44 protein-coding genes and 6 pseudogenes (1 of these 50 running past the window's edge) are annotated in these 57,671 nt (G+C 65.0%); 7 read left to right on the top strand and 43 right to left on the bottom strand.

What is annotated here, in order from left to right; translation table 11 throughout:
- The 4 genes in view from XpopCFBP1817_RS01725 to XpopCFBP1817_RS01710 are tightly spaced (at most 7 nt apart) and all read right to left on the bottom strand, a layout consistent with a single transcriptional unit that may run on beyond the window.
- A protein-coding gene (locus XpopCFBP1817_RS01725; RefSeq protein WP_128415717.1) for a chemotaxis protein CheW crosses the window boundary here: on the bottom strand, positions 1-508 show its beginning. Its footprint begins 656 nt before the window's first position; only the first 508 of its 1,164 coding nucleotides appear in the window; it begins with the start codon at positions 506-508; its stop codon lies off the left edge, out of view.
- On the bottom strand, positions 505-1,287 hold the full coding sequence (locus XpopCFBP1817_RS01720; protein ID WP_128415716.1) for a ParA family protein: 783 nt from the start codon (positions 1,285-1,287) through the stop codon (positions 505-507). Before XpopCFBP1817_RS01720 ends, XpopCFBP1817_RS01725 begins: the two co-directional genes overlap by 4 nt.
- Position 1,288: 1 nt before the next feature.
- Positions 1,289-2,278, bottom strand: a complete 990-nt coding sequence (motD, locus tag XpopCFBP1817_RS01715) for a flagellar motor protein MotD (RefSeq protein WP_128415715.1) — start codon at positions 2,276-2,278, stop codon at positions 1,289-1,291.
- A 7-nt stretch (positions 2,279-2,285) separates the two neighbouring features.
- On the bottom strand, positions 2,286-3,026 hold the full coding sequence (locus XpopCFBP1817_RS01710) for a flagellar motor protein (RefSeq protein WP_128415714.1): 741 nt from the start codon (positions 3,024-3,026) through the stop codon (positions 2,286-2,288).
- A gap of 535 nt (positions 3,027-3,561) precedes the next feature.
- Between XpopCFBP1817_RS01710 and XpopCFBP1817_RS01700 the strand changes: the two genes are divergently transcribed.
- Both XpopCFBP1817_RS01700 and XpopCFBP1817_RS01695 read left to right on the top strand, forming a co-directional pair.
- The gene (locus XpopCFBP1817_RS01700) at positions 3,562-3,840 is read left to right on the top strand and encodes a type II toxin-antitoxin system RelE/ParE family toxin (RefSeq protein ID WP_128415712.1); all 279 of its coding nucleotides are present in this window, start codon (positions 3,562-3,564) and stop codon (positions 3,838-3,840) included.
- A 9-nt stretch (positions 3,841-3,849) separates the two neighbouring features.
- On the top strand, positions 3,850-4,149 hold the full coding sequence (locus XpopCFBP1817_RS01695; RefSeq protein ID WP_023903908.1) for a HigA family addiction module antitoxin: 300 nt from the start codon (positions 3,850-3,852) through the stop codon (positions 4,147-4,149).
- A gap of 148 nt (positions 4,150-4,297) precedes the next feature.
- Here XpopCFBP1817_RS01695 and XpopCFBP1817_RS01690 read toward each other — a convergent pair whose 3' ends face one another.
- The 25 genes and pseudogenes from XpopCFBP1817_RS01690 to fliE form a co-directional block, all read right to left on the bottom strand.
- Positions 4,298-5,965: a chemotaxis protein CheA gene (locus tag XpopCFBP1817_RS01690; protein WP_128415711.1), complete on the bottom strand. Its 1,668-nt coding sequence runs from the start codon at positions 5,963-5,965 to the stop codon at positions 4,298-4,300.
- Positions 5,966-5,967: 2 nt separating this feature from the next.
- On the bottom strand, positions 5,968-6,594 hold the full coding sequence (locus tag XpopCFBP1817_RS01685; RefSeq protein WP_128415710.1) for a protein phosphatase CheZ: 627 nt from the start codon (positions 6,592-6,594) through the stop codon (positions 5,968-5,970).
- Positions 6,594-6,986: a chemotaxis response regulator CheY gene (gene cheY / locus XpopCFBP1817_RS01680; protein ID WP_167393784.1), complete on the bottom strand. Its 393-nt coding sequence runs from the start codon at positions 6,984-6,986 to the stop codon at positions 6,594-6,596. The genes XpopCFBP1817_RS01685 and cheY overlap by 1 nt, the downstream gene beginning before the upstream one ends.
- 23 nt (positions 6,987-7,009) lie before the next feature.
- Entirely contained in the window at positions 7,010-7,783 is a 774-nt protein-coding gene (locus tag XpopCFBP1817_RS01675; protein ID WP_128415709.1) for an RNA polymerase sigma factor FliA, read from the bottom strand.
- Entirely contained in the window at positions 7,780-8,664 is an 885-nt protein-coding gene (locus XpopCFBP1817_RS01670; protein WP_128415708.1) for a MinD/ParA family protein, read from the bottom strand. Before XpopCFBP1817_RS01670 ends, XpopCFBP1817_RS01675 begins: the two co-directional genes overlap by 4 nt.
- Positions 8,651-10,330 carry a flagellar biosynthesis GTPase FlhF gene (gene flhF / locus XpopCFBP1817_RS01665; RefSeq protein ID WP_128415707.1) on the bottom strand — a complete coding sequence of 560 codons (1,680 nt, stop codon included), beginning with the start codon at positions 10,328-10,330 and terminating at the stop codon, positions 8,651-8,653. Before flhF ends, XpopCFBP1817_RS01670 begins: the two co-directional genes overlap by 14 nt.
- Before the next feature lie 720 nt (positions 10,331-11,050).
- Positions 11,051-13,123, bottom strand: a complete 2,073-nt coding sequence (flhA, locus tag XpopCFBP1817_RS01660) for a flagellar biosynthesis protein FlhA (protein WP_128415706.1) — start codon at positions 13,121-13,123, stop codon at positions 11,051-11,053.
- Positions 13,120-14,244 carry a flagellar biosynthesis protein FlhB gene (flhB, locus tag XpopCFBP1817_RS01655; RefSeq protein ID WP_128415705.1) on the bottom strand — a complete coding sequence of 375 codons (1,125 nt, stop codon included), beginning with the start codon at positions 14,242-14,244 and terminating at the stop codon, positions 13,120-13,122. Before flhB ends, flhA begins: the two co-directional genes overlap by 4 nt.
- Before the next feature lie 125 nt (positions 14,245-14,369).
- Positions 14,370-16,454 (bottom strand): putative bifunctional diguanylate cyclase/phosphodiesterase, encoded by a 2,085-nt coding sequence (locus XpopCFBP1817_RS01650; protein ID WP_128415704.1) that lies wholly within the window; start codon positions 16,452-16,454, stop codon positions 14,370-14,372.
- 250 nt (positions 16,455-16,704) lie between these two features.
- Positions 16,705-19,566: a ligand-binding sensor domain-containing diguanylate cyclase gene (locus tag XpopCFBP1817_RS01645; RefSeq protein WP_128415703.1), complete on the bottom strand. Its 2,862-nt coding sequence runs from the start codon at positions 19,564-19,566 to the stop codon at positions 16,705-16,707.
- Between the two features lie 495 nt (positions 19,567-20,061).
- Entirely contained in the window at positions 20,062-23,016 is a 2,955-nt protein-coding gene (locus XpopCFBP1817_RS01635; RefSeq protein ID WP_128415701.1) for a ligand-binding sensor domain-containing diguanylate cyclase, read from the bottom strand.
- 106 nt (positions 23,017-23,122) lie between these two features.
- Positions 23,123-23,914 carry a flagellar biosynthetic protein FliR gene (gene fliR / locus XpopCFBP1817_RS01630; RefSeq protein ID WP_128415700.1) on the bottom strand — a complete coding sequence of 264 codons (792 nt, stop codon included), beginning with the start codon at positions 23,912-23,914 and terminating at the stop codon, positions 23,123-23,125.
- A 13-nt stretch (positions 23,915-23,927) separates the two neighbouring features.
- Entirely contained in the window at positions 23,928-24,197 is a 270-nt protein-coding gene (locus tag XpopCFBP1817_RS01625) for a flagellar biosynthetic protein FliQ (protein ID WP_128415699.1), read from the bottom strand.
- Positions 24,198-24,398: 201 nt separating this feature from the next.
- Positions 24,399-25,244 (bottom strand): flagellar type III secretion system pore protein FliP, encoded by an 846-nt coding sequence (gene fliP, locus XpopCFBP1817_RS01620; protein WP_128415698.1) that lies wholly within the window; start codon positions 25,242-25,244, stop codon positions 24,399-24,401.
- Between the two features lies 1 nt (position 25,245).
- Positions 25,246-25,654: pseudogene (fliO, locus tag XpopCFBP1817_RS01615) on the bottom strand (flagellar biosynthetic protein FliO).
- Positions 25,651-25,989 carry a flagellar motor switch protein FliN gene (fliN, locus tag XpopCFBP1817_RS01610; RefSeq protein WP_128415697.1) on the bottom strand — a complete coding sequence of 113 codons (339 nt, stop codon included), beginning with the start codon at positions 25,987-25,989 and terminating at the stop codon, positions 25,651-25,653. Before fliN ends, fliO begins: the two are co-directional and overlap by 4 nt.
- Positions 25,986-26,999 (bottom strand): flagellar motor switch protein FliM, encoded by a 1,014-nt coding sequence (gene fliM / locus XpopCFBP1817_RS01605; RefSeq protein WP_128415696.1) that lies wholly within the window; start codon positions 26,997-26,999, stop codon positions 25,986-25,988. Before fliM ends, fliN begins: the two co-directional genes overlap by 4 nt.
- Before the next feature lie 10 nt (positions 27,000-27,009).
- Positions 27,010-27,537 carry a flagellar basal body-associated FliL family protein gene (locus XpopCFBP1817_RS01600; RefSeq protein WP_128415695.1) on the bottom strand — a complete coding sequence of 176 codons (528 nt, stop codon included), beginning with the start codon at positions 27,535-27,537 and terminating at the stop codon, positions 27,010-27,012.
- Positions 27,538-27,727: 190 nt separating this feature from the next.
- Complete coding sequence (locus XpopCFBP1817_RS01595; RefSeq protein ID WP_128415694.1) at positions 27,728-29,029, bottom strand: flagellar hook-length control protein FliK; 1,302 nt, start codon at positions 29,027-29,029, stop codon at positions 27,728-27,730.
- Positions 29,026-29,481, bottom strand: a complete 456-nt coding sequence (gene fliJ, locus XpopCFBP1817_RS01590) for a flagellar export protein FliJ (RefSeq protein WP_128415693.1) — start codon at positions 29,479-29,481, stop codon at positions 29,026-29,028. The genes XpopCFBP1817_RS01595 and fliJ overlap by 4 nt, the downstream gene beginning before the upstream one ends.
- A 3-nt stretch (positions 29,482-29,484) precedes the next feature.
- A complete protein-coding gene (locus XpopCFBP1817_RS01585; protein WP_128415692.1) occupies positions 29,485-30,867 on the bottom strand; it encodes a FliI/YscN family ATPase in 1,383 nt (460 codons plus the stop codon).
- Complete coding sequence (locus tag XpopCFBP1817_RS01580) at positions 30,864-31,484, bottom strand: FliH/SctL family protein (protein ID WP_128415691.1); 621 nt, start codon at positions 31,482-31,484, stop codon at positions 30,864-30,866. Before XpopCFBP1817_RS01580 ends, XpopCFBP1817_RS01585 begins: the two co-directional genes overlap by 4 nt.
- Complete coding sequence (gene fliG / locus XpopCFBP1817_RS01575) at positions 31,481-32,470, bottom strand: flagellar motor switch protein FliG (RefSeq protein WP_128415690.1); 990 nt, start codon at positions 32,468-32,470, stop codon at positions 31,481-31,483. Before fliG ends, XpopCFBP1817_RS01580 begins: the two co-directional genes overlap by 4 nt.
- Before the next feature lie 10 nt (positions 32,471-32,480).
- Positions 32,481-34,205 (bottom strand): flagellar basal-body MS-ring/collar protein FliF, encoded by a 1,725-nt coding sequence (gene fliF / locus XpopCFBP1817_RS01570; RefSeq protein WP_128415689.1) that lies wholly within the window; start codon positions 34,203-34,205, stop codon positions 32,481-32,483.
- A 13-nt stretch (positions 34,206-34,218) separates the two neighbouring features.
- Positions 34,219-34,593, bottom strand: a complete 375-nt coding sequence (gene fliE, locus XpopCFBP1817_RS01565; protein ID WP_167393783.1) for a flagellar hook-basal body complex protein FliE — start codon at positions 34,591-34,593, stop codon at positions 34,219-34,221.
- Between the two features lie 351 nt (positions 34,594-34,944).
- On the opposite strand from fliE, the pseudogene XpopCFBP1817_RS22500 reads away from it, so the two are divergent.
- Positions 34,945-35,168: pseudogene (locus XpopCFBP1817_RS22500) on the top strand (hypothetical protein); the annotation flags it as partial.
- Between the two features lie 67 nt (positions 35,169-35,235).
- On the opposite strand, the gene XpopCFBP1817_RS01560 reads toward XpopCFBP1817_RS22500, so the two are convergent.
- The gene (locus XpopCFBP1817_RS01560; protein ID WP_128415723.1) at positions 35,236-38,733 is read right to left on the bottom strand and encodes a glycosyltransferase family 2 protein; all 3,498 of its coding nucleotides are present in this window, start codon (positions 38,731-38,733) and stop codon (positions 35,236-35,238) included.
- A 346-nt stretch (positions 38,734-39,079) separates the two neighbouring features.
- On the opposite strand from XpopCFBP1817_RS01560, the gene XpopCFBP1817_RS01555 reads away from it, so the two are divergent.
- On the top strand, positions 39,080-39,463 hold the full coding sequence (locus tag XpopCFBP1817_RS01555; protein WP_128415688.1) for a helix-turn-helix domain-containing protein: 384 nt from the start codon (positions 39,080-39,082) through the stop codon (positions 39,461-39,463).
- A gap of 783 nt (positions 39,464-40,246) precedes the next feature.
- Here the strand turns inward: XpopCFBP1817_RS01555 and avrBs3 are convergent.
- Complete coding sequence (gene avrBs3 / locus XpopCFBP1817_RS01545) at positions 40,247-44,152, bottom strand: type III secretion system effector avirulence protein AvrBs3 (RefSeq protein ID WP_128415686.1); 3,906 nt, start codon at positions 44,150-44,152, stop codon at positions 40,247-40,249.
- Between the two features lie 283 nt (positions 44,153-44,435).
- Here avrBs3 and XpopCFBP1817_RS01540 point away from each other — a divergent pair.
- Positions 44,436-44,920 (top strand): annotated as a pseudogene (locus XpopCFBP1817_RS01540) (site-specific integrase); the annotation flags it as partial.
- 55 nt (positions 44,921-44,975) lie between these two features.
- Positions 44,976-45,376 (top strand): annotated as a pseudogene (locus tag XpopCFBP1817_RS01535) (hypothetical protein); the annotation flags it as partial.
- Here the strand turns inward: XpopCFBP1817_RS01535 and XpopCFBP1817_RS01530 are convergent.
- From XpopCFBP1817_RS01530 to XpopCFBP1817_RS01510, 5 genes and pseudogenes are all read right to left on the bottom strand, one after another.
- Positions 45,319-45,963 (bottom strand): annotated as a pseudogene (locus tag XpopCFBP1817_RS01530) (DegT/DnrJ/EryC1/StrS family aminotransferase); the annotation flags it as partial. The pseudogenes XpopCFBP1817_RS01535 and XpopCFBP1817_RS01530 overlap by 58 nt on opposite strands.
- A gap of 114 nt (positions 45,964-46,077) precedes the next feature.
- A complete protein-coding gene (locus XpopCFBP1817_RS01525) occupies positions 46,078-47,562 on the bottom strand; it encodes a sigma-54 dependent transcriptional regulator (protein WP_128415685.1) in 1,485 nt (494 codons plus the stop codon).
- Positions 47,555-47,938, bottom strand: a complete 384-nt coding sequence (locus XpopCFBP1817_RS01520) for a response regulator (protein WP_128415684.1) — start codon at positions 47,936-47,938, stop codon at positions 47,555-47,557. The genes XpopCFBP1817_RS01525 and XpopCFBP1817_RS01520 overlap by 8 nt, the downstream gene beginning before the upstream one ends.
- A gap of 8 nt (positions 47,939-47,946) precedes the next feature.
- Complete coding sequence (gene rpoN, locus XpopCFBP1817_RS01515; protein WP_128415683.1) at positions 47,947-49,350, bottom strand: RNA polymerase factor sigma-54; 1,404 nt, start codon at positions 49,348-49,350, stop codon at positions 47,947-47,949.
- Between the two features lie 225 nt (positions 49,351-49,575).
- Positions 49,576-50,163 (bottom strand): response regulator, encoded by a 588-nt coding sequence (locus XpopCFBP1817_RS01510; protein WP_244171038.1) that lies wholly within the window; start codon positions 50,161-50,163, stop codon positions 49,576-49,578.
- Here XpopCFBP1817_RS01510 and XpopCFBP1817_RS23500 point away from each other — a divergent pair.
- On the top strand, positions 50,101-50,232 hold the full coding sequence (locus XpopCFBP1817_RS23500; RefSeq protein WP_279627090.1) for a hypothetical protein: 132 nt from the start codon (positions 50,101-50,103) through the stop codon (positions 50,230-50,232). The genes XpopCFBP1817_RS01510 and XpopCFBP1817_RS23500 overlap by 63 nt on opposite strands.
- A gap of 46 nt (positions 50,233-50,278) precedes the next feature.
- On the opposite strand, the gene XpopCFBP1817_RS01505 is transcribed toward XpopCFBP1817_RS23500, so the two are convergent.
- The 7 genes and pseudogenes from XpopCFBP1817_RS01505 to XpopCFBP1817_RS01475 all read right to left on the bottom strand — a co-directional run.
- Complete coding sequence (locus tag XpopCFBP1817_RS01505) at positions 50,279-50,845, bottom strand: PilZ domain-containing protein (protein ID WP_128415681.1); 567 nt, start codon at positions 50,843-50,845, stop codon at positions 50,279-50,281.
- On the bottom strand, positions 50,845-51,138 hold the full coding sequence (locus XpopCFBP1817_RS01500; protein ID WP_128415722.1) for a hypothetical protein: 294 nt from the start codon (positions 51,136-51,138) through the stop codon (positions 50,845-50,847). The genes XpopCFBP1817_RS01505 and XpopCFBP1817_RS01500 overlap by 1 nt, the downstream gene beginning before the upstream one ends.
- An 8-nt stretch (positions 51,139-51,146) precedes the next feature.
- A complete protein-coding gene (gene fliS / locus XpopCFBP1817_RS01495) occupies positions 51,147-51,560 on the bottom strand; it encodes a flagellar export chaperone FliS (protein ID WP_128415680.1) in 414 nt (137 codons plus the stop codon).
- Positions 51,561-51,711: 151 nt separating this feature from the next.
- Positions 51,712-53,037 carry a flagellar filament capping protein FliD gene (gene fliD, locus XpopCFBP1817_RS01490; RefSeq protein ID WP_128415679.1) on the bottom strand — a complete coding sequence of 442 codons (1,326 nt, stop codon included), beginning with the start codon at positions 53,035-53,037 and terminating at the stop codon, positions 51,712-51,714.
- Between the two features lie 249 nt (positions 53,038-53,286).
- Positions 53,287-54,486, bottom strand: coding sequence for a flagellin (locus XpopCFBP1817_RS01485; RefSeq protein ID WP_128415678.1), 1,200 nt, complete (start codon positions 54,484-54,486; stop codon positions 53,287-53,289).
- Between the two features lie 318 nt (positions 54,487-54,804).
- On the bottom strand, positions 54,805-56,010 hold the full coding sequence (gene flgL / locus XpopCFBP1817_RS01480) for a flagellar hook-associated protein FlgL (protein WP_128415677.1): 1,206 nt from the start codon (positions 56,008-56,010) through the stop codon (positions 54,805-54,807).
- Positions 56,010-57,593, bottom strand: a pseudogene (locus XpopCFBP1817_RS01475) (FlgK family flagellar hook-associated protein); the annotation flags it as partial. The gene flgL and the pseudogene XpopCFBP1817_RS01475, both read right to left, overlap by 1 nt.
- Between the last annotated feature and the right edge of the window lie 78 nt (positions 57,594-57,671).

Here is a 57,671-nt window from a genome sequence, read left to right as displayed (position 1 = left end):
CGAAGGCCGGGTCTGCGTCCATTTCGGCCATCAGATCGGCCGTGCTCATGAACGGGCTGGGCGCGGCCGTGGCGAATGCCGGGTCGGCGTCCATCTCTGCGAGAAAATCGGCGGCGATGTCTACAGCGCTTGGCGCGGCAACCACGGGCGGACCGAAGGCCGGGTCGGCGTCCATTTCGGCGAGGAAATCGGCGGCGATGTCTGCAGCGCTCGGTGCGGCCGGTGCGGCAACGACTGGCGGACCGAAGGCCGGGTCGGAATCCATTTCAGCCAGAAAATCGGCGGCAATCGCTTCGGCACTGAACACGGCGGTCATGACTTGCGGCGCAGCGGCGAGCTGCACAGGCGGCTCTGCCAGCGCGACATCCGCGTCGGCAAGCGCCGTTGCAGCGGCGATGTTGGCCGTGGCGACGTCGGCAGTGACGGCAGCGGGGATCTCTACGCCGGCATCGTGCAGCAGGCCTTCCAGATAATCGTCGAGCTCACCGTTGGCGGTGTGGTTGCTCATGCGGCTTGCTCCATGGGCAGCGCGTCATCGGCCAGCACCCATTCCAGCGCGCGGCGATAGGCAGACAGGCCGCGGCCCTGATAGTCGCTGCCGGTGGCGGGAACGGTCAGCGCAGCGGCGTTACAGATACGGGTATCCACCGGCACCGCGTCTTCCCAGACGACTGCGCCGTAGGTGGCCTGCATTTCCTTGAGCGTGTCGGTGCCGGCGCGGGTGCGGCGGTCGAACAGGGTCGGCAGGATCGACACCGGCAACGGGCGGCGACGCGAGCGCTGCACCATATCGGCGGTGCGCACCATGCTGGCCAGGCCATGCAGGGCCAGCGGCTCGGCCTGGGTTGGCACCACCACGCGGTCGCAGGCAGCCAGGGCATTGATCATCAGCAGGCCGAGCGTGGGCGGGCAGTCCAACAGAATGTAGTCGTGCTGGCCGGCATGGCGGCTCATCGCGTTCTGCAATGCCAGGCCCAGGCCGGGCTGGTTGGCGCTGCGGCGTTCCAGCGTGGCCAGTGCGGCTTGCGCGCACACATAGGACAAGCCGGGGATGGCGCTTTCGTGCAATAGGCTGGCCAGGTCGCTCGGCGGGGTGCCGAACAGCTCCAGTACCCCGCGCGGCGGCGGGTCCACCGCCACGCCGAACGCGCGGGTGAGCGATGAGTGCGGATCGAGGTCGACCAACAGCACCCGGTGCCCGAGCGCGGCCAGACCACGACCCAGTGCCAGCGTCGTGGTGGTCTTGCCCACGCCGCCCTTTTGGTTGGCGATTGCCCAGATACGCATCTCACTGCACTCCTTGATTTACGGCGGGGACGGAATTTGTGCCGCTTTCGGTGGTGACGGCCGTTTGTCCGCCGTCAGACTTGGGAAGCTTGGGCGCCCCGGCGGCGGTCGCATGCATCTGCGATGGCGGATCGGGTGCGAGTGAGCCAGCCGAATCAGCGAGGATGATCAGCACCACGCGCCGGTTCGCATTCCGTCCCGCCTCAGTGCTGTTATCGGCACGTGCGCGGAATTCTCCATAGCCCACCATCGCCAATCGCTGCGGGGCGACGCCGTCGTCGGCAAACAAGTGCACCACGCTGGCGGCGCGCGCGGCCGACAGTTCCCAGTTGGAGGGAAACTGTGCGGTTGCGATCGGCTGGTTATCGGTATAGCCCTCCACACGCACGCCGTTGGGCGCATCGCGCAAGACGGAGGCGAGGGTAGACAGCGTGTCGCGGGCAGTGCTGGCCAATGCGGCCGAGCCGGTGCCGAACAGGATGTCGCTGTTGATCTCCACTTCGATCCACAGATCGTTGCGGCGGATGGTGATGAGTCTCTTGTCGATCAGCGGCGACAGCGTCTTGCTCAGCTGCTGGGCGACCGCATCCATCTGCCGCTGCGCGCGCGCCAGTTCGCTCTGGTTGCGCAACGACACCGGCATGCGCATCTGCGCGGCCATGGACGGCAGCAGGGTGGGGTCGGTGGGGCCGTTGGAGGCTGCCATCGGCGTGCCGGCCTTGGTCACCCCAGCGTTGATCACAGATGGGCGGTTGTAGTCCGCGCCCAGGGTCTGGGTCTTGCCGATCTGCACCGGGCTTGCGGCGTTGGACGAGCCACCGAACGCGCTGGTCAACGCCTGTGCCACGACCTTGTACTTGCTCTGGTTGAGTGAGGAAATGGCGTACATCACCACGAAGAACGCCAGCAGTAGCGTCATCAGATCGGCATACGGAATCGCCCACGCTTCGTGGTTGCCATGGTCTTCGTGATGTTTGCGACGGCGTGCCATGACGAGTTTAATGCAAGTATCCGGCCAATTTCGACTCGATGTTGCGCGGGTTCTCGCCCTGGGCGATCGCGATCAAGCCTTCGATCACCATTTCGCGCTCGGTCGTGCTGCAATGGATGACGCTCTTGAGCTTGACGGCGACCGGGAGAAACAACAGATTGGCCGAGGCGATGCCGTAGATGGTGGCGGTGAATGCCGCCGCGATGCCGTGGCCGAGCATGGCCGGGTCGGCCAGATTCTTCATCACCGCCATCAGCCCCAGCACCGCGCCGATGATGCCCAGCGTGGGCGCGTAGATGCCCATGCCTTCGAACACCTTGGCGGCGGCAAGATCCTGACGCTCCTGGTTGTCCACTTCGATTTCAAGCATATGCCGCATGGATTCGGGTTCCACGCCATCGACCAGCATCTGCAGGCCCTTGCGCAAAAATGCGTCGTCCTGTCGCGGGAGCTGATCTTCCAGGCCCAGCAGGCCCTGGCGACGCGCGATGTTGCTCCATTCGACGATGCGCGAGAGCAACTGCGGGCGGTCGCTGGCCGGCGGCTGGATCACCCAGCGCAGGATCTTGAAGGCGCGCCGGAAAACTGCCGGCGAGGTATGCAGCAGGATTGCCGCCACGGTGCCGACGATCACGATCAGGAAGGCAGCCGGCGACCACAGCGACGAAATACCGGCGCCTTTCAATACGCTACCGCCCACGATCGCCACGATCGCGAGCAGCAGTCCGATAATGCTGAGTCTGTCCATGCAAGCGGTATCGGCCCAAGCGCGGCGGACTTGATAGGCGCGCTTGGTTGAAGCGCCAGAAAGTTGTCGTTTGGGGCTGAAGGCCCATTTCCTGCTGGCTTAAAGCCCCTCTCCCGCCGGGAGAGGGGTTGGGGTGAGGGTACGGTTTTTCAGGGTACGACCAGGCCCTCGCCTGCGAGTCCCCGGCTTCGGTAAGCGGCGGCAGCCCGGCCGGGGATCGGCTCCTCGGCTCGGTCAGACATCCTGTCTGACTCGCCGCGCGGCACATCCGTGTGCCGCTCTCTGCCAATCCCCGGCCACGCTACCGCATCGGTACGTTGTTGCTGTGACTTCGAAAAGGCATGAACGCGGTAATGAAGAAGTTGCCTGAAGCTCCTCTTCCCCCGGGCGAGGAGGCACAGCTTGCGCGGCATGGGCGCGCGTGCCTTGGAGCGCCCGGGGCGCGGAGCGGAGCGGGGGGGGGGGAGGGTACGGATCCCTTGCGGCATTATGCTCCGCGTAATATATTCCGTTTGACGTAATGAGGGTGATCAGGATGATCCAGTCGTTTCGATGCAAGCACACACGCGCCTTGTTCGAAGGCGCTAGCCTGCGGCAATTTCGGTCCATGCAGGCAGCGGCCGAACGGAAGCTGCAATTGCTGGATTCGGCGCAGACGCTGGAGTTCTTGCGCAGCCCGCCGGGCAATCGGCTTGAGCTGTTGGCGGGTACGCGTGCAGGTCAGCACAGCATCCGCATCAATGACCAATGGCGTGTGTGCTTTGTCTGGACTGACGCCGGCCCCGAGCACGTTGAGATTGTCGATTACCACTGAGGTGTTGCCATGCGACTCACCAACAAACTGCGCGCCATCCATCCTGGCGAAATCCTGCGGGAAGATTTCATGCTGCCGCTGGGGCTGACCATCAACGGCCTGGCGCGGGCGCTGGATGTACCGGCAACGCGCATCCACAGCATCGTGCATGGCGAGCGTGCCATCAGCGCCGATACCGCAGCGCGGCTTGCACGCCACTTCGGTGGCGATGCGGCGTCCTGGCTCGCGCTGCAGGCCACGTATGAACTCAAGACCTTGCCCAACCGCAGCGAGATCGAGCGCAACGTGCAGCCGCGTGTGGCGGCCTAGGTTCTCGGCGAGGCGACGCGTGGAAACGACAAAGGCCGCAATACGCAGCCGTTGTCATCAACTCATGCGACCAAGATCGTAATGACGATTCCCGATTCCCGATTCCCGATTCCCGATTTTCCCAATCCCGAATCCCGAATCCCAAACCTCAATGATCGCTGGAGCGCAATCCATCCACATCCAGGATCAGTGCCATGCGCCCATCCCCGATCAGGGTGGCGCCGGCGTAGCCGGGCAGGCCGCGCAGGGCGCGCGGTAGCGGTTTGATCACCACTTCCTCGCGGCCGCGGACCTGGTCCACCACCAGGCCGAAGCGGGTTTCGCCGGCCTGCAGCAGTACCACGGTCAGCAGCGGCGGTTGCTCGGCGGGCACGCCCAGCCAGCGGCGCAGGTCGATCAGCGGCAGGGTGTGCGAGCGACGGTCCAGCACGGCGCGGCCGTCGAACCAGCCCAGCGAGGTCTGTGGTGCATGCAGCACTTCGACCACGCGGGCCAGCGGCAAGGCATAGACCGCTTCGCCGGCCTGCACCAGCAGGGTCGGCAGGATCGCCAGGGTCAGCGGCACGCGGATCATGAAGCGGCTGCCGCGGCCCAGTTCCGACTGGATCTGGATCTGCCCGCTCAGTTCGCGGATGCGCGATTGCACCACGTCCATGCCCACGCCACGGCCGGAGATGTCGGTGACTTCGGCCTTGGTTGAAAAGCCCGGCATGAAGATCAGATGCAGGCACTCGTCGGTGCTCAGACGGGCAGCGGCTTCGGCGTCGATCAGGCCCTTGTTGCGAGCGATTTCGCGCAGGCGCTCGGGGTCGATGCCGGCGCCGTCGTCCTGAATTTCGATGCTGACGTAGTCGCCTTCCTGCTGTGCGGACAGGCGCACATGACCACTGCGCGGTTTTCCGGTGGCTTCGCGCAGGGCAGGGGACTCGATGCCGTGGTCGATCGCGTTGCGCACCAGATGCACCAGCGGATCGGCCAGGGCTTCGACCAGGTTACGGTCCAGTTCTGTCTCGGCGCCGATCAGCTCCAGCTCCACTTCCTTGGACAAGGTGCGCGCGACATCGCGGGCCACCTTGGGGAAGCGCGAGAACACCTTGCTGACCGGCTGCATGCGGGTGCGCATGACCGCGGTCTGCAATCGGGCGGTGGCGATATCGAGCACGCTGACCGCGCGGTCGAGTTCTTCATCGCGCAGACGGGTGCGCAGGGTCTTCAAGCGATTGCGCGAGAGCACCAGTTCGCCGATCAGGTTGACGATGGCGTCCAGCCGCTTGGTGTCCACACGCACGGTCTGTTCGGCTTCGGCACCTTTTGCAGCGGCCTTGGGCGCGGCCTTGGCGCCGGGCGCCGGTGCGTGTCCGCCGGCGTGGGCAACTGCGGCCACGGCGGCCACGGCGGCCAAAGCGGCTTTTGGTGCGGCCTTGACGGCCGGCGGGCCGCTTTTGGCATCGAACTGCGCAATCAGCGAGGCCGGTGCATGCGGTACGGTTTCGCCCGAGCCCATCGCATCGAGCATGGCCTGCAGATAATCCAGCGACTGCTGCGCAGCATCGAAGTGATGCGCCTGCAGCACCGCCTGGCCGGAGCGTGCCATGCCGAGCGTTTCTTCAGCGGCGTGGCACAGCTCAACCATGGGCTTGATCGCCAGAAAGCCGGCGCCGCCCTTGAGCGTGTGGAAACCGCGGAACACCGCGTTGAGCTGGTCGGCTTCGTCCGGTGCCTGTTCCAGCGCGACCAGCTGTTCGCCGAGGCGATCCAGAATTTCCTGGGCCTCGACGATGAAATCGGCAGCAATATCGTCTGGAACAGCGCTCATGGTTACAACCCCAATCCGGACAGCAGGTCATCGGCGTCGTCTTGCGACACCGCGTGACGGTCCAGGCCCTTGACTGCAGGACCGGCAAGACCGCCGTCGTCTTTCTTCGGCTCGGTGCTTTTCGGCGGTAGGCCGAGCGCACCGAAGCCTTCATGCACGCGCCGCACGATGCCGGCAACGCGACGGATGATCTGCCCGCTAAGGTCCTGGTAGCTCTGCGCCAGCGACAGTTCGGTCAGGTTGCGGCGCATCTTGTCCATCAGCGCGCCCTGGTCCTGATTGAGGCCGCCGTCGCGCAGCTGGTTGGCCAGCTCACGGCATTCTTCGACCAGATCCAGCGTGCGATGGCTGGCCTTTTCGGTCATTTCCACCACGTGGTCCAGGCGCGAACAGGCATCGTCCAGTTCGCCGGCTTCTTCGGGCACGGTGGGCAGTTCGCCCAGCGCCTGGCCGAGTTCGCGCGCGAGCCGGCTCAGGCCCTGCATCATCGGGCGGGTCCGCAAGGCGGCAAGGTGATCGACCTCGCGCTTCCATGCGGCTTCGTCACCGCTTTCCAGTGCATCGAGCGCGCCTTGCAGGCGTTCGATCAATGCGGCGCGTTCGGCGTTGGTCTCCATGGTGGCGTTCATCAGGCGTTCGCCGCCAGACGTTCGAACACCTTGCCCAGCTTTTCTTCCAGCGTCTGCGCGGTGAACGGCTTGATGATGTAGCCGTTCACGCCGCACTGGGCGGCTTCGATGATCTGCTCGCGCTTGGCTTCGGCGGTTACCATCATGACCGGCAGGTGCTTGAGCTTGGCGTCGGCGCGGATGTTGCGCAGCAGGTCGATACCGGTCATGCCGGGCATGTTCCAGTCGGTCACCACGAAATCGAACGGGCCGGCCCGCAAGGCAGCCAGTGCGCTGTTGCCGTCTTCGGCCTCCGCAGTATTGGTGAAGCCGAGATCCGCCAACAGATTCTTGACGATACGTCGCATCGTCGAAAAGTCGTCCACGATCAGAATCCGCATGTTCTTGTTCACATCAAGCTCCTAACACGAAAAAATTATTCGTCAATTTCGACACCGGCATCGGCCAGTTCGAAGACCTTGAGGCGGCCGCGCAGACGCACCACCGCCTGGCCATGGATCTGGCACACACGCGACTCGCTGACACCGAGCACGGCGCCGATTTCCTTCAGGTTCAATTCCTGTTCGTAATACAGCGACAGCACCAGCTGCTCGCGCTCGGGCAATTGACCGATGGCCTTGCCTAGCTCGCGGCCGAATTCGCCACGCTCCATCATTTGCTGCGGGTTGGGGCCACCTTTGGCGGTGGTGTCCAACTCGCCGTGATCTTCGATCCGCGACTCCAGGCTCAGCACCTGGCCGCGGGCGGCATCTTCCATCAGACGCAGGTAATCGGGCAGCGGCATTTCCATCGCAGCGGCCACTTCGGTGGCGGCGGCGGCGCGGCCGGTGTGCTGCTCGATCTTGCGTACTGCAGCGGCAGCGTCGCGGGCACGGCGGTGCACCGAGCGCGGCACCCAGTCGCCACGACGAATCTCGTCGATCATCGAGCCGCGGATACGGATCGAGGCGTAGGTCTCGAACGACGCGCCCTGCTCGGCGTCGTAACTGCGCGAGGCTTCGATCAGGCCCATCATGCCGGCCTGGATCAAATCGTCCACTTCCACGCTCGCCGGCAGGCGCGCGGCCAGATGGTGCGCGATGCGGCGAACAAGATCGGCGTGCTGGGTGACGATGTCGTTGGCGTTGTTGCGTTGCACTGCACGGTACTGCGCGGTGGCCGTGTTTGCGGTAGCGGTAGCGGTACTCATGCTGCAACCCCCCGTTGGATGATGCGTTCGACAAAGAATTCGACGTTGCCGCGGGGCACGCTCGGTGCCTGCCAGCGCGAGGTGCGGCGTGCGATTTCTGCAATGGCCTGCGCCGACGGACTGCTGGGGTAGGCCTTGATGACCGGTTGCTGACGCTGTACCGACAGACGCAGCCAGTCGTCCTGCGGCACGTGGCCGAGGTAGTTCAGCGACACGTCGCCGAGGAATTTTTCGCAGACCCGCGACAGCTTGTCGTACAGCAGGCGGCCTTCGTTGGGGTCGCGCACCATGTTGGCGATGATCTGCAGGCGGTCTACGCCACGTTCGCGCGAGAGCACCTTGATCAGCGCGTAGGCGTCGGTGATCGAAGCCGGTTCGTCGCAGACCACCACCACGGTGTCCTGGGCGGCCTGGCAGAAGGTCAGCACGCTGTCGGTGATGCCGGCGGCGGTGTCGATGACCATGATGTCCAGGTCGCGTTCCAGTTCGGAGAACACGTTGACCAGGCCGATGTGGTGCGCCGGGGCCAGTTCGGCCATGTGGCGGCGACCGGAGGCGGCCGGAACCACCAACACGCCGCCGGGGCCTTCGATGATGACTTCGTCCAGCGTGCAGCGGCCGGCGATCAGGTCGGCCAGGGTGAACTTGGGCGACAGGCCCAAGACCACGTCCAGGTTGGCCAGGCCAAGGTCGGCGTCGAGCAGCAGGGTGCGCTTGCCCATCTCGGCAAGGGCTACCGCCAGGTTGGCGGAGATATTGGTTTTACCCACGCCGCCCTTGCCACCGGTCACGGCAATGGTGCGTACCGGGCCCAAGGGCTCGGGACGGGTCGCCGTCAGGGGGAAGGCGTTGGTCAGCTTGGCGTATTCACGCGACTGCATGGTTGTACTCCGGAGTACAGGGCTTATCGGCAGCGCGCCGTAAATCTTCAAGACGAAGAACGAGACTGGCGGCATTGGCGCGGTGCAGGTCCTCGGGGACCCGCTGTCCGTCAGTCACCCAGGTGATGGGCAGTTGGTGGTCGACCACCACCGACAAGGCGCTGCCGAAGCGGCCGGTCTCGTCGAGTTTGGTCAGCACCACGCCTTGGGGTTTGGCGTGGGCGAAGCGGCGTACGACCTCGTCGAGGTCGGAAAAATGGGCGTTGGCGGGCAGCACCAGCAGCGAGGTGACCTGGTGTGCGGCGCGCAGCCAATTCAGCTCTGCGGCCAGGGCGCGGTCGCGCTGGCCCATGCCGGCGGTGTCGATCAGCACCAGCTTGTAGTCGCGCAGGCGCTCGAGCAGTTCCAGCAGGCTCTCGGCGCTGTCGGCCTCGTGCACCGCGATGCCGAGCTGCCGGCCGTAGCTGTGCAGCTGCTCGCGGCCGCCGACGCGCTGGGTGTCGGTGGTGACCAGCGCCACGTCGCGCGGGGCGTGCTGGGCGGCGAAGCGCTGGGCGAGCTTGGCGATGGTGGTGGTCTTGCCGGCGCCGGTCGGGCCGACCAGGGCGATCACCCCGCCACGTTCCAGCGGGTCGACCGGGGCCACTTGCAGACGCTTTGACAACAAGCCCAGCATCAGCCCGCGGCCGCGGTGCAATTCGGTATCGGCGGGGATCTGCAGGGCCACATCGCGGATCAGACCGGCGTCGAAGCCATAGTCGTCCATCAGCTCCAGGGCCTGCGCACGCACCGGGGAGCCACGCAGGCGCTCGTCGGTGAGGCGGTTCATTTCGCGCTCGATCATCTGACGCATCAGCGCCAGCTCACCGCGCAGCTGCTTGAGTTCTTCGTCGTTCTGCGGCAACGGTGCGGCGGCGACCGGCACGGCGGCCAGGGCGACCGGGGCGACCACCAGCGGCGGCAACGCGGCCGGCGGCAGGATCTGCGGCAGGGCGTCGTCCATGTCGAAGCTGGCGTCGTCCTGCTCGTCGTCGTCCTGCCCATAAGAGGCGTGAGTGACCAGAGCGGCGGCCATGATCGGCGTGCGTGCCTGCACCGGGGCAGCGTGCACCGGTGCCTGTACCGGCGCAGTGGTCAGGAAGTCGGCGAATAGTTGTTCCGGCACTGCCGACAGCGCGTGTTCCTGGCGCGGTGCGGCGGCAACCGCAAAGGCGTGGGCCAGCCCCTGGGCGGCAGCCGATGGGGCGCTGGCAGTCCGCACCGGTGCGGCGACTGCCGCCGGGCGTCGCACGTTGACCGGCTGGCGCAGCGCCATCGCGGCAATCATGTCGTCGGCAGCGCTGGCAACGCGCTGACGCTGGCTGCTGTCGGCGTCGCTGGCCGGCTTCAGCGGGGCGTGGACCGGCGCGGCCGGCCTGGCCGGGGTGTGCTGGACCGGCGCATGCTGGGCAGGCGCCTGTTCGATCTGTGCCGCAGCCGAGGTCTCGGAGCGCGCGGTTTCCAGAGCGCGCTGCACGAGTTCTTCGTCGTAGTTGCTGGCAGCGACGATCTCGATGCCTTCGGCGGTACGGCGGTTGGACAGGATCACGGCATCCGGACCGTGCTCTTCACGCACCATGCGGAATGCGGTGCGCATGTCCGGGGCAACGAAGCGTTTGATTTTCATGCGAAGTGCCTCCAAGAACGGGACCCGCAGGACGCCGGACGGGTGCGCGATGAATGTGGGTGTGTTGCCAGCGTCATGAGTTGCCTGTCCCGTTCGGTTGTTCCAAGTCCTGCTACGCCCCGCAGCGATCAAGCTGTCTGCGGTCTCGCCAGAGCTAATGCACGCGGCGTGCCAAAACGCGGTGCTGGGTTTCCGGCGCGCAGATCCGCAGGTTCGGAACGGAGCGCAGGGCGTGCTCTGGACGCGGCCGCCTGGCTGCAAGTCAATGGATTGATTGACTTTTCCGTGGGCTTGTTAGGCGTTGGCGCTGTGATGTGGCGGGGTGGGTGGTCTGGCCAGACCCCACGCTTTGGAACGTGCTGAAAGCCGCGAAACCGCCCGTGGCATGCAATCGGTTGGATCTGTGGACGAGTGGCGGCTTTCTGGCGCTGGGGTTCTGCGGTCGGTCGCTGTCCTAGGCGCGCTCGCTGGCGGGCTGGTCGGACGCCTGAACGCGATTCCGGGTGCTCATGTTTTTGCGTGAGTGCCGCGTCGCGACCGGGGTCGCTCCTACGGAGCCAGGGCACTTGGTCGCGCTCGACACTGCGTTGCCGTCGGCAGGATCTGGCGACGACAAAAAGCCAGTTCCAACGAGTGATCAGAGATGACAAAAAGCGAGTTCCAGCGAGTGATCAGAAAGGACGCACCGGCGTTTGCGCACGCGCCGGTCTGTCGGCTGGCTCAGCTGATCGTACCCACCAGCTTCAGGCGCTTGTCTTCGGGCACTTCGCTGTACGCCAGTACCGATAGGGTCGGCACGCTGTGGCGGACCAGGCGCGCCAGCGCGGCGCGGACCGGGCCGGGCACCAGCACCACCGCCGGTTCGTTGCGGGCTTCCTGCTTGCCGACGCAATCTGCCAGGCTTTGATGCAGGCGCTCGGCCAGGCCGGGTTCCAGCGCCACGCCGTTGCCATGGGTGGATTCCTGCAGCACACGCTCCAGCTGCGGGGCCAACGTGTAGACAGGCAGCTCGGCCGACATGCCGGCGATTTCCTGCACGATGAAGCGGCCCAGCGAGGTGCGCACCGCGGCGGTGAGGGTGGTCGGGTCCTGGCTGTGCGGGGCGTGTTCGACCAGCGCTTCGACGATCTTGCGCAGCTGGCGCACCGGGATGCGCTCGATCAGCAGGTTCTGCAATACGCGCACCACCACCGACAACGGCAGCGCCTTGGGGGTGAGATCTTCGACCATCTTCGGCGCGGTCTTGGCCAGGGTCGCCAGCAGCTGCTGTACTTCCTCGTGACCGAGCAGTTCCGGTGCGTGTTCGCGGATCAGGTGCGACAGGTGGGTGGCGATGACGGTGGCCGGGTCGACCACGGTGTAGCCCATCGATTCGGCATAGGCGCGCTGATGCGGCTGGATCCAGGTGGCATCCAGGCCGAAGGCGGGGTCCTTGCCGGGAATGCCGTCGAGCTGGCCGAGCGCGCCGCCCGGGTCCAGCGCCAGTTCGCGATCGGGATAGATTTCGGCGGTGGACACCGGCACACCGTGTACCAGCAGCCGATAGGCGTTGGCCGACAGCTCCAGGTTGTCGCGGATATGCACCGGGGGGACCAGAAAGCCGATGTCCTGTGTGAGCTTGCGGCGCACGCCCTTGATGCGCGCCATCAGTTCGCCGCCCTGATTCTTGTCCACCAGCGGGATCAGCCGATAGCCCACTTCCAGGCCCAGCGGGTCGATCGGGCGCAGCTCGTCCCAGCTCAGTTCCGAACTGGCCTGTGCGGCAGTGGCGGCCGCGGCGGCCTTGGGGTCGGTGGCGGGGTCGCCGGTGGGCGGGATGACCAGGCTGCGCTTGTACATTTTCCAGGCGATCACACCCAGGATCAGGCCGAGCGTCAAAAACGCGACGTTCGGCATGCCCGGTACCAGACCGACCAGGCCCAGGATGGCCGCAGCCACCGCCGACGCGCGGTGCTGGCCGAACACCTGGCTGATCATGGCGCCGCGCATGTCCTGCGCCCGCGAGGCGCGGGTCACTAGCAAGGCGACCGAGGAGGACACCAGCAAGGCCGGCAGCTGCGCCACCAAACCGTCACCGATCGACAGCAGGGTGTAGGTGGAGGCGGCATCCACAAAGCTCATGCCGTGCTGGAACATGCCCACCGCCATGCCGCCGATGAGATTGATGAACAAAATCATGATGGCGGCGATGGCGTCGCCGCGGATGAACTTGTTGGCGCCGTCCATCGCGCCGTAGAAGTCGGCTTCTTCGCGGACTTCTTCGCGACGGGCCTTGGCTTCCTCACGCGTCAGCAAACCGGCGTTGAGGTCTGCATCGATCGCCATCTGCTTGCCGGGCATGGCGTCCAGGATGAAGCGCGCGGTCACTTCCGACACGCGCCCGGCACCCTTGGTGATGACCACGAAGTTGATGATGGTCAGGATCGCGAACACCACGATGCCGACTGCGTAATTGCCGCCGATGACGAACTGGCCGAATGCTTCAATGACCTTGCCGGCGGCGGCGTGGCCGTCCTGGCCGTTGATCAGGATCACGCGGCTGGAGGCGACGTTCAGGGCCAGGCGCAGCATCGTGGTCATCAACAGCACGATCGGGAAAATGGTGAATTCCAGCGGGCGCTGCACGTAGATCACCGCCAGCAGCACCATCAGCGAGATGGCGATGTTGAAGGTGAACAAGGCATCCAGCACCGGTGCGGCCAGCATGGCCATCAGCGCCAGCGGGGCGCCCAGGCCGTTGCGCAGCAACTCCATGATGCGACGAGCATTCAACGGGGCGGGTTGGGCGCTCATGCGCTGGCTCCCTTGCCGAACTCATCCACTTCAAGAGACGGCAATTCCGGCATCGGGCCGCCGTCCCAGCCGCGCAACTGGTAGACGTAGGAAAGTACCTGGGCCACGACCGAATAGAGTCTCACGGGAATTTCCTTGCCAATGTGAGCTTCCCTATACAAGGCGCGTGCCAAAGGAGGCGCGGTGACGATCGACACCCGGTGTTGTTCGCAGACTTCGCGGATGCGGAAGGCCATTTCGTCCACGCCCTTGGCCACCACGATCGGGGCGCGCATCTTGCCGCCTTCGTACTTGAGCGCCACCGCGTAGTGGGTTGGATTCATCAGCACCACGTCGGCCTTGGGCACCGCTTCCATCATCTGGCGCTGCGACATCTGCATCTGGCGGATGCGGCCCTTCACCTCCGGATTGCCCTCGCTTTCCTTCATCTCGCGCTTGATCTCTTCGCGAGTCATCTTGAGCTTGCGCATCCAGTTCCACTTCTGGTAGGGCGCGTCGATGGCGGCCAGCAGCACCAAGGCGCCGGCGGTGTAGAACAGCAGGCTCTTGGTGAAGTCCAGGCCGTTGCCGACGGCTTGTTCCAGCGGCTGGTTCACCAGCGAACGCAGGCCGTGCAGGCCTTTGGAGATGCACAGGCTGGCGGCCAGGCCGACGAACAGCAGCCGCAGCACCGACTTGACCAGCTCGGCCAGGGCGTGACTGCCCCACATGCGCTTGATCCCGCTCATGGGGCTGAGCTTGGTGAGGTCGGGCATGATCGCCTTGCTGGAAAAATGCAGCCCGCTCATCAGCAGTGGGCCCGCCAGGCCGGCGGCCAGGCAGATGCCGATGAGCGGCACCATCACCCACAACAGTTGCAGCAGCAGGTCGCCGAAATGGCCGAACAGCGCCATCGGGTTTTCGCGCATTTTCGGGTCCGGACTGAGTGCGTTCTTCATCCAGACACTCGCGCCGTCGCCGATGCCGCTGGCCAATGCCATCAGTGCGAACACGCCGGCGCCGAACACCGCAGCGGTGGACAACTCGCGCGACTGCGGGATGTTGCCCTGTTCGCGGGCTTCGCGCAGGCGTTTTTCGGTGGGAAGTTCTGTACGTTCGCCGCCGTCTTCGGACTCGGACATGGAGGTGCCGGTGACTTGTCAGCCCTGTCTCATGCAAGCGGCGTTCCAGTTGCGCTGCGGTAACGCGGCGCAGCCCTCTCCAGACCCCCGCGGCTTCGGTCGGCTTGCGCAGTCTGCCGGCGAGCTCAGCTGGCCAGACGACGCGGGCCGTCGCGTTGGGCCACCACCGTTGCGATGAAGCGCTCGGCGTCCATCGGCCGGCCCAGCAGATAGCCTTGCAGCTGGTCGCAGCCCAGGCGTTCGAGCATGTTGCGCTGGGCGGCGGTTTCAACGCCTTCGGCCACCACCTGCAGCCGCATGGTGTGCGCCAGTGCGACAACCGCGGCGACGATGGCGATGTCTTCGGCGCAGGTGTCCATCGCCTGCACGAAGCTGCGGTCGATCTTGAGTTCGTGCGCGTGCAGCTTGCGCAGGTAGAGCAGGTTGGAATAGCCGGTGCCGAAGTCGTCGATGGCGATGCGCACGCCCAGCGCGTTCAGCTGGCCGAGCGTGCGCAGGCAGGCATCGGCGTCGCGCATGGCCATGCTCTCGGTGATTTCCAGGGTGAGCTGGCCGGGGGCGATGGCGTACTCGCTCAGCGTGGTGGCCACTTCGTCCAGCAGGCTGGGCGAGGCCAGCTGAGTGGCCGACAGATTCACCGCCACCCGCCAATCGCCATGCCCGGCTTCGCGCCAGGCGCGCATCTGCCGGCAGGCTTGCTCCAGCACCCAGCTGCCGAGCGGGCCGATCATGCCGCTGCGTTCGGCCAATGGGATGAAGCTGTCCGGTGGCACCAGTCCGCGTTCGGGATGCTGCCAGCGGATCAGCGCCTCGGCGCCGATCGGGCGGCCGTCGTCGGCGCAGTATTTGGGTTGGTAGTGCAGCACGAACTGGCCCAGCTCCAGCGCCCGCGGCAGATCCTGCAGCAGTTGCAGGCGCTCGCGGGTGGTGCCGGTCATCGAACGCTCGAAGAAGCTGTAGCGGTTGCGGCCGGCCTGCTTGGCGTGGCGCATGGCGGCATCGGCATGCGTCATCAGCTGATGCTCGCTGCCGGCGTCTTCCGGATACAGCGCAATGCCGACGCTGCTGCTCAGGCGCAGCTCCTGGTCGCCGACCAGAAACGGCACCGCCAACGCCTGCAGCAGATGCGCGGCGATGGCGGCGGCATCCTCGGGGTCGGCGATATCGGCCACCAGCACGAATTCGTCCGCACCCAGCCGCGCCAGGCTGCCCTGCGCGCGACGGTGCGCGCTCAGACGCTCGGCCACCACCACCAACAACTGATCGCCGAACTGATGGCCGTAGCCGTCGTTGAACGCTTTGAAACCGGCCAGATTGATCAGCATCACCGCAAAGTGCTGGCCGTCGCGCTGCGCACGCTCGATGTTCTGCAGCACGTGCTCATGCAGCAGCAAGCGGTTGGGCAGGCGGGTGAGCGGGTCGTGCAGGGCGGCCAGCGCCAGGTCGGCGTTGGCCTGCGCCAGCGATTGCGCCAGTACGTCGGTGCGCTCCTGGAAGCGGCGCGATAGCACCGAGATCACCAGCGCCAGCACCAGCAGGGCCGGCGTGAGCAGCACCACCGCGGTCAGCCACGAAAACGGCAGATGCGCCCCTGTTGCCGCCCTGCAGATGCTGCCCGGCGCGAACTGCGCGGCGGCCATGCCGGTGTAATGCATGCCGACGATCGCCATGCCCATGATCGAGGCGGCGATCAGGCGCAGGCTGTAGCGGCGGCCACCGTGGCGCAGCCGGAACGCGATCCACAACGCAGCCGCGGAGGCCGCGATGGCGATCGCGATGGACAGGCCGAACAGCAACGGGTCGTAAGTGATCGCCGGGGACATGCGCAGCGCGCCCATGCCGATGTAATGCATCGAGGCGATGCCCAGTCCCATCAGCGCCGCGCCCATGCCCAGCCGTGGCCAGGGCAGCTCGGCGCGCGAAGCCAGCCACAGCGCCAATGCCGACGCCGCAATCGCGGCGAGCATCGAACAGAACGTCAGCACCAGGTCGTAACCCAGCGGAATCGGCAGGCGAAACGCCAGCATGCCGACGAAGTGAATCGACCAGATGCCGCCGCCCATGGCGATCGCGCCGCCCACCAGCCACGCGATAGCGCCGCCGCCACGGCTGTCGATGGTGCGTGCGGCCAGATGCAGCGCGGTGTAGGAGGCCAACACGGCCACCACTAGCGACAACATCACCATGCCAAGGTTGTAGGTTCCGACCATCCATCCACTTCCTGCGTCGAAAGACGCGCCTGCCCAACGATTTAGCGACCCCAGCAGCGACTTCTTGAGCCTGTGGAAGCACTGCGGTTATCAAATCGGTGACGTGCCGTCAGCCAGCTGCGCGCGTTGCGCGGTAAAGAAGGTGGCGCTGGAAGACGGCGGCAGATGGCTACGTGCGCTGCTGCGTCGGTGCCGCCGACATCCCGTTGCGACTGCAACACGAGCGCGCTTGCCCGCTATCGCGCGCGCCTCACGCCACCGACGACTCGGGTTCTTCCGGTTCGATGCGATTGCGTCCGTGCCGCTTGGCCCGGTACAGCGCCTCGTCGGCACGCGCCAGCAGCGTGGCCGCCGTGTCGCCGATCCGGAACCAGGCCACACCGACCGAGCAGGTCACCGGCAACGGGCGTGCGGCGCCCACGTCATAAGGCGCCACGCTGAGCTTTGCGTGGATGGCGCGCAGCCGGTGCTGGCTGTGTTGCGACATGCCCGGCAGCAACAGCAGCAATTCTTCGCCGCCGTAACGGCCCACGCGGTCCGAATCGCGCAGGCAGGCGGTCAGGCGCGCGCCGACCTTGGCCAGCACCGCATCGCCGGCCAGATGCCCGTGCTCGTCGTTGACCAGCTTGAAGTGATCCAGATCGATCAGCACTACCGCCAACGGATGCGCACCGTGGGCGCAGGCCTGCAGTTCTTCGGCCATCGCGTCGAGCACGCCGGAGCGATTGAGCAGGCCGGTCAGTGCGTCGTGGCTGGCCTTCAATGCCAGGGCCGCGCGGGCGCTCTCTAGCTCGCGTTTTTCGCGCTCCAGCTGATAGGTGCGTTCGGCGACCAGCTCGGCGAGCATGCGTTCGCGCGCCACCAAAAGACGGTGCCTCCAACGCCACAAAACCGCCAGCAGGGCGCTGCCGATCAGCAGATACAGCGCGATCGCCGGCGGGCTGCGCCACCACAACGGCGCCACTGCGAACGGGAGATCGGCAATCGGCGAGGCGGTGCGTCGGTAACGGTCCAGCAGCTGCACCTGCAGCCGGAAATGCCCGGACGGCAGCGGTGGTTGGTCGATCGACAGCGTGTCGCTCTGAATCCATTCGGTGTGCAGACCGAGCAGGCGGTAGCGCACCGTCAGCCGGCTGGGGTCGTCGTAGACCTCCATGCTGGACAACTCGATATGCAGCGGCTTGTCGCTCCAGCCGAGCAACTGGCCGCGCTGCACCGGCACGCCACTGCGGCTGAGGCTATCGATGCGCACGCTGGGCTGGCGTTGATCGAACAGGCGCGCCGGATCGCGCAGATGACTCACCCCGCGCGCGGTGCCGATCCAGACCGAGCCATCGGGATCTTCGGCAAACGCCGCTTCGGACACGTCGTCCCACATCAACCCCTGCGATTGCGAAAGATGCGCCCAGTGCTCGCCGTCATAGACCTCCACGCCGCGCGCATGGCCAACCCAGACCCGGCCGACGCTGTCGCCGCGTAATTGGTACACGCTGACGTCGGCAAGCGCTTCATCGCTGACCGCCTGCAGATGCACTTCTTCGTCCAGCAACATGCCGTGCCATAGCCCGGCGCGATAGAACGCCAGCCACACGTCGCCGCTGTCGCTGATATGGAATTTGTTGATCCACTGGTCGGAGCTGCCGCCATTGACCTTCACCTTCACCTTCGACCAGCGCGCGCCCTGCAGCCGAAACAGGCCGTTGGCGCTGGACACCCACAGCGTGCCGTCGGCGGTCTGCTGGATATCGGTGTAGGCGATGGCCGGCATCTGGCTCACCGCGTGCAACGTGCCGCCTTCCAGCGGCCGTTCGAGTATCAACAGGCCGCCGGCAGTGAGCACCCACAGCCGGCCCTGGCGGTCGATGGTCAGGCGCTGCCCGGTGCGCGGAAGTTTGGCGATCTCCGCGCTGCGGCCATCGGGCCAATGACGCCGCACGAAGCCGGCCGAATTCAGTGTCCACAGGCTGCCGTCGGCACTGCGCGCCATGCCGACGATCTGGATCCCGGCATTGGGTAAGGCGGCAACAAAGCGCCCCTTGGGGTCGGCCTGGCGACCCACGCCGTGTTCGTTGCCGACCAGCAGGGCGCCCTGCGCATCGCGGGCGATCGACCAGGTCGGCGCAGCCGGCATGCCTTGCGAGGCGTCCCAGTTCTCGATCCATTCGTAGCCGGCCCAACGCACCAGGCCTTCGCCGTCCACGGTCATCCAGATATCACCCTCGCGGTCTACCACGATGGCATCGCTGCTGCCCGGCGGTAGCCCGTTGTCGGTGCCGAAACTACGCCACTGGCCGTTTTCCCAGCGCACCAGTCCGTCGTTGCAGCGCACCAGGACACGTCCTTCGCGATCGAGCACCAGCGGCGCTTGCTGCCCGATGGTGCTGCCATCCAGCAACGGCAGCGGCCGCACACTGAAGGTGGTTGCGCCTGGCGCACGGTAGAGCAGGGTGCCGGTTCCACGGACCCACAAGGCACCGTCGTGATCGCGCAGCACGCTGTACCAGCGATCTTCCGGCACGCCTTGCGCTGGCCCGTACACCTGCACCTTGCGCGTTGCATCGATGGCGCACAGCCGCTTGGCGCAGCCGGCCCACAAGCTGTCGCCATCCACCGACAGGCTCAGCACCTTGGACACCTCGGGCACGCGCATGCGGGTGGCGGTATCCAGCAGTGGTTCGCTATGCCAGCGGCCATTGCCGCGTGCGCTCAGCCGCTCCAGCGTGCCGCCATTGACCAGTACCGTGCCCCACGGCGGGCTGGCCAGCAGCAGATCTTCCTGCAGATGCTCGGCCTCATCAGGCGCCAGTTTGCGAAAGCCGTGTTCGTCACCGACAAACAGCGCCTGAAAACCGGCCACCCACAGCGTGCCGTCGGCGGTTTCGGTCATCGAGGTGATTCGTTCGTTGCGCAGGCCGCCCAGCATCACCTGCTGAAAACTGCGCCCGTTGAAGCGATACAGCCCGCTTTCGGTGCAGACCCATAACAGCGTGGCGCGGGTCTGCAGCAGGCAGGTGCCGGCCAGCCCGAGCAAGCCCTGGTCGTGGGCGTAGCGGCGAATGCTCGCGCTCTGCGCGCTGGCCAGATCGGCCAACGACAGCAACGCCAACAGCAACGCTGCGGCAAACGGCGCGCGCCGGCTCGACGACCTCCACTGGCAGTACTCAAACCCAACGGGCGTTGCACTCTCCCAGGCATCGGCAGGTGTGGTCCGCGCCCTTGAGCGGGTGTCTCACGCTTGCCATGGGCGGCCCTATCGTAGGCCGCAGTAAATCGACTAACGGCTGTTCACGCGTATTTCTTTAATGCGTGCAGCAACACGATGGCGCGATTGCCGAGCGGGCGCGGCCATTGCCATTGCCATTGCCATTGCCGATACCGACACCGACACCGACACCGACACCGATGTTGCGCGACACCGTGATCTCACCGCCGCTGTGTTGGTCGCGCGCAGTGTTTGAAGCGCGTTTCAAAACAGCTGCCCGATTAGGCGATTGCATGCGGTCTCGACAGGTCGTGGTATCTATTGCCGACGCTGCGATTGGAGTGCGTTGTCCGTTCACCAGGACGGCCGCTTTCAGCTACTTTTAAAGCACTTCGACGCTAACGCTCAACCGTTAGCAGCGTCATCAGAGGCGATGTGCTCGTCGTCGTAGTCGATGCGATTGCGTCCACTGCGCTTGGCGCGATACAGCGCGGCGTCGGCGCGCGCCAGCAACTGTTGCAGGGTTTCGCCCGGCTGATACCAGGCCACGCCGACCGAGCAGGTCACCGGCAGCACGCCGCCGTCAATCGGGTAATCGCCGCAGATGCTGCGATGCAATGCCTGCAAGCGATGCGTGGAATCGGCACTTAGACCGGGCAGCAGCGCGAGTAATTCTTCGCCACCGTAGCGGCCGATACGATCGTCGCCGCGCACCAACAGATTCAGGCGCCGGCCGACTTCGGCCAGCACTGCGTCTCCAGCCAGATGGCCGTGTTGGTCGTTGACCAGTTTGAAGTGATCCAGATCGATCAACACCACCGCCAGCGGCCGCGCCTGTATCGCGGCACGCGCCAGCATGCCGCGCAGCGCATGCAGAATGCCTGCGCGATTGAGCAGGCCGGTCAGTTCGTCGTGGGTGGCCTTGAGCGCCAGTTCGGCGCGCGCGGCCTCCAGCTCGCGCTTGTCCTGTTCCAGCTCGGCGGTGCGCTCGGCGACCAATTGCTCCAGCTCGCGTTTGCGCCAAAGCAGTTTGCGCGTGCGCCAGCGCAGCAGCACGATCACCGCTGCAATACCCAGCAGCACGTAGCCGATCAACGCGGGAATGCCGCGCCACCAGGGTGGATGCAGCACGAAACCAAAGCGCGTGATCGGGCTGCTGCTGCGTTGGTAGGCGTCCAGCAGCTGCACTTCCAGCGTGTAGGTGCCGGGCGGCAGCAGCGGATAGGTCAGGTGGCTGAGCGAGGTGGTGGTCCAGCGCGCCTGATGACCTTCCACCCGGTAGCGGAAGCTGATGCGGTCGGCGCCGCCTTCCACGCCGGGCGTGGCCAGCTCGATATCCAGCGGAATGTCGGACCACTCCAGCGTCGCCCCGGCGCGCACGATCTCGGTGCCGCGCCGCACGTGCACGATGTTCACCTGCAGCGGCTGGGCGGCGAACAACCGCTGCGGGTTGAGCAAGTGGCTCAGCCCGCGGCTGCTGCCGATCCACAGGCTGCCGTCGTCGTCGTCCAGAAACGCGTTGGACGACAGGTCGTCCCACAGCAGACCCTCGCTGCGAGTGATGCGCGACCAACGGCCGTGCTGATACAGATCCAGCCCCTGGCTGCTGCCAACCCACAGCCGGCCCTTGTGGTCGTGGCGCAGGATGAAGGGCATCACCTTGGAGATCAGTGGGTCATCGACCGCCTGCACCGACAAAGCGCCGTCGGCCTGCAAGCGGCCGTGCCACAGCCCGGCGTCGCGCAGCGACAGCCAGATTTCGCCATCGGCTGCGAAGTCGATCTGAAACATGTCCTGGCTGGGCAGCGAGCCGCGCACCGGCACCTGCACCCACCGTGTGCCCTCGCGGCGATACAGCCCGTCGCCGGTCGCGGCCCACAGCCGGCCCTGGCGATCGACATCGATGTCGCCGACGAACTTGCCCTGCAGTGCCGGCTCGAAGGTCAGCGCATACGGGGGCGGGGCCTGCCCATGAGCCAGACCGAGTGGGGTCGCTATCCAGACTGAACCGGCGTTATCGAACAGCAGCTTGTAGCCGGGCCTGGGCAGATCCATCACCACGCGGGTCAGCCCGGTGTGCGGATCGCGCCGGGCAATGGCGCCCGAAAAGTACGACACCCAGGCCGCGCCATCGGGCGCTACCGCAACGCTGAGCGTTTGCGGCAGCGGCTTGCCGTTTTCCAGCACCCAGGGCTGGGCGCGCTCGGCATGCCGGGGCAGCAGGCTGGCGCCGCCATCGGCGCCGACTGCCAGCATGCCGTTGGGCAGGCGCTGCATCGTCCAGGTGGGTGCCGACGGCATGCCTTGCGGCTCGGTCAGATGCTCGATGCTGCCGTAGCCGAGCAGGCGCTGTAGGCCAAGCCCCCGCGTGCCGATCCACAGAGTGCCGTTGCTCTGCCACAGGAGTGGGCCGACCATGGCATCCAGATGCAGGCCCTGGTCGGGGCCGATGTCATGCCACTGGGTGCCGTCCCAGCGCACCAGACCATGATCGGAGCGGGTCAGCATGCGTCCGCGCGCATCTTCCACCATGGTGGTGGCACCGGACAGGGTACTGAAGCTATTTTGCGCGCTGGCCGGATGTTCCTCGAAGCGCCGCGCGCCCGGCTCGCGCGACACGATGATGCCGCCACCACGCAGCCACAACCGACCGCCACGTTCGCGAAAGATCACCCGCCAGCGCCGCGCCGGCACGCCATCGGCTTCGGACAGGGATTCGACCACCTTGCCGGCTGCATCCAGACGGCAGACGCCAGCGCCACACGGCACCCATAGAAACTGCCCATCGGCCAGCAAGGTGCGGCCCGCTGGCTGCAAGGTTCCATCGGGCCTTGGCAACGCGAGCGGTTGTATCTGCCATCGGTTGCCGCCGGCCGGCGTCAGCGCCAACAACGCACCTTCGCTGACCACTGCAACCCCATCGCGGTAGGCGGCGATCACATTGCCGGCATCGGCACGAATGCGCTTGCCGTCGCGCAACACCTGGACGAACTGCTCGCCGTTGCGCACGAACACGCCATTGGCGGTGGCTACCCATAACCGTCCCGCGTTATCCAGCGCCAGTCCGCGCGTAAAGCGTGCATCCAGCCCGTGATCCTGGCCGATGGCGATAAACCGATCGCGTTCGAAGCGATGCAGCGCCGATTCGGTGGCCACCCACACCACGCCACTGCGATCCTCGATCAACCCGTTGATCATCATACCCTGCAGGCCATCGGCCTGGGCGTAGTCGCGGAAGCTGTAACTCTGTGCCCGCACGCTTGCCACGCTCGCCAGGCCGGCCACGAGCAGCCAGAGCCATGCCCATGGCGCAATGCGGCGCACGGCAAAACCAGCGAACAGCGCAGACACGTTGGGCATCGGTTCCCGCAGGCGTGACAGTGGGGGTGTGGCGACTGGCGATTCGCCTCGTCAATCGTCCCGTGGCGATGACGGCTCGACGACCAACAACTTGAGGCAGCTCACCTTATCCGGTTAATGCTCTGGCGGCATCGAACGCAGTGTCGAACATGCGCTGCACGGGCGGTGCGAATTCGCTGGCGAAACTGGACAGCAGAAACAGGCCCAGCAACACCGTCAGCGGCAAGCCCAACTGCACTGGATTCAACGCCGGCGCCGCTTTGGCCAATGCGCCCAAGGCCAGGTTGACCGCCAGCATCGCTACCATCATCGGCAGCGCCAACGTCAGCCCGCCGCGCAGAATCTGCAGGAACAGCGTGGGGGCCACTTCGGCGAAGGCCGCCGCATCCGGCACTGCCGTGCCGATCGGCAAGGCCTTATAGCTGTCCACCAACAGCGAGATCACCGCCAGGTGCCAATTGGCCGCGAAGAACAGCAGCCCGAATCCGATATAGAACCACTGCGCGATCACGCCGGAGGTCACCCCGCGCAGCGGATCGGACATCTGCGCAAACGACAGGCCGGTGGACTGCGACACCAGCTCGCCCGCCAACGCGCCGGCCTCAAAAATCAGCTTCAGCATGAAGCCCATGCTGGCGCCCACCGCCAGCTCACGCGCCACGCTGAGCAATGCCTGCGCGGTAAACCCGTCCCACTCCGGCACTGGCGGCAGCAGCGGCGCCAGCACCATCGACAAGGTGCCGGCCAACATCACCCGGACCCGTCCAGGCACCGCGCGCGTGCCGATCAACGGCATCGCGGTCAGCAGCGCGCCGGTGCGCAGCATCGTCCACATGATCGCCCCGACCATCGCAAACGCGCGCTGGCCATCGATCACCATCTGGGTAGCGGCATCCATCCGAGCTATCCCGCTAACCGATCAGATGCGGAATGCGCTGAAACAGCGCAATGGTGAACTCCACTAGATGCCCCAGCAGCATGCTGCCGGTGGCAAACAGGGTGGCCGTCAGCGCGACGGCTTTGGCGACGAAGGCGATGGTCGGTTCGTTCAACTTGGTGGCGGCTTGCACGACGCCGATCACCACGCCAACCACCAGCACCGCCAGCAACATCGGCCCGGCAATCCACAAGACGGTGACCAGGCCACCACGCAATTCAGTCAGGGCGATTTCAGGGCTCATGGAGAGGTGTGATGCAAGTGGAGTGCCAAAAAGGACGGGATTGGGAATTGGGATTCGTCGGTCGGTTGGCATCTGGAGTGCCGCAGCGACCAGACGCAGACCTGTCCGCATCCAGGCCACTACCTGACTGCGTCAGTGCAGTCGCAACCGTTGCCGGTAAAACGCATGTCACGCTTCGAAAGCGGGAACCAGGTTTTGCAGCTACGACGCGTTGAAACTCGCCGCCAACGTGCCCACCACCAACACCCACCCATCCACCAGGATGAACAGCAGAATCTTGAACGGCGCGGAGATCAACATCGGCGACAGCATCATCATGCCCATCGACATCAGCACGCTGGCCACCACCAGATCGATGATCACGAACGGAATGAAGATCAAAAAGCCGATCTCGAACGCGGTCTTCAACTCGCTGGTCACAAACGACGCGACCAGCACCGGAAACGGCACCGCGTCCGGGCCGGCGTACTTGCCGTCGCCGGCCATGCCGGCGAAGGTCATCAGATCGGTTTCGCGGATCTGCGCCAGCATGAAGGCGCGCAGCGGCTGGGTGGTCAGCGTCCAGGCGGTCTGGAAGTCGATCTGGTTGTTGAGGTACGGCGACAGGCCGGCGCCCCACATCTTTTGCCACACCGGCATCATCACCAGCGCGGTCAGGAACATCGACAGCCCCAGCAGCACCTGATTGGAGGGGGTCTGGCCGGTGCCCAGCGCCTGGCGCAGCAGGCCCAGCACGATGGTGATGCGGGTGAAGGCGGTCAGCACCAGCAGCATCGACGGCAGCAGCGTAATCGCCGTCATCAGCAGCAAGGTCTGCAACGGCAGGCTCACCGGTTGGTCGCCGATGCGGCCGACACTCACATTCGGCAACGCCGGCAACTGGTTGGCGCCGGCCGGGGCGGGGGCCGGTGTTGCGGCGGGCGCAGCTGCCTGGGCTATGGCCGGCAAGGCGGCAGGTGCGGCGGTGGCCAGTAACGGGCAGCTCATCACCAGCAGAATCAACACCAGGCGCAGGCTGCGCCCCCAGCGATTCCGACGACTGAACATGTCACGGGTCCTTGCGCAGCTTCTGTGCGAGCAGCTGGGCGAAATTGGGGAGTTGCTTGAAGTTGGGCAGGGTGGGGGCGGGCGCGGACGGCAGCGGTTCGGACAAGGTGTGCAAGGTGCTGATGCCGCCGGCGGTGACGCCGAGCAACAACTGCTGGCCGTTCACCTCCACCACCACCACGCGTTCCTTGGCACCCACTGCCAGGCTGGTCACCACACGGCAGGCCCTCGGTCGTGCGGAAACCGCTGCCGGGCAGGCGCTTGAGCAACCAGCCCAGGCCAACGATCAGCGCGAGCACCAACAGCAATGCAAAGACTGCGCCAAACAGGCTGGGCGAGGACGGTGCCTGCGCGCCGACCTGGCTGGCCTGGGCCGCCACCGGCGCGGCAGTGGCCAACACGCCGATCACCGCAGCCTCCGGATCCGTTCGCTGGGGCTGACCACATCGGTCAGGCGGATGCCGAAGCGGTCGTTGATCACCACCACTTCGCCATGCGCGATCAAGGTGCCGTTGACGTACACGTCCAGCGGCTCGCCGGCACCGCGCTCCAGTTCCACCACCGAGCCCTGGTTGAGCTGCAGCAGGTTGCGGATCGGGATGCGCGCGCGGCCCACTTCCAGCGACAGGGTCACCGGCACGTCCAGGATGACGTCCAGGTTGAGGTCGGTGGCAGTGAGGTCGCGCTCGGCATGCAGGCTTTCGAAGGTGGCGCGCGCGGCGTCGAGGATGTCGGAGTTGATCATTTGCTGGGGTCCTGGGATGGAACGGCACGCGGGGCTTGCACGCCGGGCGGGCGTACGGCGGTGATCTTGACGGCGTTGTTGCCATTGGAAACGCCGAATTCGCCGGTGAACAACGGGATTTCCTCCACGCACAGCGGCACCTGTGCGGGCAGATCGATCGGCAGGATGTCGCCAACCTTCAAACCGGTGAGCTGACGCAGGCTCATGCGCTTGCTGGCCAGTACGCTGGACAGGGTCACCTCGGCGGTGTTCAGTTGCTCGCGCAGCATCACGTTCCAGGAATCGTCGCGGTCGTTGCGGTCGCTCTGGATGCCGGCATCGAGCAATTCGCGGATCGGCTCCAGCATCGAATACGGCAGGGTGATGTGGATCTCGCCGCCGCCGCCTTCCAGCTCCACGTGGAAGCGGCACACCACCACGTACTCGCGCGGGGTGACGATATTGGCGAAGTGCGGGTTGATCTCCGAGTTGATGTACTCCAAGTCCACTTCCATCACCGGCGCCCAGGCTTCCTTCAGATCGGCGAAGGTCTGCTTGAGCATCAGATGCACCACGCGCATCTCGGTGGCGGTAAATTCGCGACCTTCGATGCGGGTGTGGTAACGGCCGTCGCCACCGAAGAAGTTGTCCACCACGGCGAACACCAGCGTGGGTTCGAACACGATCAGGCCGGTGCCGCGCAGCGGCTTGAAGCGGATCAGGTTGAGGTTGGTCGGCACATACAGCGAGTGCATGTATTCGTTGAACTTGACCAGGTCGATGCCGCGCACCGACAGGTCGGCCGAGCGCCGGATCAGGTTGAACAAGCCGATACGCCAGAGCCGCGCGAAGCGCTCGTTGACCATTTCCAGGGTTGGCATGCGCCCGCGGATGATGCGGTCCTGGCTGGACAGATCGTATTGGCGTGCCTCGCCGGGCAGTGCCGCCGGCTCTGTGTTGACCACGCCCGAATCGACGCCGTGCAGCAGGGCATCGATTTCGTCCTGGGAAAGCAGATCGCTGACGCTCATGGGCGGTGCCTTACTGGGTAACGAAACTGGTGAACAGCAGTTCTTCGACGCACTTCTTGCCGGTCTCGCTGGTCATGACTTTCTGTGCTTCAACCAGCGCGGCTTTCTGCAGCTTCTGCTTGCCGACCAGGTCGGACACGTCGGTGGCCTTGGTCTGCGACAGCAGCATCAGCAGATGCGCACGGATGGCCGGGGCGTTCTCGGTGATGAGCTTGAGTTCTTCCGGGTCGCGGGTGACCAGCTGCACTTCGACCTGCAGATATTGCGGGCCATCGCCAGGGTCGGCCAGATTGACCACGATTGCCGGGTCCATCGGGAAGTATTGCGCCGGCTTGGGTACTTCGGCGACCTTGGCCTCGGCGTGCTTGCCGCCTTTCTCATCGCCCTTGTGGCCGAAGAAGAACCAGGCACCGCCGCCAGCGGCCGCAAGCACCACCACACCGATGGCGATCAGCAGGATGGACTTCTTGCCACCCTTCTTCTTTTCGCCCTTCTCGTCTTTTTCTTCGGTCTTCTTGGGTTTTTCGGCGGCTGCCACAGCCTGCTCCAGGGGGAATGCTCACCCTGTGGATGCAATTGGCATGCCAAAACCGCGACGGTTTTCTGGCGCCATGTGTGCGTCAACGCGAAACCCCTCGCAGGCCTTGCGCTGCGAGGGGGGCGGGGCGTGTCGGCAGAACCTCGACACGCGGTTGTCAGTTGCGCGGGGGCCAGCCCGGCGCACACTCTCAGGCGTAAGCGTCCAGCAATCCACGCTGGCGCAACACCACTGACGGAATTCCGACGGGCGGGCTGTCGTCCAGGGTCAGGCCATTGCCGTCGTTGCTGCCGCCGTTGCGATTGCCGGACTGGCTCTGCGGTTGCTGGCCCACATCTGCCTGGCCCAGCTGGAAACCGTGCTGGCCGAGCATGTCGCGCAGGCGCGGCAAGCTTTGTTCCAGCGCCTGGCGGACCTCGGCATTGGCGGAGGTGAAGCTGGCATTGACCTTGTCGCCGTCCAGATGCAGACGCACCTCGACCGGACCCATCTCGTTCGGGGTCACCTTGATGTGCGCATGGCCGATCTTCTGGTCGGCCAGCCAGCTCATACGCGCGCCGATGGCGTCGTCGAAATTGTCGCTGCCCATCTCCGGGGTCGGGGTGGGCGAGGCGCTTAACACCGGCGCCGGGTCTTGCAGGCGACCGAGTGAGGCGGCCGTGGTGGTCGGCAGCACGAAGGCAGGGGCGTCCGGGGCTGCCGGGGCGGCGGCGTCATCGAGGGCCGGTTCCAGTGCCCTGGTGGCCATGCTCATCAGCGCGGCGGTCTGGGCATCGCCGCTCAACCCGGTGGCGGAGGTCGGCTTGGCGCCCGTGGCGGTTGCCGGTGCCAGAGCGCCCAGCGAGGGCAGGGCGGTGCCAGTGGTGGTCGTTGCGGTAGCTGCAGCGGCATCGGTGGGCAGGGCGGTTGCAGTCGTCGTGGCGCCTGCTGCGCCGGCCAGGCTGGCGGTCAGGGCCGCTGCTGCGGCAGCCAGCACCTCGCCACCGGGCAGGGCTTGCGCCAGCAGGCCCATGCCGAAGCCGCCCAGGCCCGGCGGCGGCCAGGTGGAATCGGTGGCCGTGGCCGCTTCGGCAGCTGCGTCTTCGCTGGCGGTTGCGGTCTTGGCGTTCTTGTCGGTTTTGGCGGTGCCGGCGGCAGTGCTGCTGTCGACTGCTGCCGGTTCCTTGGCGGAGCCGGACTTGGCAGGCTTTGCGGATGTGCTGTCGCCGTCCTGCGAGCGCGCACGTGCGGTGGTATCGCCCGGTGCATCGTCGCCGTTGTCGTTATCGTCGCGGTGCTTGTCGGACGGGTTGGGTTTGGGCGCAGCCTGCTTGGCCGGCACGCGCTCGGGCGCCTGCGGCGGGGCCTGATTCGGCGTGTTGGCCGGATTGAGCATGCGCGCGAACTGGTCCTGGCCGGCGTCCGGCTCGGACGAGGGGTCGCTATAGCTGGATTTCTTGCCGGTGTTGGCAAGCGCGCCAAGGCCGGCGGCGAAAGCGGAAAGGGGGTTCATGCGGATTCTCCGTGGGTGTCTTCGCTGCGTGCCAGGCGCGAACGGCGTGCGCCCAGGTCGTCCATCTCACGCTGGTCGCGGCGTTCGATCACCTTGTTCTCCTGCGCGCGGTAGCTGGCAGCCAGTTGCTCCAGCACCTGTTTTTCGCGGCTGGCCAGCAGCAGCCGGGTGCGCTCGGCTTCCACCTTGGTGCGGTTGCTTTCCACCGTCTGCGCCTGTTGCAGAACGGCGCTGTCCAGCCGGTCCAGGAAGGCGCGGCGATTGGTCAGCGCAGCGGCGCTGGTGCCGGCCATGTGGCTGTTGGCGTATTCCTCGGCATAGCGGCGCAGTTCTTCCAGACGCGACTGATGGGTGTCCAGAGCGCGCTGACGCTCGGACAGATCGCGCGCCACCTTGTCTTCCTGTTCCTGGGCGCGGCGCAGCAGGGGGTCGATCCGTTTGGACTGCATCATGGATTAGTTCTCGGGTTCGACCAGCCGCTGCAGCGCGGACAGGCTGTCGGGCAGGTGGGCGGCCTTGTGGACGTCCTGTCCCAGGAATTCGACGATGTCCGGCCAACGGGCCAACGCTTCGTCGGTGGCCGGATCGCTGCCGCGCTGATAGGCGCCGATTGCGATCAGGTCGCGATTGGACGAGTACGCCGAGAGCAGCCGCTTGAGCTTGCGGATGCGCAGGCGCCAGGTGTCGTCGGCGATGTCCTGCACCACGCGGCTGACCGAGGATTCCACGTCGATGGCCGGATACAGGCCGCTGTCGGCAACCCGACGCGAGAGCAGGATGTGGCCGTCCAGGATAGCGCGCGCCGCGTCGGCGATCGGGTCCTGCGGGTCGTCGCCTTCGGTCAGCACGGTGTAGAAAGCGGTGATCGAACCGCGGCCCTTGGCACCGTTGCCGGCGCGTTCCACCAGCGCCGGCAATTTGGCGAACACCGACGGCGGGTAGCCGCGGGTGGTCGGTGGCTCGCCCACCGACAGGCCGATCTCACGCTGCGCCTGGGCGAAACGGGTCAGCGAATCCATCAGCAGCAGCACGTTCAAGCCCTGGTCGCGGAACCATTCGGCAATGGCGGTGGCGCGGTAGGCGCCGTGCAGACGCGCCAGCGGCGGGCGGTCGGCCGGGGCGGCCACAACCACGGCGCGGCGCAGGCCTTCTTCGCCCAGCGTGGTTTCGACGAAGTCGCGCACTTCGCGACCACGTTCGCCGATCAGCCCCACCACGATCACGTCGGCCGAGGTGAAGCGGGTCATCATGCCGAGCAGTGTCGATTTACCGACGCCGGAGCCGGCGAACAGGCCCACACGCTGGCCGCGCCCGATCGGCAGCAGCGCGTTGATCGCGCGCACGCCGACATCCAACGAGGTGGTGATGGGTTCGCGCGACAGTGGGTTGATCGACACGCCGGCCATGCTGACGCTGCCTTCGCCGCGGATCGGGCCCTTGCCGTCCAGCGGGGTGCCGTCGCTGTCGATGACACGGCCGAACAGACCTTCGCCCACTTCTACGCCGCCGCGGCGCCGCGAGGGCACCACGCGGGCATTGGGCAGCAGACCATGCAATTCGGCGCTGGGCATCAGATAGGTGCGTTCGCCGGCAAAGCCGACCACTTCGGCATCGACCCAGCCGCCGTCCACCTCGACCTTGCAGGTGGCGCCCATCGGCGCCGCGCAGCCGGTGGCTTCCAGGGTCAGGCCGACCGCGCGGCGCAGAATGCCTTCGCGGATCAAGGTGCGGCCGGCCGTTGGCTCCAGCCCCAGCCCGCTCAGGCGGGTGGCCAGGCGCAGGTTGCGCGCGTCCAGCCAATCGGCCGGGGCTGGGGTGGCGCCCAACAGGTCGCTCACAGGCCCGCTCCGGAGTTGCGCATGACGGTTTCCAACGCGGCCCGCAGGCGCGCCTCCAGGGTTCCGTCCACGCGCACGCTTTCGGCGTGCACGCGCAGGTCGCCGCGGCTCAGACTCAGGTCCGGGGCCACGCGGGTGGTGCTGCTGGGCGCCAGATGGGGCAGCAGCGCGGTGATGTCGTCCGGGTGCAGGCGCACTTCCACTTCGCGACCGGCACTGCCGACCGCATCGATGGCTTCGTGCACCAGATCGGCCAGCAGCTGCGGTTCGACCTGGTAGGCACGCCCCACCAGCGAACCGGCAATGCGCACGGCCAGCTCGCCGAGCGCGCCCACCACTTCGTTCTCCAGCCGCGCCAGCGGGCGGGTGAAGTTGTCCAGAATGCCGTCGATCTGTGCGGTCAACCGGCGCACCTCGGATTGGCCCTGGGCGAAGCCTTCGGCATGCCCGCGCTCCAGACCTTCCTGATGGGCGGCGTCTTCGATGGCCTGGATCTCTTCCAGGGTCGGCGGGCGCAGCACCGGCTCATACACCGCCGGTTCGTCGAAGTCGGTTTCCGGCAGCGCCGGGGCCATGTGCAGGTCGGGGGCTAACCAACGGGTGACGATGTCGTTCATACCATCGCCTCCGCACCGGCGCCGCCCAGGCTGATGGCGCCTTCGTCAGCCAGGCGGCGGACGATGGTGAGGATTTCCTTCTGCGCCGCTTCCACGTCGGCCAGGCGCACCGGGCCGCGTGCTTCCATGTCTTCGAGCAGGATTTCTGCGGCGCGCTGGGACATGTTGCGGGTGATCTTTTCGCGCACCTTGGTGTCGGCGCCGCGCAGGGCCAGGCCCAGGCGCTCGCCGGACACTTCGCGCAGCAGCGTCTGCAGGCCGCGGTCGTCCAGGTCCACCAGGTTGTCGAACACGAACATCAGATCCTGGATCTTGCTGGCCAGGTCGGCGTCGATCTTGCCGATCTCGCCCAGCACACCCTGCTCGGGGCCGGTGTCGAGGAAGTTGAGGATATTGGCAGCCACCTTGATGCCGCCCACGTTCGACGACTTGAGGTTCTGGTTGCCGGAAAACTGGCGCTCCATGATGTCGTTGAGCTCGCTCAGGGCGTTCGGCGGGATGCCGTCCAGGGTGGCGATGCGCAGCAGCACGTCGGCGCGGGTGCGCTCGGGCAGCAGCTTCAGCGCTTCAGCGGCCTGGTCGCTGTCCAGATGCGCCATGACGATGGCGATGATCTGCGGGTGCTCGTTGCGCACCAGATCGGCCACCGCGCGCGGGTCCATCCACTTCAAGGTGTCCAGACCGGTGGTGTTGCGGCCGAGCAGGATGCGGTCGATCAGGCCACCGGCCTTGTCGGCCCCCAGCGCCTGAATCAGCACGTTGCGGATGTAGTCGTCGGCGCCCACGCCCAGCGAGGTCTTGCCGGCCAGTTCGCCGTTGAAGTCGTCCATCACCTTCTCGACCTGATCGCGCGAGATCCCGGTCATGGTGGCCATGGCGATGCCGATCTTCTGCACCTCCTTGGGGTCCATGTGCTTGAGCACTTCGGCGGCGTCGCTTTCCCCAAGCGACAGTAACAGCACCGCGGCGCGCTGTACTCCGGTCATCGGTGGTGTATCAGGCTTCACTGGCGACCCATCCCTTTACGACTTGTGCGACACGTTTTGAATCGGCTTTGACGGCTTCGCGTGCGACCCGCATGCGCTCTTCGTAGGCATCCGGCAGGGCGATCGGGGCTTTCTTGTCCTGACCGAGCTGGGCGGTGTCTTCTTCCAGGCGCGGCATCAGGTCGTCATCGTCGACCATCCGCACGTCGGCGCTTTGCGGAGTGCCATCGTTGCCACCCTTGCGTTGCTTGTCCTTGACCACAGTCACGCCGGTGAGTTGACGCAGGGTGGGGCGCACCACGCCGAACAGCAGCGCCAGCACCACCACCGCACCGACCAGCAGGCGAAGACCGTTCTGCACGCGCGGGTCTTCCCACCACTTCGGGCCTTCTTCGCCGGCCACCGCTTCACGCACGAACGGGGCATTCATCACCGACACCGTGTCGCCACGTGCCGCATCGAAACCCACTGCCTGCTTGACCAGGCCTTCGATGCGGGTGAGCTCGGCGGCGGTCAGCGGCTGCTCGACGATCTTGCCCTTGGCACCGGGGCGCGGCACGTTGTCCAGCAGCACTGCCACCGAGACCCGCTTGATGCGGCCGGCCGGCTGACGGGTGTGTTGCAAGGTCCGGTCCAATTCGTAATTGCGGGTAGCGCTCTTGGAACTTTCGGTCGGTGCGGCGGGGGCGGCGGCCTGGCCGTTGGCAGCGGCCGGGGTGCCCGGTGCGCCGGCAGTGGCGTTGGCGGCCGGCGCCGGCGGCTGACCGGGGCTGTTGCTGGTGGCGCCCGGGGGGCCTTGCGGGCCGGTGGCGCTGGTGCTGCTGCTGCTGTCGTTGACCTGCTCGCTGCGCAGCTTGGCCGGCTCGCCGTTATAGAGCTCGCGGGCTTCTTCGACCACAGAGAAATCCATGTCCACGCTGACTTCCGGGTTGACCCTGCCGGCGCCGGTCATCGGCTCGAGCAATTCGCGAATGCGCTGGTTGTAGGAGCTTTCCTGGCGGCGCACCTGTTCGAACTGAGCGGCGTCACTGTTGGGATCGGCAATGGAGAGCATGCGGCCGCTCTGGTCGACCACGGTCACGCGTTCGGGGGTCATGTCCGGAATGCTGGAGGCGACCAGGTTGACGATAGCATCCACTTGATTGCGCTCCAGGCCCTGGCCGCCACGCAGCTCCAGCACCACCGAGGCGCTGGCCACGTCGCGCTGGCGGGTGAAGGCGCTGGGCTTGGGAATGGCCAGATGCACACGGGCCTCGCGCACCGGGCGCAGGGTGCCGATGGTGCGCGACAATTCGGTTTCCAGGGCGTGCTGGTAGCGGGCGTTTTCCACGAACTGGCTGACGCCGAAGCCCGGGTCTTTTTCCATCAACTCGAAGCCGCCGCCGGTTTCCTTGCCGGTCAGGCCGGAGCCGGCCAGCTTCAGGCGGGCGTCGTACAGACGGTCTCGCGGCACCGAGATGGCGCCGGTGTTCTGGTCGATCTTGAACGGGATCTGCGCGGTGCGCAGCAGGTCGGCCGCCTCGGCATTGCCCTTGTCGTCCAGGCCGGTGTACAGCGACTGGTAGCCGGGTTTCTGCGACCAGTAGAACACCGCCAGACCGGCCCCCACCGCCAGGGCGATCATCGCCATCATGGTCAGCTTGCGGGTGATCTGCAGGCTGCGGACACGGTCGAACCACTGCCCGGCCTTTTCGGCGTTCTGGTTGATATTTTCTTTGGAAATCGCGAGTGCCATGTGTCGTTAACCCTTACAGCGGCATATTCATGACGTCCTGCTGATAAGCCTGGACGAGACGGTTGCGGACTTCCACGGTGGCGCGGAAGGCCACTTGGGACTGTTGGGAGGCGACCATGACCCGTGCCAGATCGGCACTGGGGTCGCCCATTTCAAATGCTTTGGCCAGCGCGCCGGACTTCTGCTGGGCCTCGTTGACGCCGCCGATGGCGCCGCGCAAGGTCTCGCTGAAGCTCGGTGCCTGCGTAGCCGGCGTGCCTTGCGTACCGGCCAGCCCCTGTATCTGATTGCCGCGCGCTGCATCGCCCACCGCGCCCATCGGGCCTTGGCCCATCTGCGTCTGGTAGCTGCGGATCTGCGAGAGGATGGAGGTAACGGAATCGCTCATGGGTGCGGTCAGCCAGGGAAGCATCCACACCGATGCAAGCGGCGTGCCGAAACGGCGCCGGGATTCCGGCGCGGGGGCGGGACGCGCTGCAAGTACGGTAGTGCGGATAGATCAGGTGTAGAGCGGCTGATCTGCTGCTTGGCTGCAGGGCCCTTGCCCGCCCACCCTCGCGGGACACGCTGCAAGTACGTCCCTGTAAGCTCTTACGCGGCATCCATACCGCGTAAGGTCCCGCGACGGTGGGTGGGCAAGGACCAGTCAGGATGGTCGGTGTGCATGATGCAAGCACTACATGACGTGCGTTGTTTAAATAAATTCAGCTCCCCAACGCAATCCAAGCAGCAGGCAGGCTTCCACCCCACTACCAACCAACTCCCTGGTGCGGTGTCCTCGCCGATTGCGGGACCGTGTGGCGGCATGGATGCCGCCACCGGGCCCCCAGGGACGGGTTCACGGCGTGTCCCGCGAGCGGCGAGGGCACCGCGCGCTCGACCCACCAGGCGTTTGATCTATTCGTTTGGACTTTAGCTAAACAACGCTACGATTCGATATCTCTGCGGCGATGGGCTGATTGAATCGGCCGGCTAGGCTTTGATGACAACGTGTCCTAACAGTAGTCCATACACCTGCCCCCGTGATCCACTAATCCGGCAACCACGCCTCACGCCAGCGATCGAGATTGCTGCCGGTCAACATCCAGTCGCGTCGCACCACTTCACGCAATGCCGCGCCCTTTGCCGCCGCAGCGGCCGGGTCGGCCAGATGCTCGCGAATCGCGCCGATCCAGTCGCGGTAGCGGTTCTTCACCAGCGTCACCGGCAGGTTGCACTGGTAGCAGCGCACGTCGCTGGCGATCACCGGATAGCCGCAGGCGCCGTATTCGAGCAGGCGCAGATTGCTCTTGCACGCGTTGAACAGATTCTGCTCCACCGGTGCCAGCGCCAGATCCAGATCCAGTGCCGCCAACGCGGCCGGGTAGTGATCGATCGGCACGCCACGCTGGAAGTGATGGATGTGCTGGCGCAGCGCGAACGGATACATCCCCATGAACACCCATTCGACTTCGTCGGCCAGTTCGCGCACCACATCGGCGATCAGTTCCAGGTCGCCGTTATGGCTGGCGCCGCCGGCCCAGCCGATGCGCGGGCGGCGGCCGCGTTCGAGCGAACGCGCCGGCAACGCCTCCCACCAATGCGCCGGCAGGCGGTTTTCGGCCACGCGGATGTCGCTGTTCAGCCCGGCAAACGCCTCGGCCAACGCAGGTGTGGACACCACGAAGCGGTCCACCATGCCCAGCCCACGCCGCAGCGTCTTGAGAATGTCCTTGGGCATGTGCTCGCGATGAGCATTCTTCAACGGCAGGTTGGGCAGGTAGTCGTCCAGCTCGTAGATCTTGAACGCGCGCGATAGCGCCTTCATCCGTCGCATCGCTTCCAGCCGCGGCTCGCCGACCTGGCGTTGCAGGATCACCACGTCCGGATCCTGACGCGCCAGTTCGCTGATTTCCAGGTATCCGTTGAACAGCACGCCCTCGACCATGCCGGCTTCGCGCAAGGCCCGCAGCGGCTGAATCACCCGATAGTGGCCGCAGCCTTCGATATCGGCCGGCAGTGCGATCACAGTCGGCAGCGGCCGCCACGATTGCAGCGGCCGCCAGCTGGCGCGCGGGTCGGCCAGCTTGAAGCCCGCACCGGGATCCAGCGAAAAGCCCGGGTTGTAGGCCGGGTCGTTGGCCATCATCGGTAGCCAACGCGCGTACATCGCTTCTTCGTCGAGGGCGCTGGCCGGCGCTGCCTCGGGCGGGTCGATCAACAACTGTGCGCGCGCGGCATAGACAGTGAGATAGCCGGCCTGTTGCAGGCGCAGGCACAGATCGACATCGCTCCACTGCGCCAACGCCGGCTCCTGCGCAAAGCCGCCGGCGTCCAGAAACAGCTGGCGTGGCAGCATCAGGCATTCGCCACTGAGTGCGCTGTAGTTCTGATCCAGTTGCAGCCGCTGCAGATAGCCCGATTCGTCGAACGCGGCGCCTTCGAACGCACGCGCTGCCGGTGCTCCCAGGCCCAGCAGCAGGCCGGCGTGGTGCACGGTGCCGTCGCCCCGCAGCAGCTTGCCGGCCACAGCACCCACTTCCGGCCGCAGCGCGTGGTTGAGCAACTGCGCCAGCCAATCGGCCTTGATCGCCGCTGCGCCGTCCGCCAACCACAGCAGCACGTCCCCACGTGCCTGCTCGGCTGCGGCATTACAGACCGCTTCGCGCGAAGGTTCACCCTCAAAGCGCAGCACGCGGATCTGCTGCAAGCCGAGGTTCTCGATGCCCGCCAGCCAGTCGTGCAGCTCCGGCTGGGTGCTGTCGCCGCGCTCCAGCAGCAGCAATTCGTAATGCGGGTAGGCGGTATTGGCGAGAACGCTTTCCAGGCAGCGCTGAAGTTGCGCGAGGCGGCCATCCACCAACACCAACATGCTGACCAAGGGCTGCTGCGCGTGGTGGTAGTCCACCGTATGCCGGCCGGGTCCGTTGCGGCTCACCACCGCGTTCACGTAGCCGCGTGCGGCGAGATGGCGGGTGATGGCGCATTGTTCGTCGTCGTCGCGATGGCGCGCGGCGGCCGATGCCACCAGCAAGGGTTCGGCAATGTGCTGGATGCAGGCCAGGCCGTGGCGTTGGACCAAACCGAGCTGGTAGTCCAGTTCGAAGGCGTCGCCTGATCCACGTGGAAAGCCGCCATCGGCCAGCAGCGTGCGGTGCCGGAACAGCCAATGCCGCGACATTGTGGACGGCGCACTCAGCAACATGTCCAGATAGAGCGCCGGTCGCATCGCCAGCCCCAGCTGACCGTCGTCCAGCGCGACCACTTCATCGGCGTAGATGGCCTGACACTCATCCGGTAGCGCAAGCATCTCCAGCGCCAGCATCAACAGGCCGCTGGCGGTGAACAGGCTGCCGGCTTCGACCAGCAGCACCCAGTTGATGCAGGCCTGTGTGGCGATGGTTTGGTTGAGTGTCGCTGCCAAGCCTTGCTGGCCGATCAATACGCCGCGCTCGCCGCTATCGGCGACTTGTTGGGGCGAGCTGCTGATCACCCAGATCTGCTGATTCCGATAACACGCCGCCGCCAGACTGGCTTGTGTCGCGGCCACCGCTGCCGCATCGCCGTTGCCGTCGATCAGCATCACTGCGATGCGCGGGCCACCCGCATGCGCCTGCAAACGCGCCTCGATCAGTACGCGCTGGATGTTGCTGGGATGGCGCACACCCAACCAGATGGAGGGCGACACACGCTCGGCCATACCGGCGCTTTGCATCAGCGCATTGACCAGATCCACCGATTTGAACACCCGCGCCTTATGTGGGCTGAGCGGGGCCACGCGCACCTGACGGTTGTCGCTGCGTTCGCGTCGCCAGCCGAGTTGGCGGATGCCTTGGCGCAAATCTTCATGGCCCTGATCGCCAATACCGGGCTGATCGCGACCGGCTTGACTGAACTGCACGCGGGACACGCGAAAGTGCGTGAGCGGGCTGGACAGCAAGGCCAAGTTGCCATGACGCAGTAGCTTGACGTAAATCGCCAGCTCGCCAATCCATTGGATCGGCTTGCCGTTCAACGACATCAGCTCGGTGCCTAGCGCCACCAAGTCAGCGCGCCGACACAGCACGCAACTCGGCTCGCCGATGACATTGATGGCATGGTCGGCTAAAAACAACACCAGTTCCGGACCGTCGATCAGCACGTCTTCGCCGAACGGGAAGCTGGTGGCCAGGATGTCCGGCAACGGCGCACCGTCGTCGTCGATGCGCAACCGCCGCGAGGACGCCAGCGCGGTGCCGGGGTTACGCTCGATCGCCTCCACCAGCTGCGCAATGCAATCAGGCTGCAGCACATCGTCGTCATGCAGGAACTTGACGTACTCGCCCTGCGCCAACCCGATGCCTTTGAGGGTGCTACCGAGTTCGCCTAGCCGGCACGCATTGCGGTGGTAGCGGATCAAAAACGGTGCATCCGCCAACCTGGGCGCCAACAAGGCCTCGATGGCGCCATCGGCGTTGTCGTCGCAGATCACCAGTTCCAATGCCGTGTAGGTCTGTGCCAGCACGCTGTCCAATGCCTGCGCGAAATAGCGTGGCGTGTAGGTCGGCATGACGATGCTGACCAAGGCGTTGGAAATCAGCGGTGATCGATCGTCTTGAACAGTCAAAGGTGCATCCACGGTGTGATATCGGGGGCGGCGGCGCAGCCCAGCGTGCACCGATGGACGGTGTACATAATGGACGGTGTACATACTCGGCGCTCAGCCTTGCACAGGATGCAACAAGCGTACCGTTACGGTGGCCGGCGGGGAAATGCAGGGCCAGGGCAGGTCCATCGACGGCACCCCTCCGCGATCAAGGGTGCGATGGGGGCTGGCTGCTGCACATCATCCTTTAGACCTATTGATACGGTTTAAATATATTTAAACTTTCTCACCCTGATACTGTCAGACAGCAATGGACAAAGAAGGCGCAAGGCATCACACGCTGGATCGGCTGCACGAGCGGCGCACACAAGGGGTTCGACTGCATCGCCTTGGCCATGGTGTGATGCAGATCGTCAAGCTGACCGGGCTGTCGTCTCCGACAGTGCGCCGCGCGATCGATGATGATGCGTCAGGCGGGTTGGCGGGGATCAAGCCGAGCCGACCCGGCAGGGCTGCTGGCCAGGGTCGCGCGTTGAGTCCAGCCCAGGAGGCGAGCATCCAGCAGATCATCTGCAAAACGTCTCTTGGCCGGATCAATTGCCTACCTCCACAGCGGCGCCCAATGGCGCCTGTGGGTTCTTGTTGGACGGCGCATATCCCTCCCGACAACTGCAACGATGTCGGCACAGTGTGACTTTGTGTGCGTTTTCGCATCGATCCTTGGCAGTACGCATAAGACGGTGCACCTGCGGCGCAGGATGAGGCTGCTTGAGGCTTGGCGGGCAATCGTGCTCAACAAGGCCACCGATATGGCTCCGACTCTGTCGGTAACGCGGTACGGAATCGGCGTCCGGCGTCCGGCACCGAGCTGGCCAGGTCGACCAGCTGTGCGAACGCACGGCGCTGACCAGCGACGTGATCGAGGAGCTGCGTGACGTACCACCTAATTACGTAATGGCATCGACGGAGTCGGAGCCAACCGCCAGCCGTCTTCTAGGGAACCTTTGAACAACGTGCGGCGTTGCGCGCGCACCTGGAATTTCGCTTGATCACGGCGGTCGCCCTTGCTCAAAATCAAACACTTGCGCGTGATGGATATTGCCTCGGATGTCGATCGGAAGCTTATGAAAGAGTTGTTCAGAGCTTCCCTAAGGAAGGCCCGATTAACCCATGCATCGCCGCCATGCGGCTCAGTCAAATCAATAAGTTAAGCTTCGCGCAAGTGGGTTAATCAGAGAATCCCTGAGGCGGGATATTTCTGAGTTATCCCGCCTGATCCTGCTCAAGCCCCGTCTTGCGGGGCTCAGTGCGCATCGCGCCATAAGGACCGCAGACATGCCAAGGCGGCGCAGACAGCGAGTGATAAACCCCAAATTTTTCAGCCTTTTAGGAACAATTTGGCTGTTTTTTGCACGATTCGCTGCCGACTCTCAAACTGGCGCACTACTCAAAATCGGGGGGGACGTCGAGCCGACCATTAACCAGGAAATATTTGCATTAACCATGCGGTTTCCTCTTCGTCGAATGCCGGGAAATCGTCCCCTGCGTCTTGGTAGGGCAAGAAGTCATCGTCTTGCTCCCAGAAAACAGAACTGGAACCTGTCAGGTCGGCATCCGCAGGCGTTCCAGGATCCGGGAGGCCGCGGTGGAACATGGAACGCTGGCGTTTTGCACCCCAGGTACTGAGGGGCAGCAGATGAGCCGCATCGCGATGTTCGGGACGGAGCAGCTCGTCAATCTGTTGTGCGGGCAATCCGCTCACTGGAGCATCGGATCGCGACCGTTTGCGGCTGCTTGCCCGAGCCTGGCTTGTCTCGTGAAGGGGGCTGGGCGCGTCCAATTCACGCTCCAGGGAATCGGCGAATGCATGCAAGGACTCCTGGCCCGGAGTTTGCGCCGAAGCAGAGGACGGTTTTAGCCCTAATGCTTTGATGATGCGTTGCCAACGCTGGGATGCTGGGGGCAGCGTTCCACTTCGGGCTTCGAGTTCTGTGACGCCAACACGGCGAAATAGCTGTAGCAAGCCCTGCTTACTCATCTCGAACTGCGTCAGCGCTTCATGAAATGCCTGCGCTGGGTCGGAGTGGCACTGGAAAAAACTCAGCACTTGAACCACTTGTGTGCGGTCAGCAACGCGGTGGGAGGTGCGTTCGGGAACACGGCGATGCGTTTTCCTGAGCAATGCCACCGCGTGGGGCAACCCTTTCTTCACTGCATTCAGCGCAGGACGTCCGCCGATGCAGGCCAAGGCGACGAGGCAGTCGTTGTTCAAAGCAGCCAACGCCGGATCAGCGCTGGATAACTGAGCAGCAACACTTTTCAGCGCCGGGCCGCCGCCGATATTGCTGGCGATGGCCACCACTTGGTGAAGGGTCAGGCCATGCGTATCGCGAAGCTCCGGCCACAGTCGCTCCACCATCTTCAGCGCCTGGCTGCCGCCATTGTTGCTGGCGATGGCCACCACCTGGTCCTTGGTCAGGCCATGCTTCTCGCGCAGCGCCGGCAACCGCTCATGCACCGTCGTCAGCGCTTGCCTGCCGCCATTGTTGCTGGCGATGGCCACAACCTGGTGCAGGGTCAGGCCATGCTCATCGCGCAGCTCCGGCCACAGCCGCTCCACCGTCTCCAGCGCCTGATTGCCGCTATCGTGGCTGGCGATGGCCACCACCTGGTCCTTGGTCAGACCATGCTCCTTGCACAGCACCGGCAACCGCTCATGCACCGTCTGCAGCGCTTGGCTGCTGCCGCCATTGCTGGCGATGGCCACCACCTCGTCCTTGGTCAGGCCATGCGTCTCGCGCAGCTCCTGCCACAGCCGCTCCACCGTCTCCAGCGCCTGGCTGCCGCCGCGTTTGCTGGCGATGGCCACCACCTGGTCCTTGGTCAGGCCATACGTCTCGCGCAGCACCGGCAACCGCTCATGCACCGTCTGCAGCGCCTGGCTGCCGCCATCGTTGCTGGCGATGGCCACCACCTGGTGCAGGGTCAGGCTATGCGCATCGCGCAGCACCGGCCACAGCTCATTCACCGTCTGCAGCGCCGGGCTGCCGCCGATATTGCTGGCGATGGCCACTACCTGGTCCTTGGTCAGGCCATGCGTATCGCGCAGCTCCGGCCACAGCTTATGCACCGTCTGCAGCGCCTGGCTGCCACCATTGTTGCTGGCGATGCCCACCACCTGGTTCTTGGTCAGGCCATGCGTATCGCGCAGCTCCGACCACAGCTCATGCACCGTCTGCAGCGCCTGGCTGCCGCCATTGTTGCTGGCGATGGCCACCACCTGGTCCTTGGTCAGGCCATGCGTATCGCGCAGCTCCGGCCACAGCTCACGCAACTTCTCCAGCGCCAGGCCGCCGCCGATCTTGCTGGCGATGGCCACCATCTGGTCCTTGGTCAGGCCATGCGTATCGCGCAGCTCCGGCCACCGCTCATGCACCGTCTCCAGCGCCGGGCTGCCGCCGATATTGCTGGCGATGGCCACCACCTGGTCCTTGGTCAGGCCATGCACCCGGCACAGCTTCGGCAACCGCTTATGCACCGTCGTCAGCGCCTGGCTGCCGCCGCCGCTGCTGGCGATGGCCATCACCTCGTCCTTGGTCAGGCCATGCTTCTCGCGCAGCTTCGGCAACAGCTTATGCACCGTCGTCAGCGCGGGACTGCCGCCGATATTGCTGGCGATGGCAACCACCTGGTCCTTTGTCAGGCCATGCGTCTCGCGCAGCTCCGGCCACAGCTGCTCCACCGTCTTCAGCGCCTGGCTGCCGCCGCCGTTGCTGGCGATGGCCACCACCTGGTCCTTGGTCAGGCCATGCACCTGGCACAGCTTCGGCAACAGCTTATGCACCGTCGTCAGCGCGGGACTGCCGCCGATCTTGCTGGCGATGGCCACCACCTCGTCCTTGGTCAGGCCATGCGTCTCGCGCAGCTCCGGCCACAGCTTATGCACCGTCGTCAGCGCCTGGCTGCCGCCGCCGTTGCTGGCGATGGCCACCACCTGGTCCTTGGTCAGGCCATGCGTATCGTGCAGCTCCGGCCACAGCTCATGCACCCTCTCCAGCGCTTGCCTGCCGCCATCGTGGCTGGCGATGGCCACCACCTGGTCCTTGGTCAGGCCACGCTTATCGCGCAGCTCCGACCACAGCTCATGCACCGTCTGCAGCGCCTGCCTGCCGCCATCGTTGCTGGCGATGGCCACCACCTGATCCTTGGTTAGGCCATACTCATTGCGCAGCTTCGGCAACAGCTTATGCACCGTCTCCAGCGCCGGGCTGCCGCCGATATTGCTGGCGATGGCCACCACCTGGTCCTTGGTCAGGCCATGCTCCTTGCACAGCTCCTGCAACCGCTCATGCACCTTCTGTAGCGCCTGGCTGCCGCCATCGTTGCTGGCGATGGCCACAACCTGGTGCAGGGTCAGGCCATGCTCATCGCGCAGCTCCGGCCACAGCAGCTGCACCGTCTCCAGCGCTTGCTTGCTGCCGCTGTTGCTGGCGATGGCCACCACCTGGTGCGGGGTCAGGTGGAGGGGGGCGCCAGTCAGCGCATTGCCCGATGCATGGACTTCCTCCACCGCTGGAGCGCCGCCACGTTTTGCAATCTTGATGAGTTGGCCTGTGTCTAACGTTAACGGTGGACCTCTCAACTCTTCCGCCACCATGAGCAAGGCTTGCAGAGGCTGTGCGCCCGACCTCTGTTTACCGATGTCTACGATGTCTTTGTGTGTCGCCCCTGGCAACACCGCGATAAGGTCCTCATATCTGTTAGCTACGATCGCTAACGCTGCCGCTTGTTTGCTGAGCTCCACGATGTGGGCATGTGTAAACCCATGGCCGACCAGTGCCGGGTGATGCTGCGCCACTGTTGACCGAACATTCGGCTTGATCGTCTCCTGTTGCTGCTGGGTGTAGCCGCACGTGCTGAGATCCACACGCTCAGCAGGCGAAGCCGCGGAGGTTTTGGCAGGCCGCCGACGCCGCGCTGCCGCCTGGGTGCGCGGCGGAAGTGGGGGCGGGGCAGTGGCAGCTCCGCTCAAGTGGGGCTGCGGGTCATCCGCTGCACGCAGTCCCGATTGCACCTCATCCATCTCTACAGGGGCAGCGTTTGCACGCTGCGTGCCGAAGGCAGGTGATGTCTGAAAAAGCGATGGATCAATCTCAACCATACGTAGCAGATCGCTGAAGCTGCCCGTTGAAAACGCAGGCGAGGGTGCAGGAGTGGCCGGCTGGCGGGTCCGGGACAGCGCCGGCCGAGCGGGTAAGCCATCCAAGGGACCGCTGGCGGCCGTAGACACCAACCGACCAGCAAGGCGCTGGACCTCATCCGGCTGACGTCCGGCCTGAGGCGCGCGGGCAGGACCTGGCTTACGAGACCGAATGGGCTTCATCAGGCATCCCTCTTTCATAACGTGGTCGCCTCTAGCCTAAATTATCTGGTCCTGAGGCTGCTTTTCCAACTGCGCAGAGCCGCACACAACTTCTGATAGTGCGGGTCGGCAGGAATTCATCGCCCCCCCCCATCCTCGCCCCACGCCGGCTGCGCGCTGCGCTTGCACCAGCACGCCGGATCGCTGCGTCGAGCCGGCCCCTCGCCCCCGCTTGCCCACATCCAGACCTTGCACCCGAGCCAGGAGAAGCGCGCCATGCCGCTGCACCCAACAGCCTGGTGCGCGGATCTTCCGCAAGGCCGGACTGGCCTCGCCGGACAATTACAGCGGCCACTGGCTGCGCCGCAGTTTCGCTAGCTGGGCCAACGCCAACGGCTGGGACGTGAAGGCGCTGATGGAGTATGTCGGCTGGCGTGACGTGCACGCGGCGATGCGCTACCTTGACGGGGCCGATCCGTTCGCCCGTCAGCGCATCGAGGCGAGCCTGCCGCCCGCACCGTCGCCAGTAGTACCGACTACCACGGTTGAATCGACCGTCACGCTGACCCGCTTCACCCTCGCGTGCGCGGCCTGGCCCGCGCGCATCGGCTGATCGCGCAAATCTGTCTGCAACCGCACCGGGCCCAGCGGCTCGACGCCGACGGCACGCGTGATCGCCTGGCGATCGCCGCGGCCGACCAAGTGGCGCTGGAGGAGACCATCGCGATGCTGCTCGATGAGATGCATCGCATCGCCGACAACCACCAGTGCTTCCTCGCCGTCGCCTGACGTGACGAAGCAGGCGGGCACCATTGGGACTGAGCCTGTGGGGCTGAGCCTGAGCATGACGACGCTGCACCAAACCGCCTACCCGCGCCTCAAGCCTGCTCCCACCGCCAAAGAACTGCAGGACATCTACACGCCCACCGAGGCGGAACTGCAGTGCGTCCGGGCCATCACCACCGGCCAGGCCACACGTCTGACCTTGTTGCTGCATCTGAAAACGCCAGATCGCCGACGCGCTGACTCCGGCGATGCGGGAGTTGATTGATGACCTGCTGCTGACGTCGCCAAGCACCCACCACCGCGGTTGGCACGCGCTCAAGCGCGGAGCCAAAACGCCCGACCAACAAGCAAGTGCGCCATTACCTGCAGCACATCCAGCGCCTGTGCACCTTGGCCGAGCAAGGTGCCACCACCGTGGTTTCATCCACGAAGCCGAAGTTCTTTAGATGCCCGATGCGTTGATAGGTTTTTTCGTCGGGGCAAACAATCGCGCCGCCTTCGAACGTGTTGAAGACCTTGGTGGCATGAAAACTCAATACGCTCAGATCGCCATGGCGCAGGATCGAACCGTCGGCATCGCGCACACTGAAGGCATGCGCCGCGTCGTGGATCACCTTGAGGTTGTAGATAGCGGCGATACGCGTGATCGCAGCGGTGTCGCACGCCGTGCCGTAACAATGCGCCGGCATGATGGCGGTGGTATGCGCAGTGATGGCGCTTCGATCTTGGACGGATCCATGTTGAGCGTCACCGGGTCGATATCCACGAATATCGGGGTGATGCTTTTCCACAGCAGCGAGTGCGCGGTGGCCACGAACGAGTAGGGCAGGGTGATCACTTCGCCGGTGATGCGTAGCGTCTGCAGCGCAGTGATCAACGCAGTGGTGCCGTTGGTCAGCAATGCCAGATGCGGCACGCCCAGGCACTCGCACAGTGCGCGTTCGAGTGCCCGATGCAGCTCGCCACCGTTGCTGAGGATGCGGCTGGTCCAGATAGGGCAGAAATTCTCCCAGCGGCGGCAGCAGCGGCCTGGTGACATCAAACACTCCGCAAGTGGAGTCGGCACGCCCACGTCGATTCCGCTCGCAGGCAGTGACTGTGAACGGAGTGATCCTGCTGAAGCAAACGCTATGCCAGCAAACGAAGCCGACGCGCTGGTCCTAGTTCGCCAGCTCGGTCTGCTCGCGATCGATGCCGTACTTGCGCAGCTTTTCCACCAGCGTGGTGCGGCGCAGGCCGAGCAGCTGCGCTGCATGCGCCACCACGCCCTGGGTGCGTTCCAGCGCCTCGTTGATCAGCGCCAGTTCGATGTTGGCCATGTGGCCACGCAGGTCGATGCCGTCGTCGGGCAGGCTGGACGCGGTGGCCGGTTCGGCAGTGGCCGATTTGGGTTGAAGCGTCACCACATTGCTCGGCAGTGCGCTGACCTCTGCGGGTGCTGCAACCAAGGCCGGCTCGGGCGGAAGTTCGAGCGCTGTCGCTGCGGCAAAATCGCCGCGATACCGCGCCGGCAGATCCTGCACACGCACCAGGCCGCCCGGATGCAGCACGGCAAGGCGCTCCACCAGGTTGGTCAGCTCGCGCACGTTGCCTGGCCAGTCGTAGCTGCGCAGCGCCTGCAAGGCTTCGTCGGCAAAGCGCACTTCGCCGCGCCCTGTACGCGCCAGCTGCCCGGCGATGGTCTGTACCAGCATGGCCAGGTCGTCCACACGCTCGCGCAGCGCCGGCATCTCGATCGGAAACACGTTGAGGCGATAGAACAGATCCTCGCGGAACTGCCCATCGCTGATGCGGGTTTCCAGATTGCGGTGGGTCGCGGCAATCACGCGCACGTTGCAGCGGATGGTCTGGCCACCGCCCACGCGCTCGAAACTGCGCTCTTGCAGCACGCGCAGCAACTTCACCTGCATCGGCAGGCTCATGTCGCCGATCTCGTCCAGCAGCAGCGTGCCGCCTTCGGCCATTTCGAAGCGGCCCTTGCGGGTGCTCAGTGCGCCGGTGAAGGCGCCTTTTTCATGCCCGAACAGTTCGCTTTCCAGCAGGTCCGGCGGAATTGCGCCGCAGTTGATGGCCACGAACGGCCCGTCGCGGCGCGGCGAATGCTGGTGGATGGCGCGCGCGACGACCTCTTTGCCGGTGCCCGATTCGCCCAATACCAAGACGGTGGTGTCGAACGCGGCCACCTGGTCGATCAGCCGGCGCAGACGGGTCACCGCCTCGCTGTTGCCGGTTGGGCCGGTGTCCTGCTGCACGCCAGCCTGGTGCTCGGCATCCAGCCGCTTGAGGCTGGCGCGGCGCAGCAAGGCTTCCAGCTGCGCATGGCGTAGCGGCGTGTCCAGCGTCCAGACGTTGGCTTCATGCAGGCCATGGGTCTGCGCAAACGCGCTCGGGCTGCCTTCCATCAGCAGCACCGGTGGCGGCAGCTTGGCATCGGCCAGCCAGTCGAAGAACTTCTCGGCCTGTGCCGCATCCTGCGCCGAGCCCACCATCACCGCCATCCACTCATCGTGGCGATGACGGCCAGGATTGATGTCGGCGCCGTCGGTAACCCAGCGTGGATTGAAGTCCATAAACTCAAGCAGCGACACGGTACGCTCGGCGCGCACGGCATCGCTGTCGATCAGCAGAATGCGGGACTCACTCATTCCTGGCTCCTTCCGTCAGGCCCTCCAGGATTGGCATGACTTCCTGGATATAGGACAGCTTGCTAACAAAATTGTCAGCACCCGCGCGAAGAGCATGTTCACGATGCTCTGCATCGTCGAAGTGGCTCGCGATGACAATATACGGCGGATCGTCCTGCGTCTTGATCAGACGGGTTGCCTGCAACCCGCCCATCTCCGGCATGGCCAGGTCCATCAACACGACATCCGGGCGCAGCGACTCAGAGCGCTCGATCGCTTCCAGTCCATTGGCGGCACTGCCCACGATATTGAGCCACTCCACTTTGCGAAAATGACGCATCGCAGCGTTGATGAAGCCCTCGTGGTCGTCGACCAGCAGCACGGTGAGTTTGCTCATAGTAGTCCTTATCCTGCCCGGGCAAGCAGCGGTTTGTTAGTGCGGCGACGCTCGCGTGCCGGTGCGATGTCGAGTTGTTCGCGGTACTTGGCCACAGTGCGCCGCGCAATATTAACGCCCTGACGCGCCAGCAACCCGGCAATGGCGTCGTCGGCCAGCGGCCGACCGGCCGGTTCGCTCTCGATCAGCCTGCGTACCATCGCCTTGACCGCCTGTCCGGAGATGCTGGCGCCTTCCAGGCGCACGGCGAAAAAGTGCTTGAGCTCGAAGGTGCCGCGCGGGGTCTGGATGTATTTTCCGGTGGTAATGCGCGAAATCGTCGATTCATGCATGCCGATCTCATCTGCGATTTCTTTCAGCGTCAGCGGTGCCATCGCTTCTTCGCCACGCACCAGAAACACGGCCTGACGCTCGACAATGGCACGCGTGGCACGCAGCAGGGTTTCGTAGCGCATCGACAACCCACGGGTCAGCCAGCGCACTTCCTGCAGCATGTCGCGCAGCGGCTGGGCGACCTCGCCGGCCTCGGCCAGTGCGCGCTCGTGCACAGGATTGATGCTCACCCGATGGGTGGTGGCCGGATTCAATGCCACGCGCCAGCTGCCATCGGCATGCCAGGCGAGCACATCCGGAATCACGCTGGCATTGCTTTCCTGCAGCAGGTCCTCGCCCGGGCGCGGTTGCAGCGAGAGGATCAGGCGCACTGCTTCGCGTGCGTCGTCGAGCTCGGCATCATGCGCACGTGCCAGCAATGCGTAGTCGTGGCTGGCAAGCGATTCCAGATCACCGGCCAGGATGCGCGCAGCCAGATGACGCGCCGGCACGCGGCCGGGCAGGGCACTCAGCTGCGCCTGCAGACACTCGCGCAGGTCGCAGGCGGCCAAGCCAGCCGGGTCGCCGTGCAGCAGGCGCTGACGGATCGCTTCCACTGCCTGCACGGTCATACCCAGGCGGGTGGCGCCGAGCTGCTGCAGCGTCGTCAGCGCTTCGCTCAGGTAGCCGGCCTCGTCGGTCTGCTCCAACCAGAACGCGGCGGCCCCCAATGCGGCCTCGTCCAGGTCCAGCGCCAGTTCGCGCAGGATGCGCACATGCGGGTCGGTGGATTCGCCGGCGGCAACACGCTGCATGCGGTCGTCGTCGCCATCATTCCAGCTGCTGCTCTGCACGTCCCACATCGTGCTCTCGGGCAGCTCGTCGAAGGCGGCGATATCGGAGGTGCCCTCATCGCTGGCAGCGACGTCGTCGCTGCTGTCGGCCAGTTCTTCCAGCTCCAGCAGCGGATTGGTTTCCAGTGCGCGACGGATTTCCAGTTCCAACTGCATGCCGTCCAATTGCAACAGACCGATCGACTGCAACAACTGCGGGGTCAGCTGCAGTTGCTGGCCAAGCTTGGCGGAAATGGTCGTCTTCATGGAGGCGCTTCCGTAAAGGCGCCGCATGTCGCGGCCATGGAACGCATCTTGCAGGACAATACGACGGGTTTCTAATCAGGGCGTGGTGTGAGGTGCCTGGTGATATTCCTGACAGCGCGTCGGGAACTTCCTGACGTTCAAAGCGGACTCAAGCATGCCTGCCGGAATCCTGTCACTGTGTTCGTGTTCAGCAGCCTGCCAGACGATCGCACCTGTGCGATCGCCTCAGACTAGCTCGTTGTGATGTTTTGCGGCCAGTAGCACCAGATCGTTGGCACGCCTGCAACCGAGCGATTCCATCATGCGCGCGCGGTGCATTTCCACCGTCTTGACGCTGATGCCCAAGTCGGCGGCGATTTCCTTGTTGCTCTGGCCGCGGCCGATTTCGCGCAGGATCTGGCGTTGACGCGGCGACAGCGCGGCGATACCGACCGGTTTTTCGCAGCCCAGCATCGGCGCAATCATCTTGGAAGAAATCTGCGGACTCAAAAACACCTGGCCGGCAGCGGCGGCACGCAATGCCAATTCCAGCTCCAGCGGCGCGGCGTCTTTCACCACAAAGCCGACCGCGCCGCGATCTAGCGCGTCGCGCACGTGCACCGGGTCGTCGTGCATCGACATCATCACCACATGCGTGCGCGGCGCGGCGCGCAACACATCGGTCATGGCATCCAGGCCGCTACGGCCGGGCAAAGAGAGATCCATCAACACCAGATCGGGCCGGTGCAGGGACGTCATATCCAGAGCTTGTTGCGCATTGCGCGCCTCGCCAACGACGTCGATGCCGACGAAGGTTTGCAGCAGCCTGGACAGGCCGGCACGGACAAGAGTGTGATCGTCGACGATGATGACTCGCACGGCGCAGAAGAGACCTTTCTTTAGTAAAGGGCACCTTAGCCGACCCGGGGCCTGGCGCCAACAGGCGACGTTAGCGCTGGTGGCGGGCGTCGGCGATCTGACGGCGATGCAGACGAAACAGATGGCGTTCCAGCGCGTCCTGTAAGCCGGGCGAGAGGGGCGCAAACCGCAGCCATAGCCAGTGAGCGTGGCCATCGTGAGCGCTTGCTAATACCTCGCTGGGGAGCTGTACAAGTTCAGGAAGCCAGTCGGAGGGCTGCAGGCAAACGCGGCCAACCGTGCCCGCCGGCTGGCTGCTTGCGCAACTCAGGCGGATCCCACGGACCGACCAGCGCACCGTTCCCTGGGTCAGGCCACTATCGCCCTGGCCGACCAGACGGCCGATCAGGGCCAGCATCAAGTCGAGTTTGGCGTCCATGCGCTGCACCAGCAGCGGCAACTCGCCGCGGTCCTCGCTGGTTTCTTCGCTGCGCAGGTCTTCCACCTGGCCCAGGCTGCGTAGCAGGGTTTCTGCGGCACTGTGCGAGCCGGCATCGCTGCCTGCGTGGAAGCCGGCCGGCAGACGAACCTCGCAACTCAGCGTATCGGCGAACAGCGCGGAATCGGCCGATGGCGCAAGTGTGCCGAGCGTGCTCATCAGATCCGTCCGACCCGTGCGTATGCGCGGCTCGCTGACGAGGAGGTGCGTTGCGCGCGGATCATTTCAGCCAACTTGCGTTGACGCTCGCGCATCAGGCGCATCAGATCGTGGTGCATCGTCAACAAGGTCTGCAACGCGTCGCGGTCCTGATTCAGATCCACATGCTGCGCATATTCGCGCAGGTGCAGGTCGTGGTTGTCCAGCATCTGCGGCATCACTTCAAACTCCTCGTGCGCCATGGCGAGGCGGATGTCGGCGATTTCGGTTTGGAGGCTTTGCGCGCTATGCATGGCGGGACTCACGAGACGGCAGAAAGGCCGCGTTTTTCGGGGGGGATGGAATTCCACGCCGAGTCGATTTCGCTGAGCAGTTCCAGCGCTTCGGTCAACGCAGTTTCGTCGTTGTGCAGGTTTGCTGCGGTCAGGCGCTGCATGACGTAGTCGTACAGTGCGGACAGGTTACCTGCGATCTCGCCGCCGGCCTCGTGATCGAGCGAGCCGTTCAAGTGACCGACGATCGCGCAGGCTTCGCCAATGGCCTTGCCCTTGCGCGCCTGATCGCCCTGTGCCAGGCAGGCCTGGGCCAGACGTATACGCTGGCAGGCACCGGCGAATAGCAGCGACACCAACTTGTGCGGGTCGGCTTCTGTCACGCTGGTGGACACGCCGACCTTGCGATATTGCTCGGCATACTGACGATTGGAACCGTACATGGATGACTCCCTCAATTGGCTGGCCTTCGCTGGTCCCGGAGCGGGGTGCTCCTGCGACAACGCTCCTGCCAAGAGGCAAGGCCGACATCACGATAGGTACTCTTGGTATCGGCAACACCGGCGTGTGACTTGAGGAGTGCCATCACGTAAATCAGCTTGTCAGCAGGCTGCTGAGCGAACCGGTACTGCTCTGCAGCTTGCTGACCATTGCTTCCATCGCGGTGAACTGCGCGGTCAGGCGGTCGCTGAACTTCACCATGCGTGCATCGAGATCGTCCAGATCGGCCTCGTAGCCCTTGATCTGCTTGTTCAGGCTGTCCGAGCGTAAAGACAGGGTGCCGGTGGTGGTGTTGACGTTGCTTTCCAGCAACTTGGCCATCCCGGCGCCGAACTTGCTGTCCTTGCCCAACGCGTCGGTGACGGCACCGCCGTCGGCGGCGATGGCGGTATCGAACTTGGCGCCGTCGAAATTCATCACGCCATCCTTGTCGATGGTCAGGCCCAAGGCCTTGAGCTCGTTGATGTTGCCGCTGACCTGGCCGCGCAACTGCTGCTGCAGGCCGCGCACCAGCGAATCGCCAGTGAGCGCCGAGGCGGTCCGGGTTTCGGCGTTGTAGCTGCTGCTATTCTTCAACAACGTGTTGGCGGTGTTGTAGGCGGCAGCAAACGCGGTGAGGTTGCCTTTGACGCCACTGGTGTCGGCCGCCACGCTCAGGTTGAACTTGGTGCCTTCGGCAGCCTTGGTGAGGTTGAGTACCACGCCGGGCACGATGTCGGCGATGGTGTTGGAACTGGAGTTGCGCTCGAAGCCATCCACGCGCACCAGTGCATCTGCGGCGGCCACGGTCTGGGTCAGACCCCCAGTCGCGCCTGCGCCATAGGCCAGGCGGCTCAGGCTAGGGTCGCTGGCGCTGACGGTCAGCGCGCCCTTCACGCCGGTGTCTGCTGCGTTGAACACCAGATGCTGGCCATCGTTGGCGGTCACCACGCTGGCGGTGAGGCCCTTGCCGCCAGCCGCCTTGTTGATGGCCGCGGCGATGTCGGTAAGCTTGTCGGTGCCGCTGATATCCACGGTGATGCTGTTGTCGCCATAGCCGATCGTCAGCGTGCCACTGCCCACCGTGGCATCGGCGGTGAACGCACCGGAGGCCAGCTTCTGCGAGGTGGCCAGCGAGACCACTTCCACCAAATAGTTGCCGGGAGCGGCCGAACTGGTGGTGGTGGCGGTAAAGCCGGCATCGGTCGGCACCGTGGCCTTATAGGCATTGGTGTCGGCGCTGCTGACGACTTTGTCCAGCGCAGATTTGAGCGTGGCCATGCTGCTCTTGATCTGGCTGATCGCCGACAACTGGGTCGTCGCGGCAGTGCCGGCCTTGTTGATGCGCGCCTGTTCCCGATCCTTGCGCTGGGCCACAAGCGTGGAAACAACGGTAGGGATGTCCAGTCCGGAACTGGAAGTGCTGATCAACGATGCCATGGTGCGTTCCTCGTCTAGGCGTCCGGCGAAAGCGGACGCGTGGGATTACCAGACGTGTATCGGCCGTAGCCGATGCGACTTTAGCAGCAGCGACCGTTCTTGCTCACGCCGATGGCTACTGCAATTTCCATACCCAGGATGCGTCAAGAAAACTGCGTCAAAAAACCGTGGTGACAGTCGCGTCAGATCCGCAGCCACAAAAAAGCCCCTCCGAGGAGGGGCTTTGGACTTACTGCAAAGCGCTGGCGATTACTGCAGCAGGCTCAGCACGTTCTGCGGAACCGACTTGGCCTGGGCCAGCATCGCGGTACCGGCCTGCTGCAGGATCTGCGTGCGGGTCAGCTCGGCGGTGGTCTTGGCGTAGTCGGTATCGGCGATCCGGCTGCGCGAGGCCGACAGGTTCTCCGAGGTGGCGGCCAGGTTGGCGATGGTGGAGGTGAAGCGGTTCTGCACCGCACCCATGTCGGCGCGCGAGGAGTTGACCGTGGTCAGCGCCTTGTCGACGATTTCCAGGGCTTTCTGAGCGCCCGAGAACGTGGAGATATCCAGACTGCTCAGGGTCGAGGTGGTGGAGCCGGAAGCGGCCGAGGCGGTGGTGATGCCGGCGCCTACGGTGATGCCGGTGGCGCTGGAGGTACCAGCCGATAGCGAGGTAAAGTCCTGGCCGGCCTTCAGCGATTCGATCTGCACCGTACCGTCGGACTTGATCGAGGCATACATGCCGGTCTTGTCCAGCTTGTCGTTGATCGCCGAGGCGACCTTCTTGTTCACATCTGCTGCGGTGTCACCAGCGCCGACCTTGACGTCAGCGATGGTGATGCTCTTGGCGGCGCCGCTGGCATCGTTGAACGACAGGCTGATGCCGGCGACCGCGCCAGAAGCGGTAGCGGTGCCGCTCACGCCGGCAGCGGAGACCGCAGCGGCGAAGTTGGCCTTGCCCAGCGAATCGACGTTGGCATCGGCGATGCTGTTGATGCCGATGGTCTGGCCGGCGTCGGCGCCGACCTGGAACAGCGCGCCGCTGAAGGAGCCGTCGAGCAGTTTGGTGCCGTTGAAGCTCGTCTGGTTGGCGACGCGGTCGATTTCGGAGGTGAGCTGCTTGACTTCCGAATTCAGTTCCTCACGGTCGGTGGTCGAGTTGGTTGCATTGGCCGACTGCACCGACAGCTCGCGGATACGCTGCAGGTTGTTGCCGATTTCCTGCATTGCGCCTTCAGCGGTCTGCGAGAGCGAGATGCCGTCGTTGGCGTTGCGCGAGGCAACGTCCAGACCGCGGATCTGCGTGGTGAAGCGCTCAGCGATTGCGCCGCCTGCCGCATCAACCGAAAAACTGGTGATGCGCTTGCCCGAGGACAGCTGCTGAATGCTCAGCGCCATGCTCGAACTGTTGGTGTTGAGGTTACGCTGAGCGTTCAGCGACATTACGTTGGTGTTGATTACCTGTGCCATTTTTGATTTCTCCTAAGCGATTTTTCCGGCAAGGGGGACTTGCCCGGAGCCTCCGCAGGGGGGCATCAAGTTGGCCGTTGCCGCTGCTGAGATGAATAACGGCGTTGCGTCGGAAACATTTAGCGAAATTCAGTATTTTTTTACTGCATTTCTGCTTCAGGACGACATACGGGAACGTTGTGTATCAAGGTGTTTGGTTTATTCGGCAGCACCTCGCAGATCTTTAGCGCTGGTATAAATTTTTACAAATAAAATCCGTCTGCCTGGCACAGTGATCACGCGCAGGAGCGAAGAAAAACCCTGGTTTTCTGCTGCAAATCAGCGGAGCAGGTTGAACAACGACGACGCCTGCATCTGCTGAAAAATCGTTTGAGCGGCCTGCAACGAAGCCTTCTCGAGTTGGTACTGCCCAATCGCCGAGGCATAATCGAGATCGCGGATCGACGACAGGGTTGTTTTGAGCGTGACTTCGTTGGATTCTAGCAGCGCGTTGGCGTTGTCGATGGCCGACAACTGCGCGCCGCCCGAGGCGCGTGCATCGATCATCTTCGACGAGGCCTGGCTGATGTCGCGCATGGAGGTCTGCAGCGTATTGATCATCGCTGCCTTCTGCGGCTGGGTCAGGGTGTCGGAGTTGAGTGCGCCGACCAGGTCGTCGATGGTGGAGAACACGTCCTTGGTGGTCGAGGCGCCGATCTGGAAACTGTCGCCGACCGCCGGTGCGCCGCTGATGCGCATGCGCACGCCGGCTGCGTTGATGTCTTCGCCATCCTTGTAAGTGCCGGTGCCGACCACCGTATTGGTGCTGTCGCGCACTTCATACGTGTCGGCGGCGGTGAACTGCACGCTGTAGCTGCCGCCGTTCCAGTTGCCGGTACTGGCATCGCGGCTGAAATCCAGCAGCAGGCCGGTGCCGGTATTGGCGCTGTTGGCGTGCGCATCCACGGTGCCGTCGCCGGCACGGATGCGCATGAAGATTTCGCTGCCGGGCAGGGTGTCGCTGACGAAGGTGTCCGGCGCCACTTCCACCTGCCTCTGAGTTTGGTCGCCGTTGTAGACGACGCCACCGTTGCTCTTGATGAAAGGCGCGCTGCCATCGGCAGTGCCGCCGAACAGGTAGCGCCCGGTGCCGTCGGTGCTGTTGGCCAGGCTCACCATGCTGTCGCGCAGCGCGGTCAGCTCCGAGGCGATCGCCTTGCGGTCGGCGGGAGCGAGCGCTGAGCTGTTGGCCTGGATGGTCAGCTCGTTGACGCGCGCCATGGCGTCGCCTGCCTGCGCCAGCACGTTTTCCTGCAGGCCGAGCCGGTTCTGCACGTTGTTGGCGTTTTCGCCAAAGCGTGTGATGGCCGCCAGGGCGCGATCCAGGCCGACGGCGGTGCCGGCGGCGACCGGGTCGTCCTTGCCGGTGACCAGGCGCTGCCCGCTGGCCAGTTGAGCCTCGAGTTGGTTCAACCGTGACTGCTTGGCGCCCATCGAGGCGACCGACTGGCTGTACATCATGCTGGTGGAGATACGGTCGGTCATCAGCGTACGGCGCCCAGGATGGCTTGGAAGATGGTGTCAGCGGTGGAGATCATCTGTGCGGCGGCCTGATAGGCCTGCTGCAGTTTCAGCATGTCGGCAGCTTCCTCGTCGAGGTTGACGCCGGAAATCGAATCGCGGCTCGCCTGCGCCTGGTCGTTGATGACCTGCTGCGCGTCGGCGGAGTAACTGGCCGCACGTGCAGCCGAGCCCACCGAGGTGGTCAGGCCGGACAACGCCCCATTGAGCGTGACCGTGCCGCCGTTGAGCGCCTTGGCGTCTTCCACCTTGGCCAGCAGCTTGGCGTTGCCGTTGTCGCTGGAGCCGGCGCCCATCGGGCCGACGCCGAAGGTGTCGCCGGCCTTGGGCGCGCCATCCAGCGCAAAGCTCCAGCCGTTGGCGCTGATGGTCTGGCCGGCGGTGTAGGTAAACGGGCCGGTGCCATCGATTGTGTATTGGTTGGCGTCGATGAATTCGACCGACGACGGCGTCAGCAATGCGGGATTTTGCGCATTGTTGACCTTGACGTCGCTGATCTTGCCGGTGCCCAGGTTGGCGAGCGTGGCAGTGGCCTTGACCGGCGTGGCCGCAGCAATGCGCGAGGGGTCGGTGATCGCCACCGAGATGCTGCCGGCCAGCCCTGCGGTGGGCTGCAGCAGGAATTTGTCGCCGTTGGCCGGTGTGCCGCCAACCACCAGGCTGACGCCGTTGAGCACCAGCGGATCGCCCGCAGTGCCGGTGCCGGTGATCGGCACGGTGGAGCCGGTATCGGCGCGGGTGGCTTTCCACGCGGCACCATCGAAGCTGAGCGTGACGTTCTGCCCGTCCACTGCGCTCATGTTGCTGAAACTGGCGCTCAGCGATGCAGTGCCGGTGTTCTTGGGATTGGCGGCGGTGGTGGGCGAACCGATGTTGAAAAAGTTGCCGCCCATCGCGCCGTAGAGGTCCATGCCTTGGGCGTGACCGGCGTTGAAGGTGCTGGCCATGCCCACGGCCAGGCGCCCCAGTTCGGCCTGGGTCGGTTCGAGCACGCTGCTGCGAAATTCCAGCAGGCCACCCATCTGCCCGCCCAGCGAGTTGGCGCTGAGGCTGACGTTCTGGCCCTTGGTCTGCAACGCCACCTGCAGCTTGGTCGGCTGATACGGGTCGGCCACGGTGGTCAGTTTTGCCGAGGTGGTACCGACCACCAATGCCTGGCCACCGGCGGTGAAAACGTTCATGAAGCCGCCGTCCTGGATCACCGCAGTGCCGCCGGTGAAGCCGACCAGCTTGGACACCAGCGCATCGCGCTGATCGAGCAGATCCGGCGAGGCGTTGTCCACGCTGTTGCCGATGGCGCCGTTGATCTTGGCGATCTGCTGGGTCAAGCGATTGACTTCCTGCACCGAGGAGGTCAAGCCGTTGTTGACTTCATTGCTCAGGCTGTCCATCTGCCCGTTGAGCTGCTTGAAACGGGTCGCCAGCGAGTTGCCGCTGTCCAGCATGCTCTGCCGCTCGGCGGTGGAGGAGGCATTTGACGACAACGCGCTGGCGGAATCGAAGAAGTTCGACCACAGCCCGGCGACATTGGTGGCGGTGTTGGAATAGGGGTTCAGCCGACATACGTGTAAAAATAGCTCACAAGATCGGATTTCATCCATTGCATCAGTGAGTTAGCGGATATT

Source organism: Xanthomonas populi (assembly GCF_002940065.1).
In the GTDB taxonomy this organism is placed as follows: Bacteria; Pseudomonadota; Gammaproteobacteria; order Xanthomonadales; family Xanthomonadaceae; genus Xanthomonas; species Xanthomonas populi.
The sequence above is the reverse complement of the archived record's forward strand: the minus strand, read 5'-3'. Positions and strand labels throughout refer to the sequence as shown.

Excerpts from the sequence above, each read along its gene's own strand:
- XpopCFBP1817_RS01670 (WP_128415708.1), bottom strand. The coding sequence starts at position 8,664 with ATGCAGTCGCGTGAATACGCCAAGCTGACCAACGCCTTCCCCCTGACG.
- XpopCFBP1817_RS01635 (WP_128415701.1), bottom strand. The coding sequence starts at position 23,016 with ATGCCCAACGTGTCTGCGCTGTTCGCTGGTTTTGCCGTGCGCCGCATT.
- fliS (WP_128415680.1), bottom strand. The coding sequence starts at position 51,560 with ATGTACGGTTCCAATCGTCAGTATGCCGAGCAATATCGCAAGGTCGGC.
- XpopCFBP1817_RS01720 (WP_128415716.1), bottom strand. The coding sequence starts at position 1,287 with ATGCGTATCTGGGCAATCGCCAACCAAAAGGGCGGCGTGGGCAAGACC.
- XpopCFBP1817_RS01500 (WP_128415722.1), bottom strand. The coding sequence starts at position 51,138 with ATGCATAGCGCGCAAAGCCTCCAAACCGAAATCGCCGACATCCGCCTC.
- XpopCFBP1817_RS01650 (WP_128415704.1), bottom strand. The coding sequence starts at position 16,454 with ATGGTCGGAACCTACAACCTTGGCATGGTGATGTTGTCGCTAGTGGTG.
- fliM (WP_128415696.1), bottom strand. The coding sequence starts at position 26,999 with ATGAGCGTCAGCGATCTGCTTTCCCAGGACGAAATCGATGCCCTGCTG.
- XpopCFBP1817_RS01520 (WP_128415684.1), bottom strand. The coding sequence starts at position 47,938 with ATGAGCAAACTCACCGTGCTGCTGGTCGACGACCACGAGGGCTTCATC.
- motD (WP_128415715.1), bottom strand. The coding sequence starts at position 2,278 with ATGGCACGCCGTCGCAAACATCACGAAGACCATGGCAACCACGAAGCG.
- flhA (WP_128415706.1), bottom strand. The coding sequence starts at position 13,123 with ATGAGCGCCCAACCCGCCCCGTTGAATGCTCGTCGCATCATGGAGTTG.
- XpopCFBP1817_RS01485 (WP_128415678.1), bottom strand. The coding sequence starts at position 54,486 with ATGGCACAGGTAATCAACACCAACGTAATGTCGCTGAACGCTCAGCGT.
- XpopCFBP1817_RS01690 (WP_128415711.1), bottom strand. The coding sequence starts at position 5,965 with ATGAGCGCTGTTCCAGACGATATTGCTGCCGATTTCATCGTCGAGGCC.
- flgL (WP_128415677.1), bottom strand. The coding sequence starts at position 56,010 with ATGACCGACCGTATCTCCACCAGCATGATGTACAGCCAGTCGGTCGCC.
- flhB (WP_128415705.1), bottom strand. The coding sequence starts at position 14,244 with ATGTCCGAGTCCGAAGACGGCGGCGAACGTACAGAACTTCCCACCGAA.
- fliJ (WP_128415693.1), bottom strand. The coding sequence starts at position 29,481 with ATGATGCAGTCCAAACGGATCGACCCCCTGCTGCGCCGCGCCCAGGAA.
- XpopCFBP1817_RS01555 (WP_128415688.1), top strand. The coding sequence starts at position 39,080 with ATGGACAAAGAAGGCGCAAGGCATCACACGCTGGATCGGCTGCACGAG.
- XpopCFBP1817_RS01685 (WP_128415710.1), bottom strand. The coding sequence starts at position 6,594 with ATGAACGCCACCATGGAGACCAACGCCGAACGCGCCGCATTGATCGAA.
- XpopCFBP1817_RS01505 (WP_128415681.1), bottom strand. The coding sequence starts at position 50,845 with ATGAGCACGCTCGGCACACTTGCGCCATCGGCCGATTCCGCGCTGTTC.
- XpopCFBP1817_RS01695 (WP_023903908.1), top strand. The coding sequence starts at position 3,850 with ATGCGACTCACCAACAAACTGCGCGCCATCCATCCTGGCGAAATCCTG.
- XpopCFBP1817_RS01580 (WP_128415691.1), bottom strand. The coding sequence starts at position 31,484 with ATGAACGACATCGTCACCCGTTGGTTAGCCCCCGACCTGCACATGGCC.
- flhF (WP_128415707.1), bottom strand. The coding sequence starts at position 10,330 with ATGAAAATCAAACGCTTCGTTGCCCCGGACATGCGCACCGCATTCCGC.
- avrBs3 (WP_128415686.1), bottom strand. The coding sequence starts at position 44,152 with ATGAAGCCCATTCGGTCTCGTAAGCCAGGTCCTGCCCGCGCGCCTCAG.
- XpopCFBP1817_RS01700 (WP_128415712.1), top strand. The coding sequence starts at position 3,562 with ATGATCCAGTCGTTTCGATGCAAGCACACACGCGCCTTGTTCGAAGGC.
- fliG (WP_128415690.1), bottom strand. The coding sequence starts at position 32,470 with ATGACCGGAGTACAGCGCGCCGCGGTGCTGTTACTGTCGCTTGGGGAA.
- XpopCFBP1817_RS01560 (WP_128415723.1), bottom strand. The coding sequence starts at position 38,733 with ATGCCGACCTACACGCCACGCTATTTCGCGCAGGCATTGGACAGCGTG.
- fliE (WP_167393783.1), bottom strand. The coding sequence starts at position 34,593 with ATGAGCGATTCCGTTACCTCCATCCTCTCGCAGATCCGCAGCTACCAG.
- rpoN (WP_128415683.1), bottom strand. The coding sequence starts at position 49,350 with ATGAAGACGACCATTTCCGCCAAGCTTGGCCAGCAACTGCAGCTGACC.
- XpopCFBP1817_RS01595 (WP_128415694.1), bottom strand. The coding sequence starts at position 29,029 with ATGAACCCCCTTTCCGCTTTCGCCGCCGGCCTTGGCGCGCTTGCCAAC.
- XpopCFBP1817_RS01675 (WP_128415709.1), bottom strand. The coding sequence starts at position 7,783 with ATGAGTACCGCTACCGCTACCGCAAACACGGCCACCGCGCAGTACCGT.
- fliR (WP_128415700.1), bottom strand. The coding sequence starts at position 23,914 with ATGGATGCCGCTACCCAGATGGTGATCGATGGCCAGCGCGCGTTTGCG.
- fliP (WP_128415698.1), bottom strand. The coding sequence starts at position 25,244 with ATGTTCAGTCGTCGGAATCGCTGGGGGCGCAGCCTGCGCCTGGTGTTG.
- XpopCFBP1817_RS01625 (WP_128415699.1), bottom strand. The coding sequence starts at position 24,197 with ATGAGCCCTGAAATCGCCCTGACTGAATTGCGTGGTGGCCTGGTCACC.
- fliD (WP_128415679.1), bottom strand. The coding sequence starts at position 53,037 with ATGGCATCGTTGATCAGCACTTCCAGTTCCGGACTGGACATCCCTACC.
- XpopCFBP1817_RS01710 (WP_128415714.1), bottom strand. The coding sequence starts at position 3,026 with ATGGACAGACTCAGCATTATCGGACTGCTGCTCGCGATCGTGGCGATC.
- fliN (WP_128415697.1), bottom strand. The coding sequence starts at position 25,989 with ATGATCAACTCCGACATCCTCGACGCCGCGCGCGCCACCTTCGAAAGC.
- XpopCFBP1817_RS01525 (WP_128415685.1), bottom strand. The coding sequence starts at position 47,562 with ATGAGTGAGTCCCGCATTCTGCTGATCGACAGCGATGCCGTGCGCGCC.
- fliF (WP_128415689.1), bottom strand. The coding sequence starts at position 34,205 with ATGGCACTCGCGATTTCCAAAGAAAATATCAACCAGAACGCCGAAAAG.